Genomic DNA, 54,501 nt, shown 5'->3' with positions numbered 1-54,501 from the left:
GCTGGTGCTGGCGAACGACGAGGCCAAGACGCTGCTCGGGCTGCCGGCCGACGCCGAGGGCCGGCACGTCGGAGACCTGGAGGACCTCGACCCGGAGACCTCCGAACTGCTGCTGTCCGGCCGGGAGGCCGCCGACGAGGTGCACCGGGCCGGCGGACGGCTGCTCGTGGTGAACCAGCGGCCCACCGACCGCCACAGCGGCGCCATGGGCTCGGTCGCGACGATCCGCGACTCCACCGAGCTGCTGGCGGTGACCGGCAAGGCCGAGGCGACCGGCAAGCGGCTCGCCCTGCTCTACGAGGCCGGCACCGGCATCGGCTCCACCCTCGACGTCGAGCACACCGCCGAGGAGCTGGCCAGGGTCGCCGTCCCCGGCCTCGCGGACTTCGTCACCGTCGACCTGGCCGACCCCGTGCTGCAGGGCAACGAGCCGGCCTGCGGCGACATGGAGCTGCGCCGGGTCGCCGTCGTCGGCATCGAGGAGGACCACCCCTTCTACCCGCGCGGCAAGCTGATCACCTTCGTCCCGTCGACGCCGATGGCGCAGGGCTTCGACAGCGGCCGGTCCCAGGTCGTGGCCGACCTGTCCGCCGCGGACGGCTGGCAGGCGCAGGACCCGCAGTGGACCCGCCGGATCGTCGACCACGGCGTGCACTCGCTGATCACCACGCCGCTGAGGGCGCGCGGCATCATCCTCGGCGTCGCCAACTTCTGGCGGTCGAAGAAGCCCGAGCCCTTCGACGACGAGGACCTCTCCCTGGCCGAGGAGCTGGTCGCCCGGGCGGCGGTCAGCATCGACAATGCGCGCCGGTACACCCGGGAGCACGCGATGGCCGTGACCCTGCAGCGCAGCCTGCTGCCGCGGGCGCTGCCGGAGCAGAGCGCGCTCGAGGTCGCGCACCGCTACCTGCCCGCGCAGTCCGGGGTCAGCGGCGACTGGTTCGACGTGATCCCGCTGCCCGGCAGCCGGGTCGCCGTGGTGGTGGGCGACGTCGTCGGCCACGGCCTGCACGCGGCGGCCACCATGGGCCGGCTGCGCACCGCCGTCCACAACTTCGCCGCCCTCGACATCCCGCCGGACGAGCTGCTCGGCCACCTCGACGAGCTCGTGGACCGGATCGACCGGGAGGAGAGCGACGGCGCGACCGGGACGGGCGTCTCCGGCGCCACCTGCCTGTACGCGATCTACGACCCGGTCTCGCGGCTCTGCACCATCAGCCGGGCCGGCCACCCGGCGCCGGCGCTCGTCCGGCCGGACGGCAGCGTCGACTTCCCGGACCTCCCGGTGGGGCCGCCGCTCGGCACCGGAGGCGCGCCCTTCGAGACGGCGGAGCTGCACCTGGAGGAGGGCACCCAGATCGTGCTCTACACGGACGGGCTGATCGAGGACCGGGCGCGGGACTTCGACGTGGGGATGGAGCTGCTGCGCGACGCCCTCGCCGACCACCGGCGGGAGCCCGAGGAGAACTGCCGGGCGGTGATCGAGGAGCTGCTGCCGGCCCGGCCGCAGGACGACGTGGCACTGCTGATCGCCCGCACCCGGGTGATCGACCCGGAGGACATCGTCGAGCGGGACATCCCGTTCGAGCCGGAGGCCGTCGCCGAGCTGCGCACCTGGGCGTCGGCGGCACTGGAGAAGTGGGACCTCGGCGACCTGGTCTTCGCCACCGAGCTGATCCTCAGCGAACTCGCCACCAACGCGATCCGCTACGGCACCGAGCCCGCCCGGGTGCGGCTGATGCGCGACCGGGCCCTGATCTGCGAGGTGTCGGACGGCAGCAGCACCGCCCCGCACCTGCGGTACGCGGCGACCACGGACGAGGGCGGCCGCGGACTGTTCCTGGTCGCCCAGCTGACCACGCACTGGGGCACCCGCTACAACCCCCGCGGCAAGACCATCTGGGCCGAGCAGGCGCTGCCCACCTCGGTCGACGCCCCGCACGGCACCGACCGGGCCCCGTAGCACCGTTTCCGAGCCGGACGACTCGGGCGGCTCGGGGCGGCCCGGGCCGGCTCAGGCAGCGACCTTGGCGATGAACGCGGCGGTGTTGGCGGCGAGCCGGTCGATCCGCTCCTCCACCGTGAGCGACTCCGGCATGCGGGTGCCGGGGCCGAGGTCGCGGCGGCCGCGGACGTAGAGCGAGCAGGCGAGGTCGCTGCAGATGTAGGCGCCCACCGAGTTGCCCTGGCGGCCGGCGAGGCCGGCCCGCGGCGCGACCATCAGCGAGACGCCGCCGGTGTGGGTGGTGATGCACAGCGAGCAGATGCTGCGGCGGGCGCTCCAGGAGGCGCCGGACGGGCAGCGCAGTACGACACCGGTCGGCCGCCCCCCGACCTCGGTGACGAGGTGGGCGCGGTCGGGGGCCTGCGGGTCCCGCCAGCCGAGGAGGTCCAGGTCCTCCCAGGGCTGTTCGGCGAGGTCCCGCGGAACGTACATCCGCTTGGCCTCGCCCTTGGTGCAGTTGAGGAAGGCGGCGCGGATCTCGGAGTCGGTCAACGGCTTCATGACCGGCAGGCTAATTTGCCTAACACTATGAGGCAAATACATAATCGACTATGGCAGACGGGAGAGTGGCTATGGTTCGCGTGGGGCTCACCACGGAACGGCTGGTGCGGGCGGGCGCGGAGCTCGCCGACGAGGTCGGGTTCGACCAGGTGACGGTGACGGCGCTGGCCCGCCGGTTCGACGTCAAGGTCGCCAGCCTCTACGCGCACCTCAAGAACTCCCAGGACCTGCGCACCCGGATCGCCCTGCTCGCCCTGGAGGAGCTCGCCGACGAGGTGGCCGACGCCATCGCCGGACGGGCCGGGCGGGACGCGCTCGCCGCCTTCGCCGCCGCCTACCGCGACTACGCCCGCCGGCACCCCGGCCGCTACGCCGCGGCCCGGCTGCGGCTCGACCCCGAGACGGCCGCCGCCAGCGCCGGCGTCCGGCACGCCCAGATGACCCGGGCGATCCTGCGCGGCTACGACATCGCGGAGCCGGACCAGACGCACGCCGTCCGGATGCTCGGCAGCGTCTTCCACGGCTTCGTCAGCCTGGAGGCGGCCGGAGGCTTCAGCCACACCCCCGTCGACCCGCAGCAGTCCTGGGACTGGATCGTCGACTCGATGGACGCCGTACTGCGCGGCCGTACGCCGCAGTGACCGCACGCCCTCCCGCCGCACGGTGTGGGCAGGGTCACCCTTACGGCGGATCGGTTCGACCCCCTACGATCTTGAGCGCGGGCACCGGCCGGCGGCCCGCGCCGCCCCGCCGGCCCCCGGTCCGACACACCGGGCCGGCCGACGAGAGGTGCACCTTGACCGCCCCCGCCGTTTCGCCCGACAGCTACTACCAGCGCACGGGCGAGCACCGCTACAAGCCCACGGCCCACGCGGGGGGCGCCTGGAACACCGAGGAGCAGCACTTCAGCCCGCTCGCCGGCCTGGTCGTGCACGCCGTCGACCGGTTCCTGGCCGAACGCCCCGCCACCGGCCTGGCGCTCGCCCGGATCAGCTACGACATCCTCGGCCGGATCGCCCTCGACGAGTGCGAGATCACCGTGGAGAGCATCCGGCCGGGTCGCACCGTCGAGCTCCTGGAGGCCGTCGTCGTCATCGGGGACCGGCCGGTCGTCCGGGCCCGGGCCTGGCTGCTCGCCGTCCTCGACACCGCAGCCGTCGAGGACTCCCCGGTGGAGCGGCTCGCGCCGCCCGAGGACTTCGCCCCCTGGGCGATGGGCGACCTGTGGGACGGCGGCTACATCTCCTCGATCGAGGTGCGCCACCGGGAGGCGGCCCGGGCGGGACGCGCCACCGCCTGGATCAGCACCGGCCTCGGGCTCGTCGCCGGCGAGCCGAGCAGCCCGCTGGCCTCCTTCGTCGCGCTGGTGGACACCGCCAACGGGATCGCCGTCCAGCAGCAGCCGACCGCGTGGATGTACCCCAACACCGATCTCACCATCCACCTCCACCGCAGCCCCGAGGGCCCCTGGACCGGCCTGGACACCACCGTCAGCTTCGGCCCGACCGGCCACGGGCTCACCAGCACCGTCCTCCACGACAGCACCGGCCCGGTCGGCCACGCCTCGCAGATCCTGACCGTCCGCCCCCTCGCGAACGGCTGACCGCACCGGGCACGGTGGTCCGGGGCACGCGCCGTCCGGGGATCGGCCGCGACCGGCCCGGCAGCGAGTCGCGGGAGCACACGGACCGAGTCCCCGCGTGGGCGGGAGAAATTCGGGACGGTGTGTCGGCACTCTGCGACAGGATGACCGCCATGACCACCGAGATCCTCGTCGACGTCTGGCAGCGCCTCCTCACCGACCCCCGGAAGTCGTGGGTGCTGTTCGAGTACGGCACCTGTGTCGTACTGACCGCTCCCGAGGGCGACCTCGCCGAACAGGCCACCGGGATCCTCGGGGACTTCGGCCCCGTGCACGCGGGTTCGTCGGCAGGTGACTTCGGGGTGATCCACCTCGACGACGCCGACGGCTGGGTGGTCACCGGCCACCACCATGACGTCCTCACGTACGTCGCGCCCGAGGAGCCCCCGTCCCCGGACGATCTCGCCGTCGGGCTCTGCGGCCGCTCCAAGCGCCACCGCGACGGCACCGAACTGCACGTCGTCCACGTCGAGGACAGGCGGGGCTCCGCCCACCCTGTGTGAGCGCGCCGGCCCTCCGCCGGTGATCGCCCGGGCGGCGGCGGCCGGTGCACGGCCCGGCTCGGGAGCGTGGAGGCCGTAGCGACCTACCGCCGAGGCCGTTCGGCATCTGACCGGCCGGGACTGGAGGTGCCCCCGGGGGTCGGGCGTAGCATGCTCGGCATGATCGAATCCGGGTGGGGAGAACCGCGGACGCGGGTGCTGTTCGACACGGCGCGCCGTGACCTGCGGGAGGCGGACCGGCCGCGGCCGGTGCGGGTGTACGAGTGGGAGCCGCAGGGGGCCGTGGTCGAGCCGGCCCCGGTGGTGGCGGTGTCGCACGGGACGGGTGGCTCCGGTGTCGGCATGGGCTGGTTGGCGGGGCCGCTGGCGGCAGCCGGGTTCCGGGTGGTCGCGGTGGACCACCACGGGAACAACTTCGTGGACGGCTACGAGCCGGAGGGCTTCCTCTGCCCTTGGGAGCGTCCGCGTGACCTCGTCCTCGCGCTCGACGTGCTGGCCGAGGAGCGGCCGCTCGGACGGGTCGGGGCGGCCGGCTTCTCGGCCGGCGGGTACACCGCTGCGGCGCTGGCCGGCGTGCGGTTGGATCCCGGCGTGCTGCACGCCCTGGTGACCGGCGCCGTGCCGCTGCCGGAGATCCCGGAGTTCCCCGGGGTGGTGGACGCGTTCCGGGCGAAGGTGAGCGATGCGGAGCTGCCGGCCGTCACCGCCGCGGCCGGGGCCGACCTGGCCGATCCGCGGGTGCGTGCCGTCTTCCAGGTGGCGCCCGGCCTCGGGCCGATGGTGACGGCGGAGAGCCTGGCGGCCGTGCGGGTGCCGGTGGAGATCCGCTGGGGCGGTGCCGACGTCGTCACCCCGTACGAGGCCGACACCCGGCCGTACCTGGAGGGCATCCCCTCCGCGGCGGGCCGCGAGATCGGCCCGGAGGTGGCGCACGCGGACTTCATCGGCCCCGACCCGGCGCCCGGCGCGGCGAAGGCCCGCGCCGAGGTCGCCGCCGACGCGGTCGCCTTCTTCCGCCGCCACCTCGTCTGACAGCGTGTCCGACAGCGCCCTGCGCCGCGCCCGAACGACCGGCCGCCACCCCCGGGACCGTGCCGGGGGCGGCGGCAGCACACAGGCCCGGCGGGACCGACGGTGGCCGTGGTGGGCGGTGGCGGGGAGGATACCGGTGTGAACGCATCGGAGTCCCGAACCCTGGTCGTGCTGCGGCACGCGAAGTCCGCCTGGCCCGAGGGGGTGCCGGACGCCCGTCGGCCGCTGGGGCCGCGGGGCCTGCGGGACGCACCCGAGGCCGGCCGGTGGCTGGTCGACCGCGGATGGGTGCCGCAGACCGTGGTCTGCTCGCCCGCCCTGCGTACCCGGCAGACCCTGGAGCTGGCCGCCGCCGCGTGGGACGAGGCGCCGCCCGTGGTGTTCGACGAGCGGGTCTACGCCGCCGACGGAGGTGACCTGGTCGAGGTCGTCCGCGGGCTGGACCCGGCCGTCTCGACGGCGCTGCTGGTCGGTCACCAACCCGGTGTGCAGGACCTGGTCGAATTCCTGGCCGTCGACTCGGGCGGTGAGGCGATGGAGCGGCTCCGGACGAAGTTCCCCACCAGCGGCCTCGCCGTCCTCGCCCTGACCGGCCCGTGGCGGAGTGCCGCGGGGAGCAGCGCCCGGCTGCTGGACTTCGCCGTCCCGCGCGGCTGACCACCCGTCGCCTCCCGCAGCCCGTACCGCAATTCCCTCGCGGGCGGGGCCCGTTCGGTGCACGATGGCCCGCGTGCGGATGACGGGTGGGGTGAACGTTCCGGCCGGCGTGCTCGCGGCCTGCGCGCGCGAGGGGTTCCCGTGCGGCGACGAGAACGCCGACGCCCTGGCCGGGGCGCTCGCCGAACTGCGGGCCCCGGGCGTGCCGGTTGGCACCGTCTCGGAGAACGCGCGGGAGCGCTATGCGCACGTCCGGGCGCCGGACGGCCAGGTGTACGAGCCGGTGGAGCGCCGGCCCCGGGGCTGACCGCCGGTCAGTGCGCCCGCAGGGCCTCCCCCATCCGGGCCAGTGCCTCCCGCAGGACGGCCGGCGGCGTCGCGAAGTTCAGCCGGACGCAGCCCTCGCCGCCGGTGCCGAAGACATGGCCGGAGCTGAGCGCGACGCGGGCCTCGTCGAGGAACATCCGGGCCGGACCGGCCAGGTCGCCCACCACGCCGGGGCTGCCCGCCGGGGTGTCCCCGTGCAGGCCGAGGTGGCTGAGGTCCAGCCAGGCGAGGTAGGTGCCCTCGGGCGGGCGGTAGCGCACACCGGGCAGGTGCTCGGCGACGAGCTGCCCGAGCAGGGCGCGGTTGGCGGCGAGTCCGGTGAGCAGCTCGTCGAGCCAGTCCGTGCCCTCGCGGAAGGCCGCGGTGTGGGCGATCGCGCCGAGGTGGCTCGGGCCGTGGCCGACCTCCTCCGGCATCCGGCGCAGGTCCTCGGCGGCCTCGGGGCCGGCCACGGCCAGGGCGCACTTGAGGCCGGCCAGGTTCCAGGCCTTGGAGGCGGAGGTCAGGGTGAAGCCGTTCTCGGCGCCGGGGACGCTCAGGAAGGGCGTGAAGACGGCCCCGGGCAGCACCAGCGGGGCGTGGATCTCGTCGGAGACGACCCGGACGCCGTGCTCGCGGGCGAGTGCGGCGACCGTCTCCAGTTCGGCGCGGGTGTGCACGGTGCCGGTGGGGTTGTGCGGGTTGCTCAGCAGGAAGGCGGCGCGCCGGCCGCCGCTGCGGGCCCGGCGGAAGGCCTCGTCCAGGGCGGCGGGGTCGAGGCGCAGGTCGGGGCCGAGCGGTGCCTCGACGATGCGGCGGCCGTCGTGGCCGACGAAGGCGTAGAACGGCGGGTAGACCGGTGGGCAGAGCACCACCGCGTCGCCGGGCAGGGTGACCAGGCGGAGTGTCTCGACGATGCCCAGCATGACGTCGGGGACGAGGGTGGTGTGCTCGACCCGCAGGCCGTCCCACTTCCAGCGTTCGGCGGCGAAGGCCGCGAGGGCCTCGGCGTAGCCGGTGCCGTGGGGGTAGCCGGTGTCGCCGAGTTCGACGGCGCGGTGCAGCGCCTCGGCGACGGCGGGGGCGAGCGGGACGTCCATCTCGGCCACCCAGAGCGGCAGCACGTCCTCGGGGTGGGCGCGCCACTTCATGCTGGTGCGCCGGCGGAGGTCGTCCAGGGAGAGCCGGACGAGCGGGTCCGTCCGGGCGCCGTCGGTCCGCTCGGCGGGTGTCTGCTCGGTGGGTCCGGTCACGCGGGGCTCTCCTGCCGGGGGTGGCGGCGGTCGTGCGGGCGGCCGGGTCGGCCGCCCGCTGTGATGCCTTCCCCGCCGTGCGGCGGGGGAATCGGCGGTGGGGCCCGGCAGGTCCGGGGTTCCGGCTCGTCGGGCGGGGCGTGCGTGGCGAGCGAGCGCAGCGGCGATGTCTCCGGCACCGGCCGGCTGTCGGTGCTGCGGGACGGCCGGGGTGATGGAGGTGCGGTGGGGCCCCGGGGTGGGCGACGACACCTGCGGCGGCCCGCACCGGACGATGCAGGTGAACGCCTCCGGCGTGTTCGCCAGCACGGCCGTCCACAACCGCTCGAGCGGCACGGCGGACATCGGCAACGAGGGCTTCGCCCTGGCCGGCGCGGGCGAGTGCACCGCCGGTTCCAAGCCGGTGTACCGGGCGGAGGACAGCAACACCTCCGGCCACGCGCTGCGCCGGGGCACGGTGAGCTGCTGACGCGGCACCGGTGGCGCGGCCCCGGCCCGTCTCGGGGGTTGGGCCGCGCCCCGTCGGGCGGCTCAGTCCGCCGGCGGCCCGTCCGGCGGCAGGTCGTCACCCCACTCCCAGTACAGCCCGTAGACGCCGGGGTCGGTGGCGGGCAGGACGGCGCAGGCGTGGCCGGTCGGTGATATGCGCAGCTCGCCCAGTTCCTGTGGCGGGGCGTCGTGGCAGGGGCGCCAGGCGAGCCGGCAGCCGACCGGGAGCATCCGGCTGTCGAAGCGGGCGCGCAGCACCAGGTTCTTGCCGGGGAGGCGGACCATCCGCTCGTACTGGGTGGAGGGTTCTGCCTGCGGATACGAGTAGCTGTACTCGACGACCGTGGAATGGCCGGGTTGGAGCGGCAGGTCGAAGAGGAGTTCGGCGGCGGCGAGTCCGTGCTCAGGGTCGTACCGGCGGCGGCCGAGCCGGCAGCCGACGAGGTTGAAGACTCCGGGGCCGGACCGGCCGGTGCCCTCCGGCCCCTCGTGGGTCAGCAGGATGAGGCGGTCGGCGCCGGCGCCGAGGGCGCGGACGATCTGCAGGACGTCGATCCGGCGTTCCTCGCGGCGGGCACCGATGTTGATGTCGACACGAGTGTGGAGGTTCTCCACCCGGGCGTTGGTCCTCGGGTCGAAGTCGGCGAGCACGCCCTCGACGGCGGGGTCGCCGAAGGTGGTGGTGTAGTCGAGCGCACCGGGAACATGGTCGAGCCAGCGGCCCCGGGGCCGGCGCGGACCGAGCAGTACGATCAGCGAGTCCGGGCCGAGTCCCAGGACGGCCTCCAGGGCGCGGACGGCGGTCAGCGACTCGGGGCGCTCGGGTCTGCTGCGGCCGCGCTGCCAGTAGCTGAGGCTGGAAACGCTGACCTGGACGCCGCGCCGGGCGAGGCGCCGCTGGACGGTGTCGAGGCTCAGTCCGCTGTCCCGGATGGCCGTGCGCAGGGCGAGGTCGAAGGGACCCGCCCGCAGGGCCTGGGCGAGCTCGGCGCTTAACGCCGGCAAGGTCTGACGGGGTGTCGGTCCGGTCAGGGCGCACCTGCCTTCCACGGGACCGCGGGGGCGCGGTCGTGACGATGGCGAGGAATGTACCGGCGCACGGCGCGGTGTTCCAGGCAGATGCGGCGCAGAAGGGCCCCGCCGCCGCCGGTCCGGGGGCGGCGGCCGTACGTCGGAGGAGCCGGACGCCGGGCTCGCCGGGGACGGGGCTCAGCGCACGACGGCGGGGGCCAGTGCGGCAGGGGCGAGCAGGGCCGGGGTGCCGGTGCCGTCGGCGGGGACGGTCCACAGGTCGGTGCCGTCGTCACTGGGCAGGGCGTAGGCGAGGGTGTGGCCGTCCAGCCAGAGGGCCTGGTCGTCGAGGGTGCGCTGTTCGGCGGTCGCCGTCTCGGCCATGGTCCTGAGGTCGAGGACGTACAGGCGCCAGGGCGCGTCGTCGGGCAGGTCGGGGACGCGCTTCTTGTAGGCGATCCGGGTGCCGTCGGGCGACAGGGACGGGCATTCGACGTTGCCGTGCAGGGTGGTGAGGGTGTGGCGGACGGCGTCGCCGGCCGCCAGCCAGGTCCTCCCGCTGCCGGCGACCGTGGCATAGAAGTGCTCGTCGTCGGCGAAGGTGACACCCCAGATGTTGGTGTCCGGCGCATGGTGGGGCTTTCCGTCCACTGTGATCGCGTAGTTCTCCAGGTTCTCCTGCAGGGTCCAGGTGCGGGTGTCGAGGACGGAGGTGCGGGTGGAGAAGGCGGTGCCGGCGTAGGAGTCGCCACTGATGAAGACCGTCCAGGCAACGAGGCGGCCGGAGGGCGAGACGCGGGCGCGGGTGGGGACACCGGCCAGGTCGTAGTGGTGGCGTTCACGGAGGCCGGCGTCGAGGACGACCGCACGGTAGTGGTCCTCCAGGACGCCGTGCACGGCCTGCAGGCAGATGCCGGTGCCGGCGGCGGCGTGGAAGCGCAGGCAGTCCGGGGCGGAGACGGTGCGGGTGCTGCCGGGGTGGTCGAGCGGGACGGAGGCCAGTTCGTCGCGGTGCGGGCCCCAGACCATGCTGCGGAAGAGCAGGCGGGGTCCGCCGGGGAGCGGTCCGAGGGTGACGGTGCCGGCTTCGCTCGGCGGGTCTCCGGCCGCGGCCCGGTGGGCCTGTCGGGCGTGGTCGGCGCCGCGCAGCACCGTCCAGGTGCCGGCGAGGACGAGCAGCACTGTGGCGGTGAGCAGGACGGTCAGCCGGCGGCCGAGGGTCATCGGGCCTCCTCCGTTACAGGGTGGTCCGGCTGCGGGCGGAGGAGCCGGAGTGCCGCGGCGGCGGCGAGCGCGAGCGCGCCGGTCATCACGGCGAGCGCGGTGGTGTCCCCCCATCGGCTCCACATGGCGCCGATCACCACCGAGCAGGCGAACCGTCCGGCGGCCTGGCCGGTGCCGACCAGGGCGAGGCCGGCGCCGCGCCGTTCCTCGGGCACGGTCTCGGCGGTGGCGGCGGCGAGCATGCCGTCGGAGGCCGCGTAGAACAGGCCGTGCAGGGCGAGGACGGCGGCGGCGAGCGGCAGACCGGAGCCGGGTCGCAGAAGCAGCAGGACGTAGCCGCCGAGCAGGGCGGTGTGGCCGAGGACGAACGTGCGGCGCCGGCCGATCCGGTCGCCGAGCGAGCCGAGCGGGACGGCGAGCAGCAGGTAGGCGGTGGCGGTGCCGAGCGGCAGCAGCGGGAACCAGCCGGCACCGAGGTCGAGGCGCCGCTGCACCAGCAGGTAGACGAAGGAGTCGCTGACGGTGGCGAGTCCGAGCAGGGTCGCGCAGAGGGCGATCCGGCGCAGCCCGGGCAGCCGGAGGGTCTCCGGCAGGCGCAGCCGCGCCGTGGTCGGCAGCGGGTCCGAACGGCCGAGCAGGCGGCCGGGGACGAGCAGCACGAGGACGAGCACGCCGAGCGCCGCGACGCAGGAGCTGACGGTGAAGACGGCGTGGTAGCCGCCGGGCGCCGCGCGAAGGATCAGGAAGGCGAGCAGCGGTCCGGTGAGGGCCCCGGCGGTGTCCATGGCCCGGTGGACGCCGAAGGCCCGGCCGCGCTGCTCGGGCGGGGTGGCGAGGGAGATCATGGCATCGCGGGGTGCCGTTCGCAGGCCCTTGCCGATCCGGTCGACGGCGAGGACGAGTCCGATCAGCGGGACGGTGCGGGCGAGCAGCAGCATCGGCTTGCCGAGGGCGGAGAGCCCGTAGCCGGCGGCTGCGACGGCCTTGTGGCGTCCGCTGCCGCGGTCGCCGAGGACTCCGCCGAGGAGCCGGACGGCGGCGGAGGCGCCGTTGTAGACGCCGTCGAGCAGTCCGAAGCCGAGCGGTGAGACGCCGAGGGCGGTCACGACGTAGAGCGGCAGGACGGCGGTGACCATCTCGGAGGAGATGTCGGTGATGAGGCTGACCGTCCCGAGGGCGAGGACGGTGCCGGCGATCCGCGCGGACCGCCCCGGCCCGTGGGCCGGGGCGGCGGCGGACGCCGAGGTCGAGGTGCGACGGCTGTCCGCGAGGTACACGGTCAGTTCCAGACGCCGGTGATGTCGGACGCGTTGGCGGCCTTGCCGGCGTGGCTGCCGACGCCGGCGAGGTCCTCCAGGGTGCGGAGCACGTCGTAGTGGTTGTACTTGGTGGTGGGCGCGGAGCCGGCCTTGACGGGCTGTCCGTAGAGCACGGTGGGGATCTGGTTGCCGCTGTGCTTGTTGTCCTCGTCGTAGGTGATGACGAGCAGGCTGTTGTGGCTCTTGGCCCAGGCGGCGTACGCGTCGAGGTTCTTCTTCAGCCAGCCGTCGCCGGTGCCTACGGAGCAGTCGTGCATGTCGGAGCAGAGATTGGGGACGACGAAGGAGACCTTGGGCAGTTCGGTGAAGCGGGTGGGGAACTGCGCGAAGGTGTGGCCCGATTCGACGGGTACGTTCTTGAAGGCGAACCAGGGGTTGTGCTTCTGGGCGTACTTGCCGTCCTTGCAGGTGGTGGAGCCCTCCTTCGGCAGGGACTCGTTGTAGCTTCCCCAGGTCTGCTTGGCGGCGATCAGCTCGGAGGCCAGGTTCGCGGCGGACATGGAGCCGGCCTGGTAGCAGCCGTCGCCGGTGATGCCCTGGGTACTGCCGGAGAAGATCGCGAAGTAGTTCGGCTGGCTGGGGTGCGTGATGCCGTACGAGGCCTTGAGCACGGCGCCGCCCTTGGCGAGCGAGTTGATGTACGGCGCGTCCTTGCTGCCGATGATCTGGTTGTAGGCGTGGTTCTCCATCATGACGACGACGATGTGGTCGGGGTCGGGGACGACGGCCGCCGAGGCGCTGTCGATGCCGGCGACGGTGGCCACCAGGCCGCCCGTCAGGGCCGCGGGCACCGCGAGCAGGACCGCGGCCTTGGTGCGGGTGCGGCGGTGCCGGTTCGGACGGGGGTTGGACATGCCTGTCTCCAGGGGGTGTGTAGGGGATCGTCCGGGATCTGCGAAGGCGCCTTCCGCTGCCTCGGACGCAGCTCGACGCTCCTATCCGCGGCCGGGGCGCGTCAAGGTCCGTCCGGTCCGTACGGTCCCTCCTGTGAAGGACGCTCCAATTCGGTGGACGGGACTGCCCTTTCGGGCCGGGAGTTCCGGGGCGGTTGCCGTTGCACGGCGCGGTCCAAAACTGTGGATTCGTCAACTGGCGGGACCGTCCGCGCTGGTGGGGGCCGAGGAGAACCGGTGCGCGGGCATGCCGGAGGCCGCATCCACCGCTGCTCCCCGAACCGGCGGCAGGGGACCGCAGGCGGGTGACGGGTGGATGCGGCCTTCGGGCAGGCTCGCGCGCCGGGCCCGGCGGTGAACCGGGCGCGGCGGCGGGTGCGGGCGGAGGCGCGTCAGCCGGCCGGCTGTCCCCCGGTGTGGAGGAGACGGTTGGGGGTTCCCTTGCCGGCGTTGCCGACCTTGCCGGTGGTGGCGGCCCCGACGATCGCACTCTGCACCTGCGCGGGGGTGGCGTCGGGGTGCGCCGCGAGGTACAGCGCGGCGGCACCGGTGACGTGCGGCGCGGCCATGGAGGTGCCGGTGAGCGACTTGGTGGCGCTGTCGCCGGTGTTCCAGGCGGACACGATGCCGGTGCCGGGTGCGAAGAGGTCGGTGCACGGGCCCCAGTCGGAGTCCGAGCGGCGCTTGTCGTCGGCGGTGGCGTTGTTGACGACGATGGCCTCGGCGATGTCGCCGGGCGAGTTCTGGCATGCATCGGCGTTCTTGTTGCCGGAGGAGACCACCCAGGTCACACCGGAGGCGATGGAGCGCTTGACTGCCTTGTCCTCGGTGGCGCTGACACCGCCGTTGATGCTCATGTTGACGACGGCCGGCTTGACGGCGTTCTTGGTGATCCAGTCGGCGGCGGCGACGATCGCCGAGGTGGAGGCGCTGTCGTGGCAGTCGGTCACCCTGACGGCCACGAGCTTCACCCCCTTGGCCACACCGTAGTCCTTGCCGCCGACCGTGCCGGCCACGTGGGTACCGTGACCGAGGCAGTCGGCGCCCTCGCGACCGTCGCCGACCTCGTCCACGCCGATCGAGGCCCGGCCCTGGAACTGGCCGTGAGTGATGCGCAGTCCGCTGTCGACGAGGTAGACGGTCACGTTGGCGGCGGTGGTGGTGTAGCTGTAGCGGTGGTCCAGCGGCAGGTCCCGCTGGTCGATCCGGTCCAGCCCCCAGGAGGGCGGGTCCTGCTGGATGGACGAGCGGTGCTGCACCGCGTCCTGCTCCACGTAGGCCACTGCCGGATCGGCGGCCACCCGCTGCGCCTGGGCCGGCGTCATCTCGGCGGCGTAGCCGTGCAGCACGGTGTCGAAGACGCTGCGGACGGTGCCGCCCCGCTCCCCGGCGATCCTGGCGGCGGCCATGGCGACCGCCGCCGCCTGCTGCGGTGCCCCGCCGGTGTCCTTGAACACCACGAGGTAGCGTCCGGCGATCGGTTCGGCTGCGGCGGCGCGGACCTCGCCGGTGGGCGGCGGCGCCGCGTCGGCGGAGGTGACCGCCAGGGTGGCGGCGACGGCTGCCGCCGCGGTGGCCGCCGTGACGGCGGCCGTCCTGCGGCGTATGCGGTGGGCGCGGTGCTTGGGCACGGGTGACTCCCGTTCGGTGGGGGTGTTGCCGCCCCGGACCGTCCGGGGCAGCCAACGGTCTACTGCCGGCCCCACCCGCCCGGTGGCACAGCCGTGCCAGTGACACGGACGGGCACCCACCGACGCACCGTGACCCTCCGTCACATCGGCCTGCGCCAGCTTCTGGTGCATCGTCCGCAGCACGTGCCACGATGCAGCCCCACCGGCGCGCACGGGGCGCCACGACCGCACCGAGAGGCAGGTCCGTTGAACGAGGAGGACCTGGGAACGCATCTCGCCCGACTGGGCCTGACCCGGCACCAGGCCGAGGTCTACGAGGCACTGCTGGCCGGCGGCCCGTGCAGTCGCGGGGAACTGGCCGGCCGGCTGGGCCGCGACGTGCGGGCGGAGGAACTGGACGGACGGCTGGCCGAGTTGCGGAGACTGGGCCTGATCACGGCGGCCGGCCCGGACGGCGGTGAGCACACCCCGGTGGAGCCGTCACTGGCGCTCGACCACCTGGCGCACACCCGGACGGCCGAGCTGCACCGGGCCCACCAGGCCGCGGTGAACGCCTACCGCGGCTACCGGCGCACCGTCAGCCCGCAGGCGACGGAGGACCTCCTGGAGGTGGTGACCGGCCCGGCCGTCGCCGAGCGGATCCGACAGATCGAGGAGACTGCGGAGAGCGAGGTTCTGCGCTTCGACTCGCCGCCGTACCACACGGACGGCACGGCCAACCCGCTGGAGGAGCGCAACCTGGAGCGAGGCGTGGCCTACCGGGTCGTGTACTCGCGCTCGGCGGTGGAGAACACCGCCTACTACGAAATCAACATCCGGCCGTGCATCGCCGCCGGGGAGCACGCGCGGGTGCTGCCGACGGTGCCGGTGAAGCTGACGGTCTTCGACGGCCGGCTGGCGATCGTGTCGATGTCGTTCGTGGAGGCGGAGGTCAACGACTCACTGCTGCTGGTACACCCGTCCAGCCTGCTGTCCGCGCTGACCGGCCTCTTCGAGACCTCGTGGCGGACGGCGCTGCCGATGCACCGGGGCAGCAATGCGCCGCCGGGGCTCGGTCCGGTGCACCGGCGCATCCTGGAACTGCTCGCCACAGGCGTCACGGACGACACCATCGCCGAGCTCCTCGGGGTCAGCCGGCGCACGCTCTCGCGGCACCTGGAGCAGATCGGCGCCCGGGCCGGCTCCCGCACCCGCTTCCAGCTGGCCCTGCAGGCGGCGCGCAACGGCTGGCTCTGATCCGGCGTTCCGCGACTGTCTCCCGGTCGCCGCTCAGTCGCCGCCCGGTCGCCGCCCGGTCGCCGCTCAGTCGCCGCTCAGCAGGTGGGCGACGTCGAGCGGGTCCTCGCCCAGCTCGACCAGGCGCTCGCCGAGGCGCCGGATCTGGGTCTCCTTCTCGTGCTCGGTGGCGGCCACGTTCGCGAGCGCAGTGCGGGCGCCGTGCTCGACTCCGCCCTCGAACACCCGGCGCACGAAGAGGTCGGCGGCCGCGCGGTCCAGGCCGGAGGCGAGGGCGAGCAGTTCGTCGGTGTACGGCTCAGTGGGGTCGGACTCCATGGCTTCATCAAACCCGCCGCGGCCCGCCCGGGGCGGTCCGACACGACGCCGCACCCGGATGGCCTCCCTGCCCGGCCGTCGGGCCGGTGCGCCCGGCACGGACGGCGGGAGCGCGGTGCATGGCAGGCTTGGCTGCCATGAGCGAGAAGGACGGTGGCGGGCCGCCTGCGGTTGTACCGCTGCTGGTGGTGGACGCCGCAAATGTGGTGGGCTCGGTGCCCGACGGGTGGTGGCGGGACCGGCGCGCCGCGGCCGAACGGCTGCGCGACGCCCTGGTCCCGTTGGCCGGGCAGGGGCTCGGCGACGGGGCGGATCTCCCGCCGTGGGCACGGACCGGACCGCTGGAGGTGGTCCTGGTCGTGGAGGGCGCGGCCCGCGGCGTGCCCGGGTTGCCGCAGGTCCGGGTGGTCGGGGCGGCCGGCAGCGGCGACGACCGGGTGGTCGCCCTGGTCGAGGAGGCCGTCTCCGCCGATCCGCACCGCAGCTGCCTGGTCGTCACCGCCGACCGCGGCCTGCGCGCCCGCGTGACCGCGCTCGGCGCCCTGGTCACCGGCCCCCGCGCGGTCCGCCCGGTCTGAGCCCCACCCGGTCGGGCCGAGCCGGTCGGCGCCCGAGTGGCGGTTCGCCGTGGACGCCGTATGGTCACGACCGTGAATCCCATCGACCGACGGGGCCTGTTGCGGGCCGTGGGGCTCGGCGCGGTGGGTGCGGCCGCCGCGGCCTGCGCCGGCCGGGGCCGGGCCGCTCCCGCCGCCTCTTCGCCCGGACCGGCCTCGCCCCCGCCGTCGCCGTCCCCGCCGCCCGGTCCGAGCGCCACGGCGACGGCGTCGACGCCCGCGCCGATGCCGCTGCTGCCGGCCGATCTGCCGTTCCAGGTGTCGTCCGGGCCGCGGGACAGCAGCAAGGTGGCACTGACCTTCCACGGCCAGGGCAGTGCCGACATCGCGGAGGCGCTGCTCGCCGAGGCCGCGTCGGCCGGTGCGCGGGTCACCGTGCTGGCGGTCGGCACCTGGCTGGACGACCAGCCGCAGATGGCCCGGCGCATCCTGGACGCCGGGCACGAACTGGGGAACCACACCCTGAGCCACGGCAATCTCGCCGCGATGGGCGCGGACGCGGCCTACGCCGAGATCGCCGGCTGCGCGGAGCGGCTGGAGCGGCTGACCGGTTCGAAGGGCCGCTGGCTCCGGCCGTCCCAGACCGAGTACTGCACTCCGACGGTCATGGCTCAGGCCCGCCGCGCCGGGTACGAGCACTGCCTCGGGTACGACGTGGACTCGCTCGACTACACCGACCCCGGGCCGACCGCCATCCACCGGAACGTCATGGACCGGATCAGGCCCGGCTCGGTGGTGAGCCTGCACTTCGGGCACCGGGGCACCGTCCTCGCGCTGCCCGCCATCCTGCAGGACCTCGAGGCCCGCGGGCTCCGCGCGGTGACCGCCTCCGAACTCTTCGGCTGACGGTCCGGCGGCCGACCGGGCGGTCGGCCGCCGGACCCGTTCAACGGGATCTGCGGCTCACGCGGGGAACGCGTCCGCGTCCGGCTTCAGCAGTTGCCCCGGCCTGGGCGCGGCCCGGTCGACCAGGTAGGAGGTCACCAGGGTGTTCAGGGCGGCGCTGCGGCCGACCGCGCAGTGCTCGACCACGTCGACGGTGACCAGCACGGCGTTGCCCAGCTCCTGCTGCATGCGCTGGGCGAAGGCGTAGCGGGTCGCGGGGTCGAAGGTGTTGCCGATCACCATGACCGGGGTGGCCGTCCTGCGGTTCCACGGGCCGGTGAACCGGTCGGAGAACAGGGCCGGCGCGGGCCAGGTCGCGCAGGGCGGCGCGTCGAAGGCCTGGTACCGGCCGAAGGTCGGCGACTCCTGCTCCCAGGCGCGGGCCACCAGCGGGAACAGCTGCGGGGCCGGCGGGAAGGGCTTGTCCTGGCAGTTGACGGCGTAGTAGGAGTCGTCGGCGCTGTACGGGGTGTCCGCCGGGGCCTCCCGCAGCGCGGCCGGGGCGGGCGTCGCCAGCAGCTTCGCCTCGTCCGTGGAGGGCGCGGCGCCGAGGGTCTGCTCCGGGTGGACCACCTGCTGCAGTGCCTGGAGCGAGCGGGCCAGCGGTGCGTGGCGGCTCTGGGCGTAGAGCGCGTTGGCGACTTGGCCGGTGAAGGTGGACAGGGTGACGGTGGAGCCGTCCGGCAGGGTGACCGGGGCGGTCCGCAGGTGGTCGCGGAGGGCGTCGAACTTGGCTCGGGTGTCGGTGCCGGCGAAGGCGCAGCGAGGCGCGCCGGCGGCCTGGCAGCGCCTGAGGTACTCGCCCAGGGCGAGTTCGAAGCCGGTGGCGCGCTGCCGGTCGTACTCGAGGCCGTTGTGCAGGCGCAGTTGCGGGTCGACGTTGCCGTCGATGATCAGGGCGCGCACCTTGTCGGGGTACATGTTGGCGTAGGTGGCGCCGATCAGGGTGCCGTAGGAGAAGCCGGCGTAGGTGAGTCCGGCGTCACCGACGGCCTGCCGCATCCGGTCGAGGTCGCGGACGACGTTCATGGTGGACATGTGCTTGACCAGTTCGCCGGCGTTGCGGGCGCAGGCGTCGGTGTAGTCCTTGTCGGCGGCGAGGGTGCCGCTGATCTCGGCCTTGGTGACCGGTACGCCGACCATGCGGTCGAAGACGGCGTTGGCCTCCTCGTCGGTGGTGAAGCACCTGAGGGGGTTGCTCCGGGCGACGCCGCGCGGGTCGAAGCCGATCAGGTCGAAGCTGTCCATGACGCGGGGTTCGAAGCGGGTGGTGGTGGCCCAGAGGTAACCGCTGCCGCCGGGGCCACCCGGGTTGAGGAACAGCGAGCCGATCCGCTTGGCCGGGTTGCCGGCGCGGCGGCGCATCATCGCGATGCCGATCTTCTCGCCGGTCGGGTGCGCGTAGTCGAGCGGGACGGGGTAGACGGCGCAGTCGTAGATCTTGGGGTCGGGCTTGGACGGGTCGGGGTTGCACGGTGTCCAGGCGACCGGCTCCACCTTGGCCGCCGCCTGTTCCGGTGCGGCCGAGGCGGTGGCGGCCGTGCCGGTGACGAGGGCGAGCGCGCTGGTGAGCGCCACGGCCAGGGTTGACAGGCGTAACAAGGGACCTCCCGGTGTCGGCAAACCCGACCAGCGTGCCAGTCCGCCGCCGCCAGGGGAAGACGCGTACACGACATGGATGGTGACGCCTCGTCGGGCCGCCCGCCGCCGGGAGGTGCTCCGCCGGTCAGACGATGCCGCCGTTGGCGCGGACCACCTGGCCGTTGACCCAGTGCCCCTCGGGGCTCGCCAGGAAGGCGACGACCTCGGCGATGTCCTGCGGGGTGCCGAGCCGCTGCAGCGGCGGCTGCGCGGCGAGGCGGGCGACGGTCTCCTCGTCCTTGCCCCGGAGGAACAGGTCGGTGGCGGTCGGACCGGGTGCGACCGCGTTGACCGTGATATCGCGGCCGCGCAGCTCGCGGGCCAGGATCAGGCTCATCGCCTCGACGGCGCCCTTGCTCGCCGCGTACGCGCCGTACGTGGGTGCCTGCAGCCCCACCACCGAGGTCGACAGCGCGACGATCGCGCCGCCGGGCCGGACCCGGCGGGCCGCCTCCCGCGCCATGACGAAGGCGCCGCGGATGTTGGTGCGGTGCAGGGCGTCCAGCTCGTCCAGGTCGAGGTCGGCGATCGGGGCGAGCGCCATCCGCCCGGCCGAGTTCACCACCACGTCGACGCCGCCGAACTCCTTCTCCGCCGTGTCGAACATCGCCGCGACGTCGGCCTCGTCCGCGACGTCGGCCTGCGCCGCGACGGCCCGGCCGCCGGCGGCGGTGATCGCCTCCACCACCTCGGCGGCCGCCTCCGCCGCACCCTGGTAGCCCACGACCACGGCCGTGCCGCGGGCGGCCAGCGTGGTCGCGACGGCACGGCCGATCCCGCGGGAGGCTCCGCTGACGACGGCGACGCGCTCGGTGCTGCTGCTCATGACGGGTGCTCCTCGGTACATATCGACGATACGTCTCGTTCATAGCGTCGCTACGACCGACCGTAACACGCTCCCCGTATCGTCGCTAGCGTCGCCACGTACCATCGATCCCATGACGGATCCCGACGCCTCCACCCGCTCGGCGATGATCGAGGCCGCGCTGCAGCAGCTGGCCGTCTCGCCGGACAACGACATCGCGACCCGGGCGGTCTGCGAGGCCGTCGGGGTGACCCAACCGGTGCTCTACCGGCTCTTCGGCGACAAGCGGGGGCTGCTCGACGCCGTCGCCGACCACGGCCTCGACCGGTACGCCGCGCTCAAGGCCGCCCAGGAGCGGACCGGCGACCCGGTCGCCGACCTCCACGCCGGCTGGGACCAGCACATGGCCTTCGCGGCCGAGAACCCGGCCCTCTACCAGCTGATGTTCGCGCCGCGGCCGACGTCCCGCTCCACCGCCCGCACCCGCGTCTTCGACCTGCTCGTGGCCGCACTCGTGCGGTGCGCGGCGGCCGGCGCGCTCAGCGCCGAGCCGCGGGCGGCGGCCCGGCTGATCCTCTCCGCGAACGTCGGCGCCGCCCTGAACCGGATCGCACAGCCCGCCCTCTTCGACGACCCCGCACTCTCGCACCGGATGCGCGACGCCGTGTTCGCCCAGGTCCTCGCCGGGCCCGCCGCCCCCGACACCGGCGACCCGCTGCGCACCGCCGCGCTGCGGCTGCACGCCCAGCTCGACCTCGCCCCCGACAGCGCCCTGGAGCCGGCCGAGACCGCCCTCCTCCGCCGCTGGCTGGAGCGCCTCACAGCGGATCCCCGATGAGGGCGCGCGGGGGCAGCGTGCCCCTGCGCGCCCCCGGAACGGCCTCCCGGGTCAGGCCTTGGGCTGGGTGAAGCGGATGCTGTTGCCGAACGGGTCGCGCAGCCCGCAGTCGATGCCGTACGGCCGCTCGGTCGGCTCCTCGGTGAACTCGACGCCGCGGCCGAGCAGCGTCTCATAGGTCTTCCGGCAGTCGTCGGTGCTGAAGATCAGTGAGCCGCCCGTCGCCCCCTTGGTGACGAGTTCGCGGACCTGCTGCGCGGTCTCCTCGGACATCGCCGGCGGGCCCGGCTTCTCCAGCAGGACCTGCCGGTCGGGGTGGCCCGGAACGCTGACGGTCAGCCAGCGCATGAACCCCAGGTCGACGTCGGCCGCGACCTCCAGGCCGAGCTTGCCGACGTAGAAGTCGAGGGCCTCGTCCTGGTCGAGGACGTAGAGCTGCGAGTGCGTGATGGAGGTGAACATGAGGACCACGCTAGGGCCGGGCCCGGCGAGATACTTATCCGAAACTGCGCACCCGGCCGCGCCGGCCGAGGTCGCTCGGGATCGCACGTCGCTCGGGATCAGGTGTGCGGCCGCGTCCACGCCATCGTGAAGCAGGTGGGCACGTCGGCGGCCACCGCGGCCCTGCGGTACTCCCGCGGCGACCGGCCCACGACGGCACGGAAGGTGCGGCTGAACGTGCCGGTGCTGCCGAAGCCCACCTCGTAGCAGATGTCCGTGACGCTGCGGTCCGTCTCCCGGAGCAGGAACATCGCCCGCTCGACCCGGCGGCGCTGCAGGTAGCGGTGCGGCGTCTCGCCGAACACGGTCCGGAAGGTGCGGGCGAAGTGCGCCGGGGACACGTGCGCGATCCGGGCCAGCGCCGGGACGTCCAGCGGCTGCGCGTACCGGCGGTCCATCGCGTCCCGGGCCCGGAGCATGCGGCGGTTGGTGTCTTCGGCGGCACGGCTCACGCGGCCATCACACCACGTTCCCCACCCCCGGCGACAGGCACACCCGGCCGCGGCCGACGGCCTGTGCGCGATCGCGGTCGACGCACGGCGCGGCCCGCAGGTGCGGGCGGAGGGAACGGCGCTGGTCGGCCGGGTGCCCTCCGAGCCCGGATCCACGCGCCTCGGTGTCCCGACCGGTCTGCGTGTCACCCGCGAGGAGGATGTGACACTTCCTCAGTGCACGACGACCGCGGCCGTGCCGTGCAGGACGAGACCCTGCAGCCGAGCGGCCTCCAGACTGCGGCCGAAGGCCTCCGCCTGCCGCATCGGGTCGAGGCCCATCAGTCCGGGCGGCCAGGTGCCGGGCGGGACCACGAGGACGAGTACGCCGGGCGGTTCCGCCGCCGCGGCCAGCCAGACCGGGGAGGCCTGCACCGGAGGGTGCGGTTCCCAGACCCCGCGGCCGCCGACCAGCACCAGCCGCTCGAACCAGCCGTCCCGGACCTCCACCACGCCGGTGGTCGCCGGTGGCTCGCCCGCGGCGAGGACGAACCCGCTGTCCATCGCGTCCGCGACGAGCTCGCCGTACCACTCCTGCCCGACCTCGACGATCGCCTCGGCCGCCGACCTCCCGTCCGCACCCTCGCGCACCGCCAGGGCCCACACCATCGGCGCGGCACGCCGCCCGCCACCAGCTGCATCATCCGCCACACCCACCCAACGAGCCAGAACCGAAAAGTGCACACCCGGGCCACCGAACGGCGGCAGCCGGTCCGGCACCGCCGAACGGCTCCGCCTTTCACTAGGCTGCGGTCCGTGGCGCGCAGTGAGAGGAAACCGCGGCGGATGGTCGTCGGTGACGGGACGTTCCTGTGGTGGGTCCGGCACGACCATGTGGCCGGCGAGGGCGAGGGGGCCGGGCGGCGCTGCCGCAATCTGCTGACGGTGCGTCGGGCGGGGGTGACCGGGCGGCTGCTGGTGGTGTTCGCCGAAGGGCCCGGCCGGATGGTGTCGGACGGCTTCCTGCCGTCCGGTGCGGTGACCACGGCGGGCGGCCCGGCGCTGAACCTCCACGAACCGGGGACGGCCCGGGCCTTCCTCGATGCGGCGCTGGCCGCCGGGGCGCAGCTGCCGGACCGCGCGACGTGTGCGGTGGACGGCTGGGCGTTCTTCGACGCGGTGGCGGCCACACGCGGCAGCGCCGCCGACGGGGGCGGGTTCAGCGCTTGAGCCGCCGGTAGCGCCGCATCAGCTCGGTGATCCGGGCCGGGTCGGCCGCGCCGTTGAGTTGGGCGAGCAGGTCGTCGGGGCAGTGCTCGTAGTGGTCGCCCCACCAGCGGTTCACCCGGTTGTCCCGGATCCGGTACCCGCCCGGGACGCCCCGGGCCACGTAGCGGCGCCTACCCACGGCTCCGTCCGGTGTCCCGCTCGTCCCTGCCCCGCATGTGTTCTCCCCCGTCGTCGTGGAGGGGCCACGCTAGCGGCGCCGCCCGGAACGGGCACCGGAGTTTCCGCGCCCTCCCTCCGCCCGGGGCCGTCGCCGCGTAGTTTCGGGAGGAGGAAGAGGCGAGCGGCGGGGAGGCACGGTGGCCGAGGCGTTGGGCGGGTGGCGGAGGACGGGCCGGGAGGTGCTGCACAGCGGGCCGTTCGTCCGGCTGGTGGCGGACACCGTGCAGGGGCCGTACGCGCCGCCGTTCCGTTACGAGCACGTCGAGGTCGCGGACGCGGTGCGGACGGTGGCGCTGGACGACGAGCAGCGGCTGCTGCTGGTCGAGGACGACTTCTATCTGACCGGTCGCCGGATGCCGCACCTGCCGGGGGGCGGGATGGAGGCGGGTGAGGTGCCGGAGGCCGCGGCCCGGCGGGAGTTGGAGGAGGAGACGGGGCTGCGGGCGGCGCGGTGGCGGCCGCTCGGGGCGATCCATCCGCTGCCGTCGAGCACGTCCGCCGTCACCCATCTGTTCCTGGCGACGGGGTTGTCCGCGGGCACGATGGCGCGGGACGAGACGGAGGCCGCGATGACGGTGCGCCGCTGCACGGTGGAGGAGGCGCTCGCCCTGGTGACCTCCGGGGAGATCACCGAGGCGGGCAGTGTGGCGGCGGTCCTGCTCGCCGCCCGCCTGTCGGCCGCCGGCGGCTGATCCACGGGTGGTCAGGGCCCGGGGTGGTGGGCCAGCAGGACGAGTCCGTGGTCGTGGGCGGCGAGCAGGCGTCGGCCGGGCAGTACGGCGATCCCGGCCGGCCTGCCGGGGAGCCTGAGGTCGGGGGCGGGCGGGGTGCGGGTCGCCAGGTCGGTGAGCCGCACCGTCCCGTCGTCGCCGCCGGAGGCGAGCACGGGCCGGCCGGCCCACTCCCCCGCGGCGAGCGCTCCGAACATGCCGCGGTGCGGGGTGGGGGCGGGGCCGGTTTCGGTGCCCGAGCGGACGTCCCAGGTACGGAGCGTGCCGCGCCAGTCGCCGGTCGCCACGACGGCCCGGCCGTGCACGGTGGTGAGGGCGAGGGCGTTCACCGCCGCGGTGGTGGCGGCGGGGAGACGGGCGAGCCGTCGGCCGTCCGTCAGGTCGTGGACCAGGACGTCGCGGTCCCAGCTCTGGTCGGCGTCCATGCCGCTGGAGGTGGCGGCGAGCGGCCGGCCGTCGACGACGCCCGCCGCGACCGCCCGGACGGCCTGGTCGTGGCCGGTGAGGACGGGGCCGGTCGCGCACTGCCGGGCCAGGTCCCAGAGCCGGGTGGTGCCGTCCTCGTGGCCGGTGACGGCGGTCGGCCGGCCACCCGGGTGGCAGACCGTCACGGAGGTGGCGTCGTCGACCGGGAGACGCCACAGGCAGGCGCCGGTCTCCGGGTCGCGGACGAACCGCGGGTCGTAGTCGCCGACCGTCAGGACGACCGGGCGGCCGGCGACCACCGCGATCGCGAGCTCGGTGTACCGGCCGGCCTCGAACGTGCCGAGCGGCCGCCCGTCCACCGCGTCCCACCACCGGACCAGGCCGTCCTGCCCCGCCGTCGCCGCCACCGGTCGGCCGCCGGCGACCGCGGTCGCCACGGCATTCGCCGGTACCCGGTGGCCCGGTCCGGCCACCGCCGGGCCCTCGCCGCCGGATCCGGTGCCGACCGGGCCGGTGCCCCACTCCGCCACCCATGCCATCCCGTCCCCCTCCCGTCGCGGTAAGCCCATGATCCCGCAGCCGTCGGCGGACCGGTGGTGGACTCCGGTGCCGGCTGGACGGGTTCGGTCCGCGAGCCCTCGGACGCATCCGAGGGCTGACCCCGGCGTCCCCCGGCCGGCCCGCCGCTGGTCGATCACCCGGTCAGTGCGGCGCGGTGCCGTACCGATCACCATTGGCCCGCCCTCGGCGGCGGGCCCGAGCACGGCAGCGCCTCACGGACGTGAGGCCGGATCAGATCCGTGCCGCCGGGCCGCCGCACCGGGCCGGCCCTGGGAAGGGAAGTGCCGAATGGGCTGGGGATTCCTGCGCCGTACCGCCGTGGGCAGGGCCCTGGGGGCGGCTGCAGACGCCGAACTGCTGGAGGTGGTCGCCGAGGCGGAACTCGATGTGGTCGGCGCGCTCGACGTACGGCTGCAGCCCCAGGACCTCGGTGTACCAGCTGCGCGCCGCGGCCAGGTCCTCGGCGTGGTAGCGAACGGTGGCGAGTCCACGGAATGCCGTCATGCCCGACACTGTGCCCGGCATACAGGTCAGATCCTGTCCGCCACTGCCGACCGTGCCCGACGTCCACGTGCGAGAGCGGTCACCGGCCAGTGCCGGTGACCGCTCTGCAGCTGCTCAGCACTGCGGTCGACGCCCGTGGTTCGCTCCGCGCCTGGCACGTGCCTTCTTCTTGCGACGCCGTTTCGACGACATGACTGCTCCTCTCACAGCCGGCCCCCGTCCCACCGTTCCACACCGTGCCCGGATCGGCCTGCGGGCGGGCGGCGGGCCGGGTACGGGTCAGCGGCGCGGGTTCCGCCCGTACAGGAGCTACGCGCCCGAAGAGGTTGCCGAGCAGGCAGATCACCATCCAGGTCTGCGGCGGCCGGCGGCGGCTGTCCGGGTGGTGGGAGATGTCGGCCATGCAGGTCACGGCGGGGACGAGGGCGGCGATCGGTCCGGGTGACGGGGGCAGGGAGGCGGTGGCCATGCGGCAGCGCCCCTTCGGCCCGGACCGGGGCGGCCGCCCAGCCGAAGCCTCGGACGCCGGCCACCGTGCGTCGAGACCCGCCGCGCGTCCTCAGTCGGCCGGTTCGGCGGCGAGCTCCTCGGCCTCCGGGAGCCAGTCGCGGCCGGGCCGGTACTCGAGCCAGCGGCGCCGCCGGCCGGCTGCGGCGAAGGCGTCGAGCAGGGCCGGGACGCCCGGGTGCGGCCGATCCCGGTGCCAGACCAGGGACCAGGCGTAGAGCGGAGTCGGGTCGGCGAGGGGCACCACCACGGTGCCGGGGACGGGGCCGAACGGGAGTTCCGCGGGCAGCAGGGCGAAGCCGTCGCCGTCGGCGCGGACCCGCGCCAGCAGGTGGTCGAGGCCGAGGTTCGTCCCGCCCGGTTCCACCGGGATGCCGAACCGCGCGGCGAAGGCACCCAGGAAGTCCAGCCGGCCGGCCGCGGCGGGCAGCAGCAGGCGCAGCCCGGCGAGGTCGGCCGGGCGGAGCTGCGGGGCGCAGGCCAGCGGGTGACGGGCCGGCAGCACCGCGTCGACCGGCTCGAACCGGACCGGTCGGTGGGCGAGCGCCCGGTGCAGGCCGTCCTCGAGCGGATGGAACCGGCCGAAGGCCGCGCCGACCTCGCCGCGCAGCAGGGCGGCGGCGACGCCGGGCAGGTCCCGTCCGGGGCCGACCTCGGCGGGCGGGCCGCCCGTGTCGTCGAGGGCCGCCCGGACGGTGCGCAGCGGCTCGAACAGGTGCCCCCACAGGTCCACCCGGATCGGGCTCTCGCCCTGTCGGACGGCGTCGACCGCGGCGCTGCCGGCGGCCAGCGCGGCGCGCGCCGGGTCGAGGAAGCGCCGGCCGGCGGGGGTGAGGCCGACCTGGGCGCCGGTCCGGTCGAACAGCCGCGCGCCCAGGGCGTCCTCCAGACGGGCGATCCGTTTGGACAGGCCCTGCTGGGTGAGAGAGAGCGACCGGGCCGCCCGTCCGAAGTGCAGGTGGTCGGCGGCGGCGGCGAAGGCCCGCACCTGCGCCAGGTCGAGATCCACGGTGATCATTCTGGCCGACGACCCGCGGCCGGTGCGCACCGGCCGCCGCTTCCCCGGCCCACACGCCCTCCGCATGCGACCCACCCGGTCGAGTGACAATCCCCGATCCCGTACCGGGGGCTGTAGGAGTCTCGGCGGGAACGCCCGTTCATCGGGCACCGAGCCGCGGCCGGTCGGCCGCACCACGGAGGGCCTCATGGCGAACATCCCGGACGACCTCAAGTACACCAAGGAGCACGAGTGGGTGCGCGACCTCGGAAAGGGCCGGGTCCGGGTCGGCATCACCGACCACGCCCAGAGGCAGCTCGGCGACATCGTGTTCGTCGAACTGCCGTCGGTCGGGCGGACCCTGGACGCCGGCGAGGCCTTCGGCACCGTCGAGTCGGTGAAGTCCGTCGCCGAGATCTACGCGCCGCTGGCCGGCAAGGTCGCCGGGGTGAACGACCTCCTGGCCGACGAGCCCGAGACGTCCAACACCGACCCCTACGACGAGGGCTGGCTGATCGAGATCGAGCTCGCCAAGGGCACCGACCTCAAGGGTCTGCTGTCCGCCGCCGACTACCGCGCCTGGATCACCGAGGGCGCCGACTGACGGAAGGCTCCGGGGCGGCCGGCCCGCAGGCCGGCCGCCGCCGGGATGCGGTCACCGTCAGCCGGAGCGCCGGTGGCCGCGGGCCGCGCGGGCGTGCGCGTCGGCCAGCAGCGACCGGGCGAGGTCAGCGGTGGCGGGGCCGGGGTTGAGGATGCAGACCCAGCCCTGGACGGCGTAGGCGGGGTGCGGCAGCAGCCGGTCGGTGGCGGTGTAGTCGTAGGCGTCGTGCCGTTCCCGGTGGGCGGCGGGCGGGTGGCCGACCAGTTCCTCGAAGGCCGTCCGGCCGACGGAGAGGTTCAGCCGGAAGACGCCGGGGCGGCCGAGGTCCGACTCGGTGTCGAAGCCCGCGTAGTCCTTGGTCACCAGGGTCGCGAACGGCATCCGGCGCGGGGAGTCGCCGTCCGGGTCGTGGAAGAAGAAGGTGTCGCCCCAGGCGGCTTCCGGGGCGCCGCCGGCCGCGTCGGCGGTGACGGCGACGACGCCGGGCAGGCTGCGGGCGTAGTCGATGATCCCGTTCTCGGTGGTCAGGTCCATGGCTTCAAGTCTTCCATTGAAGCGCTTTTTGGTAGTTGGCACCGACTGTGCGGCTTCAGTACAGGGGTGGGCGGCCGCTAACCTTCAAATCGGCTGGAAGGTCGGGCGAGGAGGGGCCGGTGGCGGAGCAGCAGGGGCCGGGGCACCGCCCGGTCGATCTGGCCCGGGCGGCCGGGGTCTCCACCCAGCAGATCCGCAACTACGCGGACGCCGGGATCCTGCCGCCCGCCCCGCGGACCGCGGCCGGGTACCGGCGCTTCGACGACAGCCACCTCGACGCGCTGCTCGCCTACCGGGCGCTGGCCCGGGGCTGCGGGCCGCAGCAGGCGCAGGCGGTGCTGCGGGCGGTGCACGCCGGGGACCGTTCCGGCGCCCTCGCCCTGCTGGACGGCGCCCATGCCGCGCTGCACCGCGAGCGGCAGGCCCTGGACGCCACCGGCAAGGCCCTTGCAGCGCTGGCGGACCGGCCGCGGCAGCCGCGGCGCTCGCAGCGGCCGTCCGCCGGCCTGCGGATCGGGGAGGTCGCCGCGCTGGTCGGCGTCCGGACGTCCGCCGTGCGCACCTGGGAGGCGGCCGGCCTGCTGGTACCGGGGCGGGAGCACGGCACCGGTTACCGCAGTTTCGGCGCGGCCGACGTCCGGGACGCGCAGGTCACCGCGATGCTGCGACGGGCGCACTACCGGCTGCCGCAGATCGGGGCCGTCCTGGACGACCTGCGTCGCACCGGCAGCACCGACGCCCTGCGGGCCGTGGTGGCCGATCGGCGCGCCGCGCTCGACGGGCAGGCGGCGGCGCTGCTGGAGGCCGCCGTGCACCTGTCCCGTTGCCTCGGCGCCCGTTGACCTGCGGGAGCCGCGTCGGGAGTCAGTGCTCCGCGGACCGGGCCGGGACGCAGAACCGGCCGAGGAGGGCGGCGGTCAGGTAGGCGGCGGCGCCGACGGCCATGGCGGTCCGCAGGCCCGTGCCGTAGTTCGTCGCGGTGGCGAGCAGCGTTCCGCCGAGGGCGACGCCCGCGGCGCTGCCGATCTGACGGGTGGTGTTGAACAGGGCGGAGGCGGTGCCCGCGTACGCGGCGGGGGCGGCGGTCATGGCGGTGGTGGTCGTGCCGGTGAGCGCGAACGAGGTGCCGAACCCGGCGGCCATCATGGGCGGCACCAGCGCCGGGTAGGCCGGGTCCGGCCCGGCGGCGGCCCACCCGGTGAGACCCGCCGCCGCCACCAGCAGGCCCGTGACGACGAGCGGGCGGTGGCCGGTGCGGCGGGCCAGCCGGCCGGAGAGGGCGGAGGCGAACATGGTCATCGCGACCGCCGGGAAGAGCGCGGCGCCGGTGCGCAGCGCGCTCCAGCCGCGCTGGTGCTGGAAATCCAGGCTCGCGGTGAACACCATGCCGTAGAAGGCGAAGTTGAAGAGCAGTCCGATCACCGCGGCGCCGCTCAGGGCGGGCGACCGCAGCAGGCGCAGCGGCAGGACCGGCGAGCGGGCCCACCGCTCACGGGCCGCGAAGGCGGCCGCGGAGAGCAGTGACAGGCCGGCCGCGGTCAGCACGGCCGGGTCGGACCATCCGCTCCGGCCGGCCTCGTTGAGGGCGGTGGTGAGCAGGGCGACGGTGGCCACGACGGCGCACTGGGCGGGCCAGTCCACGGGCCGGGCGGGGTTGCGGGGCGAGGCGGCGACGTGCCGCAGGGTCAGGGCCAGGCAGGCGGCGCCGACCGGCAGGTTGATCAGGAAGACCCAGCGCCAGCCGACCGAGCTCACCAGGATGCCGCCGATCAGCGGCCCGGCGGAGGCGGCGATGCCGGCCATGGAGCCCCAGAGTCCGAAGGCGCGGGACCGGGCGGCCGCCCCGGGGTAGGACTGCTGGAGCAGGGCGAGCGAGCCGGGCACGATGAGTGCGGCGCCGAGGCCCTCGACCAGGCGGGCGGTGACCAGGACCGGGGTGTTCCCGGCGAGTGCGCAGGCGGCCGAGGCTGCGGTGAACACCGTGACGCCGGCGCAGAAGACGCGGCGGTTGCCGAGCCGGTCGCCGAGGGCGCCGCCGGTCAGCAGCAGTCCGGCGAAGACCAGCGTGTACCCGTCGGTGATCCACTGGATGCCGGTGAGCGAGGCGCCCAGCTGCCGGCCGATCACGGGGACGGCGACGTTGATGATCGTCACGTCGAGGATCACCATGAAGTACCCGGCACACACGGCGAGCAGCGGGGCCCAGGAGCGCGGCGCGGTCGTGCCGCCCCGCCCGCCGTCCTCCGTACGCTGCTGCTGCGGCCCGCCGCCGGGCTTCTCCGTACCCGCCACGTGCGAGCCTTCCGGCCTCGGGCCACCTGGACGCGGGCCACCCTACGGGATGTCGGGGCGGTCGGCCGGGAGGCGGCGCCGGGCCCGTTGTAGGGCGGCGTACGCGCCGCTACGCTGCCGGTATGAAGCAGCTGAACGTCCGACTCGACGACGAGGCCCACGAGGCGCTGGAACAGCGCGCGGAGGCGGCGGGGATGAGCCTGCCGGAGTACGCCCGGCGGATCCTGGCGGAGGAGGCCGACGAGCGGCGCCAGCGGTTCCTGACCGCGGCGGCGCACTTCTCGCAGGCCTGGGGCCCGGCGTTCGAGGCCGAGTTCGGCCCCTACCCGCAGCAGGACCCGGGGAAGGCGAGCGCCGCGTGATGCTGCGCATCGACCGGGCCTGGCTGCTCGACGTGGCGGACCAGTTCCTTCCGGGGGATCCGGACGTGACCGACTACGGCTCGCTGGCGGCCGCCGTCGCCCGGCACGTGGACGAGGTGATGGACGTCCCGGTCTACGGCGGCCTGCACCAGCGGGCGGCGGCGCTGATGCACCAGCTGGTCCGGGTGCCGGCCCTGCAGTTCGGCAACGAGCACTTCGCGGCGGTGGTCGCGGCGTCCTACCTCAGCGCCTCCGGGGTGATCGTCACCGCGGAGCCGAAGCAGGCGGCGGAGCTGGCGGCGCGGCTGCGCGACGGGACGGTGGGCGTCAGGGAGTGCGCGGACGCCGTCCGCGGCTGGTACCGCTGAGCCCGTCCCCGGCGGCCCGGGGCGCGGTGGGGCCGCTCCGGCCGGGGTGTCAGCCCTCCTTGTGGGCCTTGAGCTTGCGCCAGACCGTGCCGAGGGCGGCCAGGTCCTGCTGGTCCAGGACGTCGGTGAACACCGGCGCCAGGCAGGCGCGCCTGGTCGCGTCCGCCTCCGCGAACAGCTCGCGGCCCTGCGGGGTGAGCGCCACCTCGACGGAGCGGGCGTCCCGGGCGGAGGGGGTGCGGGAGACCAGGCCGCGGGCCTGGAGCGCGTCGAGCACCCGGGAGACCTGGCTGCGGCTGAGCATGGTGCTGTTGCCGAGCACGGAGGCGGCGACCGGCTGCTGGCTGTTGGCGAGCCAGAGCATCACCTCGAACCAGGAGACGGGCAGGTCGTGCGCCTTGGTGAGGGCGCGGTCGACGCGCTCGGTCAGTGTGGTGCCGGCCCAGACCAGGCCGTAGAAGGCGTGGTCGGCCTCGGACATCTCCGCCGGGGTGAGCTTCCTGGTCGCCATGGGCGCGATTCTACCGTGCGTGTGTGTGCACGCATCGACTTGTGTGTGTGTGCACGCAATGCTTAAGGTGTGTGTGCACACACCGAAGGGGTGATACGGCTCCCGCCCCTCCCCCGCTCCGGAAGGAACCCTCACCATGTCCTCCTCCAAGGTCGTTCTGATCACCGGCACCTCCTCCGGCATCGGTCTCGCTGCCGCGGTCGCCGCCGCCCGGGCCGGCTGGCGGACCGTCGCCACCCTGCGCGACCCGGACCGCGCGGACGCGCTGCGCAAGGCCGCCGCGGAGGCCGGTGTCGAGCTGGACGTCCGCCGGCTCGACGTGGTCGACGAGGCGTCCGTCGCCGCCGCGGTCGACGGGGTGGTCGCCGACTACGGCCGGCTCGACGCGGTCGTCAACAACGCGGGCGCCGGACACCTCGGCACCCTGGAGAACGAGACCGTCGCCGACGTCCGCGCCGTCATGGAGGTCAACTTCTTCGGCGTCCTCAACGTCTCCAAGGCCGCCCTCCCCCACCTGCGGGCCACCGGCGGCCGGCTGATCACCGTCACCAGCGTCGGCGGCGTCATCGGACAGCCCTTCAACGAGGCGTACTGCGCCGCCAAGTTCGCGGTCGAGGGCTACATGGAGAGCCTCGCCCCGGTGGCCGCCTCGGTCGGCGTCGGCGTGAGCGTGGTCGAGCCGGGCGCCGTCGCCACCGAGTTCGTCAACAACATCGGCCTCGACCTGGAGGCCGAGGTCGCCCAGGCCGGCCCCTACGCCCCCGCGCTGCGCGCCTACCTCGACCGAACGGTCGCCCAGTTCCTCAACGGTGCGCAGACCCCGGCCGAGGCCGCCGGGACCGTCATCGAGGCGCTGACCGCCGAGCGCCCGGCGTTCCGCCTGCAGACCTCCGACTGGGCCCGCGGCTTCACCGGCACCAAGCTGGCCGACCTGGACGGCTCCGCCGTGCTCGGCATGACCGGCACCTGGGTGGGCTGACGCCCCACGTCGCGCCGCAGCGGCGGGCCACCCCGGTTCGGGGCGGCCCGCCGCTGCGGCGCATCGTCGTCCCGGGGTCCGCTCAGGCCCAGGGCAGTGCGGCGCGGGTCCGCCAGTACGCCTCCGCCGGCTCGGCGAGGACGGCCAGCTCCGCCAGGTCGGCGGGCGCGAGGGCGAGCGCCGCGGCACAGAGGTTGGAGGCCAGTTGCCCGGCGGTCGCCGCGCCGGAGAGCACCAGATCGGCCCAGGGCTGCGCGGCGGCGGCCGCCAACGCCAGGGCGTCGCAGGAGGCGCCGGTACGGGCCGCGACCGTCCGCAGCGCGGCGGTGTCGGGGCCGACCGCGTTCCGGCCGGCAAGGCGGCCGCTGGCCATGCCCTCCTTCACCACCACCAGCCAGCCGGCCGCGTGCGCCTCGGCGAGCGCCGGCCTCGCCGACGGCTCCAGCAGGTTCCAGGTCGACTGGACGGCGGCGAACAGCGGCCGGCCGTCGAACTCCACCGCCAGCGCCGCCCGCACCGCCTCCCCCTGCGCCGCTCCGCTGGTGGACAGCCCGACCCGGACGCCCTCCGCGGCGAGCCCCGCCAGACGCTCGTGCAGCACCCGGTCGGTCAGCGCCGGGCTGTCCGGCGTCACGGAGTGGACGAGGTAGACGTCCGGCAGCCCGCCGAGGGACTCCCGGGTCTCCTTCACCTGCCGGTCGAAGACCGCGACCGCGTGCTCCTTGACCTCGTGCACCGGCACGCCCGAGGCGCGCCAGTCCGCGGTGTAGGTGTACCCCCACTTGCTGCCCACCACCGCCTCGGCCGCCGCCTGCGGCCGGGCGGCCAGCCACGCGCCGAGGAACTCCTCCGCCCGCCCGTAGGAACGAGCCGTGTCGAAGTACCGCACACCGGCCGCGAAGGCGGCGTCCAGCAGCGCGTGCGTCCGCTCCCGGAGTGCACCGACCGTACGCTCGGCCGGCAGGTCGCGGTCCCGCCCGAGGGTGATGTAGCCGGGACGGCCGACGGCGGCCGTGCCCAGGCCGAACCGGGCGATCGTCGGGCCGGCGGGTCCGGTGGCAGCTGCGGCCGGCATGCGGGTTCCTCTCGGTCGTTCGGGCAGGCCGGGGCCGGTGCGCCCCGCCCGCACCAGCACCCTACCCACCGCTCCCCGGCGCCGGCCCGGCAGGCACGGCCGCCGCCCCGCGGCCGCGCACTCGGCCGGAAGGACCGTCAGATCGCGTGTGACCCCGCCGCGGTTCGAGGCGTCTTGTCAGGGTGACAGCAGATCGGCCGAGCACGGCAAAGCCCGGGGGAGCACCATGCACGAGGTAGTCGACTTCGACGAGTTCGCGTCCACACGAGCGCGAAGGCTCTTCCAGGTCGCGTACCTGATGTGCGGTGACTTCCACCAGGCGCAGGACCTCGTTCAGGTCACCTTCGCCAAGCTGTACGCCTCCTGGGGCCGGCTCGGGCGCACCGTGCCGGACTCCGGCCTCGACGCGTACGCCCGCAAGGTGCTGCTGCGGACCTACCTGTCGCAGCGCCGGCTGCGCCGCTCCGGGGAGATACCCACCGGGTCGGTGCCCGACCTGCCGGACGGCCGCGAAGGCGGGCGGACGGCCGAGCTGCGGCTGACGCTGCTGGCCGCGCTGCGGCAACTGCCGCCGCGCAACCGGGCGGCCGTGGTGCTGCGCTACCTGGAGGACCAGAGCCTCGAATCGGTGGCGGAGACGCTCGGCTGCAGCGTCGGCGCCGTCAAGGGGCTGAACACCCGCGGCCTGGCCAAGCTGCGCGAACTGCTGGGCGAGGACCGAGAACTGCTGTTCCGGCACTGAGGAACGAACGAGAGCACGAGGGGTGCTGAGATGGGTCTTGAGAACGACCTGAACGGGATGTTCGCCGAGAGCGTCCATGAACTGAGCCCACCGATCGGCGAGATGGTGGCCGAGGGCAAGCGGGCCGGGCGGAAGCGGCTGCGGATCCGGCGGACGCTGCAGGCGGCCGGCGCCGCGGCGGTGGTGGCGGCCGTGCTGACGGCGGTCGCCGTCGCCGGGCCCCGGCCCGGCGGAGCACGGGCGGACGGGCCCGCGGCGGGCGGCACCGCACTGCCGTCCGCCGCGAGTCCGGCCGCGGACGTCCCGGCCACCGCGAGTCCGGCCACGGGCAAAGGGCCCTCGGGCGAGGAATCCGGCGCGGGCACGGTGTCACCGAGCAAGGGCGCGGCGGCCGAGCAGGGGACCGCGGACCTGACCTGGCAGGCGATGACGGAGATCCTGGCGGACCTGCTGCCGCCGGGCGCCCGGCTGGGCAACCTGAACCCGCACGGCGTGAAGTTCAACACCAAGCCGGACGAGCGCTACATCGAGCTGGAGTACGACGACGGCCACGGGCCCTCGACGGTCATGCTGACCGTGAGCAAGGGCCGGCCGCCGAGCCCGGTCACCTGCGAGAACTGGCAGGGCGGCTCGGACGAGGGCACCCGGAAGCCCGGCTACGAGAAGCCGCTGTGCGAGACCGAGCAGCTGCCGGACGGCGGCCGGCTGCGGATGTTCGTCACCGGCACCGACGTGGTGGGTCTGTACGACGAGATGGTGGACCTGACCCGGCCCGACGGCACCACCGTCCAGGTGGTGGCCGCGAACGGGACGCTCGACCAGTACACGGGCCGGAAGGGGCTGCCGATCACGGTGACCCGCGAGCGGCCGCCGCTCGGCCTGGACGGCTGGAAGGCGCTGGTGCAGAGCCCGCGGTGGCAGCTGAAGGTGCCGCAGTCGGTGGTGGACTCCGGCCGTGCCTTCGCCAGGACCGTCACCCGCTTCCCCTGCCCGGACGATGCCAGGCCGGCCGACTGCAAGATCGACTGACCCGGCCGGTCCGCCGCTCCGGCGCCCGCCGCGGACCTCACACCGAACGCACCGCCACGGCGCCCCCACTCGGCCCGCCCCTCGACCTCCTCCGCGCGCCCTCCCCGTGTCAGCGCGGTGCGGGGACGGCCACGTGCGACCCGAACGCCACCGCCGACTGCCCGTCCGGGGCGGCGGCGAGCGCCTGCACGGGCTCGGGCAGCACACAGTCGGCGGCCACCCCGCGGCCGGTCACCGGATCGAGGAACCGGACCGCCCGGTCCTCGCGGCCGGCGGCCACGGGCCTTCCTCCTGCCGCTCCGACCAGCACCGCCGTGGCCGTGGACGGAGCCGCAGCGATCTCCGCACCGCCGATCGGCGTCATCCTCACCACGTCCCACTGCCGCAGCGTGCCGTCGCGCGCCGTGCTCGCGGCGACGGGTGCTCCGTCGAGTTCCGCGGTGGACACCGAGGTCACCCAGTCGGCGTGACCGGTGAGCGGGGCGCCGATCGGGCGGCCGGTGGTGAGGTCCCCCAGGCGCAGCACCGTCCGGTCCCAGCTGCCGGTGACGGCGACGGGCCGTCCGTCCAGCACGGTCGTGGCCACGGCCGTGACGCGGCCGGTGTGACCGGTGAGCGGTCCGAGGGCGGCCTCACCGGTGGTCAGGTCCCGCACGCCGACGGTGCGGTCGCTGCCGGCGGTGACGAGGACGGGCCCGCCGGACGCCATCGCCGTGGCCGCGGCCAGGACCCGTCCCTGTCCGGTGGCGAAGGGGCGGTGCACCTCATGCCCGGTGATCGGGTCGAGGGGTGCGCACCACGGCGTCCGGGGCGACGCAGACCGGGCCCGTGCGGTCCGGTGCCGGCGCCGGCTGCCGGTGCTCGGCGGACACGCTCGTGAAGGCCGGCGGGCAGTCGCCGTACGGCCGGCCCACCGTCAGGTCCCAGCAGTGCAGCAGACCGTCGGATCCGGCGACGAGTGTGACGCGCCGCTCCCCGAGGCGGACGTCGGCGGTCCGGGCGGCGAGGGCCTACGGCGTGTCTTCACAGGGCGGTCGGGTGGTTGATCCAGGGGCGCTGGGGGCACCTCCGGCTGCCCAATCGCCTTTGAAGACACGCCGTAGGGCCGTCGGCCGGTTCGGCGGTCAGCTCGGGCTCGTCCTGGTCGTCGAGGGTGATCTCGAGGGCCCGCCCGTGGGCGACCGCGAGCTCCGAGACCCCGTGCAGTTCGCCGACCTGAGCCTGCCGCAGGTCCGCCGCGGCGAGCGGGAGTCCGCTGTCGAGGTCCCCGAACCGCGGCGCCCCGGCTCCGGGCCGGTGTGCCCGGTCACCTCGGGAGAGTTGTCAGGTGCAGCCCCCGCCGCCCCGCCCCGGTCCTCGCCCGCACTGCTGCCCCGCCCCGTGTCGTTCGTGACGGGCGCCGTAACGGCCGCCACCCACAGCCGGCGCGGCCTGGGCGCGTGTGCACCGCCGGAACGGCTCAGCGCCAGGCCATCACGTACTCGTGCTCGAAGGCGGTGTAGCCGGCCCGCGCGAAGGCGGCGGCCATCGGCGTGTTGCCGACGTCGGTGGAGGCCCGGATCGTCTCGACGCCGGTCGCGGCCAGCACCCGGGTGCCCTCGGCGAGCAGCTCCTCCGCGTGTCCCCGGCCGCGGTGGGCGGGCAGCACGCCGAGGTAGGCGATGATCGGCCGGTAGGCGTTGCGGGCCGCGATCACCAGGCCCACCGGCTCTCCGGTCTCGGCCGACTCGGCGACCCGCCACCACTCGCGCGGAGTGGTGTAGTGCGCGAACTCCTCGTCGTACTGCAGCCGGGCTGCCTCACGGGCCGTCATCCGGCGCAGGTCGTCCCGGCTGTGCGCGTCCAGGGTGCCCGTGAGGATCCCGGTACAGAGGTCGACCACCTCCGCCTCGCCGGACGCGGGCCGGAAGACCAGCCGCCCGGTGGGCCCGGGCACGGGGGTGCCGGCGCGCCACTCCAGGCGCAGCCGTTCCACGAACGGCTCGGCGCCGAGCCGTTCGACGACCGAGAGCGGACCGTCGACGACGGCTCGCACGGCCGGGTCCCCGCGCCAGCCGGCCGGCAGGAAGCGGGTGTACTTCGGCGGCACCGCACCGTCGGGCACGACCGCGGCGAGGGCGCGCCGCAGCAGCGCCTCAGCGGTGGCCTCGTGGCCTGGTACCAGGTCGAGGACGTCGAGCAGCAACGGCTCGGTGCTGCCCGGCGGGCACCACCAGCCGGCCCGGGCGAGCAGCCGCCCGTCGGCGTCCAGTGCCGTCCAGAGCAGCTCCGCACGGCGCCGCCCGGAGGCGAGGTCCCCGGCGATCTCGTGGTTGAACAGGTACGGCAGCCGGTTGAACAGCTCGACCTCGTCCGGCCCGGTGATCGGGCGCAGCACGGTGCCGTCGGCGGTGGGCTGGACGGGTGTTGCGGGTACTGCGGGTACTGCGGTCAAGGCACGGTCCGTGGTGTGGTGCGCCCGGCCGCTCCGGTCAGCGCTGCCGCGCCGCCCGGGAGGGTCCGTGCGCGGTGGTCCTGCTGCTCATCGCCGGCCCTCCTCTCACGTGGTCTCGGTGACGTTCCGTCAGCCCGGGGTTCTACCGGCGCGAAGCGACGGATGCAAACGATTATTCGCGGGCTCCGCGGCTGCTATCCTGCGCCCGTTGCCTTCGGCGTCCCGTACTGGGTGCGTCCGGAGGCTTTTTTCATGCCTTCCGACACTCTCGCACCTCCCGCATCCGCCTCGACCGGCTATCGCGCGCTGCTCCGCACCGGGCAGTTCGCCGCCCTGTTCTCGAGCTTCACCCTGACCGTGGCGGCGAACGCGCTCGCCGGGCTCGCCCTCGGCACGCTCGTCGGCCGGCAGACCGGCTCGCCGTTCCTGACGGCGGTGAGCATGTACGGCGCCACCTTCGCGACCGTCCTGGGTGCGTTGACGCTGATGTCGGTCGCCGACGGGCGGCGCCCGCGGCGGACGCTGCTCGTGCTGCACGGTCTGTCGCTGGCGGGCACGGCCGCGCAGGCCGTGCCCGGGCTGCCGCTGGTGGGCCGGTTCGGCGTGCTGGTGGCGCTGGGCTTCGTCCAGTCGCTGGGGACGGCCACCCGGATGGGGCTGCTGGCCGAGGCCGTGCCCGCGGCCGGGTACGCGCCGGCGCGCTCGCTGATGAACATCGCCTCGGGCGGTGTGACCGTCCTGGGCTGCGCCGCGGGCGCCGCGCTGCTGCACCGGCTGGACCCGCAGCAGGTGCTCGCCGTGGCGGCCGGGCTGAGCGCGCTGTCGCTGCTCGTGGTGGCGGCCGGTGTCCGGGAGCGCCCGATCGGGCCGGTCCGCCGGCCGGGCCTGCGCAGCACCTGGGCGACCAATGCGCTGCTCTTCGCCGATCCGGGCCGCCGGGCACTGCTGCTGAACCTGTGGGTGCCGAACGGACTGGTCGTCGGCTGCGAGGCGCTGTTCGTGTCCTTCGCCCCGGGGCGTGCCGGTGCCCTGCTGGCGGCCGCCTCGGCGGGCATGACGGTCGGCGACCTGGTGGTGGGCCGGCTCGTCGGAGCCGCGGTGCGCCGCCGTCTGGCGTTCCCGCTGCGGCTGCTGCTCGCCGTGCCGTTCCTGCTGTTCGCCCTCCGCCCTCCGACGGCCCTGCTGGTGATGGCCGTGTTCGCCGCGGGCGCCGGGTTCTCGGCGACCCTGCCGCTGCAGGAGCAGGTGCTGGCGCTGACGCCCGAGCGGGTCCGCGGCCAGGTGCAGGGGGTGGAGTCCGCCGGCCGGACGACCTGTCAGGGCATCGGGGCGGCGCTCGCCGGCGGGGTCGCCCAGTTGCTCGGCACCGCGACGGCGATCACCGTGCTGGCCGCCGCCTCCGTCACCGTGACGGTGCTGTCCCGGCCGGCCGTCGCCCGGGCGGGAGGCGCGCCCGGCGGCGGGGGCGTGTCGTAGCGGCCGCGGGGCCACGATCCGCGGCGAGGATGGGCCGGACCGACGAGGGAGGCTGTGGTGCAGGCGAGGAAGCTGCGGAGATTCGAGGCGCGCGCCGCGGACCGGCTGATCTTCTTCTCGGACGCCGTGGTGGCGATCGCGATCACCCTGCTGGCGCTCGAACTGCCGGTGCCGGCGGGGCCGACGGTCGCCGCGCTCCGCTCCGCCGTCCACGAGGACCTCGGCCACTACACGGCCTTCCTGATCAGCTTTGCCGTGATCGCCGCCGCCTGGGGCCAGCACAACCGGGCCTTCCGGTACGCCGAGCGCGCCGACGACCGGCTGCGGATCATCAACGCCTGCTGGCTGCTGACGATCGTGCTCAACCCCTTCGCCACCAAGCTCCTCACCACCGAGGGGGACGACACCGAGACCGTCGGCCTGCGGTTCGGGTTCTACGCCCTGCTGCAGTGTCTGGCGCACGCCTCGGTGATCGCGATGGAACGCCGGATGACCTCGCAGCAGCTGCGCGACCGCGACGTCCCCCCGGAGCTGGTCGCCGCGGGGGACCCGGTGCTGTACGGGCTGCTGCTGGGCTTCGGCCTGTCCGCCCCGCTGTTCTTCGCGACGCCCTACGCCTGGGTCCTCTGGATCGTCGTCCCCGTGGCGGCCGGCCAGTTGTCCCGGCACCGCACCCGGGCGGCCTCGGCCGACTGACGGTCGGGGCACGGCCCGCCGTACACCGCGAGGTGGAGACGTCCCCGCTCCGGGATTGGTCTCCGGGCGTACACGGCAGCGACTTGCGAGCGATGTGGCGGCGGCCCGTGTCCGGCCAGCATGGCCGGGTGACCGAGGACATGACGTGGTTTTGGATGACCGGGCCCGAGCTCCTGGCGGTGTCCGGGGCGGTGGCGCTGGTGCTGGTGCGGTGGCTGCCGCCGGGTGCCCGGCGGGCGACGGCGGGGGCCGGCGGCGGTGCCGTCCTGGTGGGCGGCACGCTGGCGGCGCTGACGGGTGGGCTGCGCTGGCAGGTGGCGCCGGTGTTCGCCGCGGCGGTGCTGGTCGCGCCGTTCGCCGTCGTCCCGCTGCTGCCGCGGCGGACGGGCCGCGAGCCGCGCCGGGCACGGTGGTGGCTGGCCGCGCCGGCCTCGGCGGCCTGCCTGGTGCTGGTCGCGGCGGGACCGGCGGCGGCGTGGGCCTTCCCGGTGCCTGCGTTCCCCCGGCCGACCGGTCCGTACGCGGTGGGCACCCGGGTGGTGGAGTGGACGGACGGGCAGCGCCCGGAGCCCGCCACCGCCGACCCCGGCGACCGGCGCACGGTCGTGGTCCAGTTCTGGTACCCGGCCGAGCCGGCCCCGGGGGCGGGCCGCGCCCGGTACCTGGGGCGGACGGCGGAGGAGTCCCGGACGGTCGCCGACGCCCTGGCCGACTACGCCGGGCTGCCCGGTCTCCTGTTGGACGGGCCGACCCGTGCCCGGACGTGGTCGGTGCCCGACGCTGCGGTGGCGGCCGGCGGCGGCCGGTTCCCGGTGGTGCTGTTCTCTCCCGGCCTGGGCGGCGTCCGCGGCCAGAACACCGCCTGGGCGGAGGAACTGGCGAGTCACGGCTACGTCGTGGCCGGCCTCGACCACCCCTACGACTCGGCGGCCGTGGTGCTGGCCGACGGCCGGACGGTCCGCACCCGGGTCTCGTCCACCGGCGACCGCGCCGAGGACGAGCGGCGGGCGGTCGGCTGGACGGAGGTCCGCGCCGCCGATCTCGGCTTCGTCCTCGGCCGGCTGCAGCGGATCGGGCGCGGGCAGGACGCGGACCCGCTGGCCGGCCGCCTCGACACCGAGCGGGTCGCGGCGGCCGGCCACTCGCTCGGCGGGGCCGCCGCACTGCTGGCCGCCCGCCGGAACGAGGGCTTCGCCGCCGTGATCGACCTCGACGGCGCCCCGCACGACGCCGCGCCGCAGCCCCTCCACCGGCCGCTCCTCGCCCTCACCCAGGAGATCGGACCGCAGACCGACCCGGACTACCTGCCCGCCCTCGACAAGGTCCTCGATCTCGACACCACGAACGCCTACCGGTTGACCGTGCCGGGCACCGCGCACCTCACCTTCACCGACGCCCCGCTCTACCTGCCGCCGATACCGGCCCTGGTCGGCACCCGCGACCGCATCGGCGGTCCCCGGCTGACCGCGACCGCGAGCCTGGCCTTCCTGGACGGCGTCCTGCGCGGCCTGCCGGGCGACCCGGCGACGGCCCTGGCCCCGCTCGGCGGGCTCACCGTCCACCGTGCGGGCGGTGCCGGTTGAGCGGAGACGGGCGCTCCGCCCGGGCCGCGCACGGCAGGACCGGGCGCCGGCCTCTCGTACCGAGTGCTGGCGATCGGCCCGCCGGCCCGCTGACACCGGTGGTGCGCCAGGCCGGAAATGGGGCGACCGGCGCACCGCGTGCTGGCATCCTGGGCGTGTGGAGAGAGCGGAGATCCGGATCGAGTTCGTCCCCGAGCTGCACGTCTTCGTGCACGTGCGCAGGCGGGCGGGCCGGTCCGCGGTGACGACCGACGGCAGTTCGACCCTCGGGCACGTGGTGGAGTCGCTCGGCGTCCCGCTCACCGAGGTCGGCGGCCTGGTCGTCGACGGCGGTGCCGCGGACGCCTCCCACGTACCCGCGCACGGCGAGCAGGTCTCCGTCCTCGCCGTCGCCAGACCGCAGCGGCTCGCCGGCCCGCCGCGTTTCCTGCTCGACGTCCACCTGGGCACCCTCGCCCGGCGGCTGCGCCTGCTCGGGGTGGACGCCGCCTACGAGAGCACCGACATCGGCGATCCGGCGCTGGCGGCCCGTTCGGCCGCCGAGCAGCGGGTGCTGCTCTCCCGCGACCGCGGGCTGCTGCACCGCCGGGAGCTGTGGGCGGGCGCCTACGTGTACAGCCACCGCCCCGCCGACCAACTGCGGGACGTGCTCTCCCGGTTCGCTCCCCCGCTGGCCCCGTGGACACGCTGCACCGCCTGCAACGGCACGCTCCGCGAGACCGACAAGACCTCCGTCCGCGAGCACCTGGAGGACGGCACCGAGCGCTCGTACGACGTCTTCGCCCAGTGCACGGCCTGCGACCAGGTGTACTGGCGCGGCGCCCACCACGAGCAGCTGAGCGGCATCGTGGCCGAGGCCGTGGCGGAGTTCGGCGACGACCCCGCGCGGGCCGCCGCGCCGACCGGGCCGCTCCACACCTCCGTCGCCGCACAGCGCCGCCGCCCGGACCGGGCCGCGGCGGGCGCCGGGCCGGCCTGATCGGGGTCCGCCGGACCCCGCGCCCGGTGTCCGGTGTCCGGTGTCCAGTGTCCAGTGTCCGGTGTCCGTCCGACGGTCCCTCAGGCCGGCGGCAGGCAGGCGTCCCGGAGGCGGTGCAGGGTGGTTCGCATCCCGGCCCGGTTGCGTTCGGCGCGCTGCGCCGCCGGGGTGCCGGTGAAGACCAGGCCGAGGGTCTCGGCGACGACGGCGCCCGCTCCGCGGCGGCGGTGGTCGATCCAGTACTCGGTGACCAGGGTGCCGTCGCCGCTCGGTTCCAGGCGGTAGCCCCAGCGGGCCACCGGCAGGCCGAAGGTGGTGACGTCGAAGGCGAATTCGCGGTCGGGCTCGGCGACGGTGATCCGGCAGGTGGTGAACCAGACCCAGGCGGCCCGCCGGTTGAAGCCGACGAAGCTCCGGCCGCGCCGCCAGACGCCCACCACCTCGGGGCTGAACTCCTTCATCCGCCGCACGTCGGCGAGCAGCGCGTACACCGCGTCCGGGGGAACGGCGGGGAACTCCAGCGACTCCTCGACGGTCCAGATCCGCTCGGCGCTCATCGGCCGGTCTCCTCCCCTGTGGCGTGCGGCAGGCAGCCACCGCCCCCGCGCGCAGCACGATACGCGCGGCCGCCGGACCGCGCGGCACAGGGCCCCAGCGCGCCGGGCCCGGCGTGCGGGGAGCCGCGGCCGGGGCCGGCCGGGCGGCGAACGCGCGGACCGGTCAGGCGGTTTCGACACAGAAGAGCGCCGTGCGCGCGGCCTCGGCGGTCAGGCCCGGGCAGCCGGTGACGCGGACGACGGCCTGTTCGCCCGGCAGCAGGGTCAACAGTCCGCGGTCGGCCTCGGCGGCCGGGTCGAGCCGGCCCGCCTGGAGCAGCAGGTCGCGGACGAGGGTGCGGGCGGTGACCACCACCTCCGTGCTGTCGTCGCCGTCCTCGCCGGGCTGCACCGCGACGTCGAACTCCGGCCGCGGGCAGGCCAACACCCGCTCGGTGACGGCGAGGTGACGGCTCGCAGCCCGCCGGCGTCGACGACCAGGCACTCCTTCGCCGAGCGTCTTCGCATGTCCCGTCGTTCCTTTGTGCGCCGGTCGACACCCGGGCGGGCACCGTCAGCCCCGTCAACATCCCCGCCTGGCGCGCCTTCCCGCTCCGCACGGAGGTCGCCGTGCACCGCACGGTCGACGGCCTGCCGGTCGTCCTCGGCGGCGACGCCGTCGCGATGACCCTGGCCGAGCACTGGCACGGCGCCGCCCGCCCCTACCGCAACGCCCTGTGCCTGGTGGTCTCCACCGGCGTCGGCGCCGGACTCGTCCTGGCCGGCCCTGCCCCTTCGGCTCACGCGGCTGCTTCGTAGGTCTCGCCAGCGGCACGGCCATCGCCCGCACGGCCCTCGAGAGCGGCTGGCAGGCACCGGACAGCAACGGCTCGGCGACCCGCTCGCGCTGTGTGCCTACGACCGTGCGACCCGTGTCCTCGCCGCAGGCATCGCGCCACCGCCGCCCCCGCCGAGATCGACGCCGCCGTCCGCTGATCAGGACAGACCACAACAGGGGCGCGGGGAACTGCGCAGTCCGGGATTGGGCATCGTGACGATTCGGGCCGAGCCCTGGTTCGCACAGTGAGCCGCATCCGGGCTGCGCGGTTCTCCCCCCAGCGCCTTCGGCCGGGAGGTGCCCCCACGTGCCCCTGTTTCACTTCCGCCCAACTCCCGGGCGAGCCGCAGCGGGCTGCAGGGCGGCAGGGGGTGGCACAGACTGGGGGTGGATCCCGTCGTAGTGGGGCGGGCGGTTGGGCCGTGCGGGACGGCCCCGGCGGCATTGGAGCAGCCATGCTTCTGGGTCTCGCCACCGCGCTCGCGGCGGCCGTGTGCTTCGGCTTCGCGTGCGTGTTCCAGGCCCGCGGGGCGCGGGCCGCGCCGGCCGCCGACCGGGTGCGGCCGGGTCTGCTCGTCCGGCTGGCCCGTTCGGGTCCGTTCCTGTGGGGCACCGGGCTCGATGTCGCGGGCTTCGCGCTGAGCATCGTCGCGCTGCGCACCATGCCCCTGTTCTTCGTCCAGGCGGTGACCAACGCGGGGCTCGCCGTCACGGCCGGCGCCGCGGTCTGGCTGCTGGGCGCCCGGCTGCACCGCAGTGACCTGGCCGGCATCGTGGCGGTCGTCGCGGGGCTCACGCTGCTCGCCTTCGCTTCCGGCCCGGACGGCCGCAACCACGCCGGGCCGGTCTTCCACGCGGCGCTGCTCGCCACGACGATCGCCATGCTGCTGCTCACCGTCCTGCTGGCGCGGCGCCGCGGCAATGCGGCGGGGGCCTGCCTCGGTGTGCTCAGCGGCGTCGGCTTCGGTGTCACCAGTCTGGCGGTGCGTGTCCTGGACGTGTCGAGCGTGGGCGCGGTGCTCGCCGATCCGGCGACGTACGCGCTGGTCCTCGGCGGGCTCGGCGGCTACCTGGCCTTCGCTCTGGCGCTGCAGCGCGGCAGCGTGACGGCGGCGACCGCCGCGGGCACGGTCGCCGAGACCTTCGGCCCGGCGCTGGTCGGCGTGCTCGCCCTCGGCGACCAGGCCCGGCCGGGTGCCGGGTGGGCGGCACTGGTGGGGTTCACCGCCGCGGTCGGCGGCACCGTCGTCCTGGCCCGGTTCGGTGACATCGAGCCCCCGCCGAGCGTCGCCGGCGCGCCGCCGACGGACGTGCCGGCTCCCGCATCCCTCCCCCGCACCGCAGACAGGTGACCCAGGTGAGCATCGACGACAGCACCGAGACCGGTACCGCCCCGGCGTCGGCCCGCGGCGGACTCGGTACCCGGCCGGTCCGGCCGGTCGCCCTGATCACCGGCGCGTCCTCCGGGATCGGTGCGGCCACCGCCGACCGGCTGCACGCCATGGGTTGGTCGCTGTTGCTCTCCGGTACGGACGCCGCCCGGCTGCACGCGGTCGCCGCGCGGACGGGCGGCCGGGTCCTGGCCGAGGACCTCAACGGTGCCGGGGGGCCGCAGCGGCTGGCCGAGCGGGCGCTGGCCGCCGCCGGCCGGGTGGACGCCCTGGTGGCCAGCGCCGGGATCGGCTGGCGCGGGCCGTTCGCCGACATGCCGCCGGAGGTCCTCACCGAGATGGTGACGGTGGACCTCGCGGCACCGCTGCAGCTGTCCCGGGCCCTGCTTCCCGGCATGCTGGAGCGCGGCCACGGCCGGATCGTGCTGCTCGGGTCGATGGCCGGGCAGGTGGGCGTGGGCGGCGAGGCCGCGTACGCCGCGGTGAAGGGCGGGCTGTCACTGTTCGCCGAGAGCCTCTGGTACGAGCTGCGCGGCACCGGCGTCGGGGTCCGGATCATCCTGCCCGGCGCGGTCGACACCCCGTTCTTCGCCCGCCGCGGCACGCCCTTCCACCGCAGCCGGCCGCGCCCGCTGCCGCCGGAGTCCATCGCGGACTCCATCGCGCGCACCATCACGGGCAGCCGCAGCCGGGTGTTCGCCCCGCACTGGCTGGCCCTGCCGGCGCGGCTGCACGGCATCGCCCCGGGCGTGTTCCGGCGGCTGGCGGACCGGTTCGCATGACCGGCCCGGCGCGCTGGGCGGTCGCGGCCGCAGCGACGGCCGCCGGTGTCGAGGTGCTGCACCTGGCGCCGTCGGTGACCCGGTTGCCACCGGTCGGTCGCCTCGCCGCCCGGCGCATCGCGGGCCACGGCGCCGCCGGGCACGTCGCGCTGACCTTCGACGACGGGCCCGACCCGGGGAGCACGCCGGACTTCCTGGCGGCGCTGGACGTGCTCGGGGTGCGGGCGACGTTCTTCGTCCTCGGCAGCATGCTGGAGTGCTCGCCGGACCTCGGCCGGGAGCTCGTCCGGCGGGGCCACGAGGTGGGTGTGCACGGCTGGCACCACCGGCATCCGTGGTACCCGCGGCCCGGGCGGGACCTCGCCGAGCTCCGTGCCGCGGTCGCCGCCGTCACCGAGGTCTGCGGGGTCCCGCCGCGCTGGTACCGGCCGCCGTACGGGGTGCTGAGCTCGGGCCTCGCCGTCGCCGCGCACCGGCTGGGCCTGCGCACGGTGCTGTGGACGGCCTGCGGCCGGGACTGGACCGCCCACGCCTCGCCGGGTTCGGTGTACCGCTCGCTCCGGCCCGACCTGCGCGGCGGGGCGACGGTGCTGCTGCACGACTCCGACTGCACCTCCGCCCCGGGCTCCTGGCGGTCCGCGCTCGGCGCGCTGCCGGCCGTCGCCGACCGCTGCACCGCCCTCGGACTGGCCCTGGGACCCCTGCGCGACCACGGCCTGGCCGCCTGACCCCGGGGCGGCGGGCCTTCAGGCCGCGGTCGCCAGGCCCACCCGGACGAGGGCTGCCTCGAAGGCGGCGTGCCAGGCGTCCGGGGTGGCGCTGGGCGAGGGGGCGGGGGCGGGGCGGCGGAGGGCGGCGAGGGCGTTGCGGGCGACCTCGTCGGGCCGGGCCGAGGTGACGTCGGCGTGGCCGAGCTCCAGTTCGTGCTGGAGGTTGTCACGGCCGTGGCCCTGGACGGTGTCGAGCAGCAGCAGACGGCGGCCGAGGGCGCGGGCCTCGCTGCAGGTGTCGCCGGAGCTGGTGACGACCAGGTCGGCGGCGGCCATCAGGGCGGGGATGCGGTCCGTCCAGCCGAAGGCGTGCACCCGGGGCTGCCGTTCCTCGGCGGCGCGCAGGCGGCGTTCCAGCGGCGGGTTGCGGCCGGCCACGGCGAGGACGTGCGGCCCGGCGGCGGCGATCGCCGCCGCGGTGCGGGCGAGCGGGCCGAGCCCCCAGGAGCCGGACATCAGCAGGACGCACGGCGCGTCGTCCGGGACGCCGAGTTCGGCGCGGGCGGCGGCGCGGGCGGGCGGCCGGTAGAACGGCTTGCGCAGCGGCGGCGGTACCACGGCGGTCGGCGCGTCGGGGCGGTAGCGGCGGACGGCGCAGGCCGCGACCTCGGAGGTGACCAGGAAGAGGTCGGTGCCGTCCTGGACCCAGAGGCGGTGCGGGGTGACGTCGGTGCAGAACACGAAGTGCCGCATCCCGGGCCGTCCGGCGCGCAGGTCGTTGACGGCGGATGTGGCGGTGGCGAAGACGGAGACGACCAGGTCGGGGCGGTGCCGGTCGAGCAGCAGCCGGACCTGGCGGGTGAGGCGGGTGCGGGCGGCGGAGTCGGCGAGCAGCGCGAGCCGGCTGCCGGGGCGCAGTGCGGCGAAGTGGAAGGCGTCATAGAGGCCGGGCAGGTCGTGCATGCGGCGGAAGACGGCTTCGCCGGCCCGGCCGGCAGTGTTGCCGAGGAGTGCCATGGCGTCGACGGTCGTGGTGGTCCAGCCGCGGGCGCGCAGGGTGTCGGCGCAGGCCTCGGCCATCACGTCGTGGCCCTGGCCGATCGATCCGGAGATGAGCAGTGCGGTGGGCACGGGCGGCTCCGGCCGGCTCAGCGGCCGGGCCGGGGCGGCGCGGGCGGGTCGGCGGGCCGGGCGAGCTGCCAGTCGACGTAGCGGCTGACGCCGTCGGTGAAGCTGGTCTGCGGGGACCAGCCGAGCAGCCGCTTGGCGCGGGCGGCGGAGATCCGGCGGGGGGTGTAGTCGGCCGGGCGGGCCTCGATGTGCTCGATGGCGACGGGGCCGAGCAGGCGGTCGACGGTGTCGGCGATCTGGCGGATCGAGACGGCGGTGGGGCCCTCCAGCGCGAAGGTCTGGTCCTGGGCGTCCGGGGAGAGGGCGTGCACGTGGGCGTCGGCGAGGTCCTCGACGTAGACGAAGTTGCGGGTCTGCCGGCCGTCGCCGGCGATGGTGATGGGCTCGTGCCGGAGGGCGGCCTTGACGAAGCGGGCGACGACGAGTTCGTCGCGCATCCGCGGCCCGTAGGGGATGCCGTACCGCAGGATGGTGAAGTGCCGGCCGTAGAGCTCGCGGTAGCTGTGGACGAGCATCTCGGCGGCGAGTTTGCTGGCGACGTAGAGGTGGCCGCTGCGTTCGAGGTCGACGGGGACGTGTTCGTCGAGTTCGCCGCCGTCGGGGCCGGGCTCGGTCTGGGCGGCCCCGTAGACCCAGACGGTGCTGGCGAGGACGGTGCGGCTGAGTCCGGCGAGGCGGGCGGCCTCGAGGACGGTGGCGGTGCCGTCGATGTTGACCCGGACGGCGCGGACGGGATCGGCGGCGACCTTCTCGACGTCGGCCATGGCGGCGAGATGGAAGACCACCTCGGCGCCGTTGAGGGCGGCGGTGAGGGCCGGCAGGTCGAGGACGTCCACGCGGGCGTGCTCGGCGGCGGGGTTGAGGTACTGGTCGGTGGTGTCCAGGACGAGCACGTCGTGGCCGGCGGTGACCAGCCGGTCGACGACGTGGGAGCCGATGAATCCACAGCCTCCGGTGACGGCTACGCGCATGGTGCCTCCTCCTACATCGGGCCGGTCGGCTTCATCGGGCCAGTCGGCGGTGGACGGCCGTGACGGCCTCGATCACTCGGGCGGTCTCGTCCTCGGTCATGTCGGAGTGGACGGGCAGGCAGACCTGGCGGGCGCAGACGTCCTCGGCGACCGGCAGCGGCGGCCCCTGGTAGGGGCCGAAGACGGGCTGGCGGTGCAGCGGCAGGTCGTAGACCTCGCCGGCGAGGCGGACGCCGAAGCCGTCGTGCACCTCGCGCTTGAAGCGGGCCCGGTCGGTGCCGGGCGGCAGCAGGGCGATGTACTTGTAGATGTTGCTGCGGCAGCCGGGGGGTTCGGGCAGCGCGTCGAGGCCGGGGACGGCGGCGAGGGCCGCGTCGTAGCGGCGGGCGACCTCGCGGCGGGCCTCGACGAACTCCTTGAGGCGGCGCAGGTGGATGGTGCCGACGGCGGCGTTCAGTTCGCTGAGGCGCCAGGCGTAGCCCTGCCGGACGTGGTGGTTGGTGGTGAAGGAGCCCTTGCCCTGGTCGCGGTAGATCCGGGCCTCGTCCCGGACCTCGGGCGAGCCGGTGAGGATCATGCCGCCCTCGCCGCTGGTGACGACCTTGGTCGGGTAGAAGGAGAAGGCCGCGCCGAGTCCGAAGGTGCCGGCGGCGCGGCCGTCGTAGCTGCTGCCGTGGGCGTGTGCGGCGTCCTCGACCAGCGCGATGCCGCGGGCGTCGCACAGGGCGCGCAGGGCGTCCGCCTCCGGGGTGATCAGGCCGCCGATGTGGACGAGGACGACGGCGGCGGTGTCCGGGGTGAGCGCGGCCTCCAGGGTGGCCGTGCTGAGGGCGAGGGTGGCGGGGTCGACGTCGGCCATCACGGGGTTGCCGCCCGCGTGCAGGACGGCGGCGCCGGTGGCGTAGAAGGTGACGGCGGGGACGACGACGTCGCGGCCGCGGACTCCCACGGTGCGCAGCAGGACTTCGAGGGCGGCGGTGCCGCTGGACACGGCGACCGCGTGGGCGGCCCCGTGCTCGGCCGCGAAGGCCTCCTCGAACCGTTCCGTCCACGGGCCGAGCGTCAGTGCACCGGTGGCGAGGATCTCCTCGACCGCTTCGGCGGCCGCCGCCCGGTCGGCCTCGTCGAACACGATGCGAGCCGCGGGTACCCCCACGTGACACCTCCAGCAGCCGGATGGGCACAACTCCTGCCCGTCTTGGTCAGGGCATCTCAGGCTAAATCCGGCATACCGGACAGGAGCGACCGGAGCGACCCGGTCGGGTGCGGCGCACGGGCGGTGTCCGGGTGAACACCGGGACGGCATGCGGTCGGGCCGCCCGCGGCGGGGGGATCGAGGTCCGGGCCGGCGGTTCGCCCACCCGGGTGGCCGGGGTACCACCTCAGGGGGGTACGCGGCGGGTCCGGGCTCCGGCGGGCGGGCACGGCGCCGCGGATGAGCCCGGGAGGCCGGGCCGGGGAGCGGGCTTCGGTCACCCGCGGGGCGGCTGACCCCCGGACGGGCGGGCCCGCCGGGGGTGCAGCGGTGGCGGCTCGGGATCGGGGACGCCCGGGGTGCCGCGGGGAGGCCGCCGGTCAGGCGAGGCAGCGCAACGGGGCGCCGCCATTGCAGGTGATCATGTCGCGGAGCACGGGCGGGATCGCCAGGCGCTCGCCGGGGACGCCGCCGGAGAGGTCGTGGTAGGCGCGGTGCAGGTTGGCGACCAGGCGCTCGGACTCGGGCAGGTCCGCGAACTCGCCGAGATCGGCGCCCTGGGCGACCTGCAGCGGCGTGAGCCCGGCGGCGCGGCCCTCGCGGGCGAGCCGCAGGACCAGGCGCAGGTAGCGCAGGTTGGTGCCGATCACGGAGGCGTCCTGGACGGGCCCGTGGCCGCTGACGACCACGGCCGGGTCGAGGGCGGCGAGCTGCTCCAGGGTGTCGATGCTGCCCGTCACCGAGCCCATCATCACGAAGGGGGTCGTCCCGCTGAAGGTGAGGTCGCCGGCGAACAGCACCCGGGTGTCGGGCAGCCAGACCACGAGGTCGCCGGTGGTGTGGGCGGGGCCGTAGTGGACGAGCTCCACCGGGCGGTCGTCGAGGTGCAGGGTGAGCCGGTCCCTGAAGGTCACGTCGGGCTCCATCGGCCGCACGGCGCCCCACTGCACCTCGGGCCAGATCACGGGCAGGTTGAGCCCGTCGAGCAGGTTGGCCGCGCGCGCCTCCTCGTGCGCGATGACGGTGGCCTGCGGAGTGAACAGGCTGGCGCCGTAGTGGTGGTCGCCGTGGTGGTGGGTGATGACGACGCGGGTGACCGGGCGCGGGGTGAGCTCCGCCACCGCGGCCTTCAGGGCCAGCGCGCGACGCTCGGTGGCGGTGCAGTCGACGAGGGTGGTGGATCTGCGCCCGGCGAGGACACCGGCATTGCTGATGCACCATCCACTGTGCGACTGGAGGTAGACGTGGACCCCGTCCTCGATCTCGACGAGGCGTGCGGTGTCCTGGAACAGGTCGTGCGGCGCGTGCGGCATGGGCCCCCCGGCTGGCGTGGCCGCCGCTGCGGGTCGGTCGCGGCGGCGATCAAACGTTGACCGGCCATTCTGTCCGCGCCGACACCGCATCAAGCTATGATCTGGATCACAGATTTACAGCTGATGTGCCTTATCGGTCGATCTCGGAGTCGGCCCACTGGACGCAGGTGAACTCCACCACCGGGCCCGGACGGGCTCCGCCGGGCCGCGGTCGGTCAGCAGTCCGTGGGGCCGGCGGCCGCGGCGGCCTCCGCCACCAGGTCGCGGACCCGGGCGAGGAAGGCGCGTACGTCGTCCGGCGGCAGCGGGCGGGCCTGCGAACGGGGGCGTTCGAAGCTGTCCAGGGCCGCGCCGATCAGCGGGCGGAGGGTCTCCTCGGTGGCGGCGAGGTCCTGCGCGGCACGACGCTTGGGCAGCCAGCGACCGGTGCGGCAGTACGCCGCCGCGCGGCAGCCGTTGAGCACCCGGTTGTCCGCGAGGTGGCCCTCGCCCTCGGCGTGTTCACGGACGGAGGCGGCGAGCGCGGCGAGCACCTCGGCCCGCTCCGGGGCGGCGATCACCTCCTGTGCCGGGCGGCCGTGCAGCGCCAGGCCCGACTGGTGGGCGACGGCCCGGTCGACGACGTACCAGAAGGCCGTCGCACCCGCCGGGTCGAAGCTCGCCCGGTCGGGCAGCAGCGGGCCGGTGTTGAGATCGAGCAGGTACCCGGCCCGGCCGGACGGGCGGCCCGCGGAGTCCGCGCCGTAGACCACCAGTTCCAGCCCGGCCGCCGGGCACGGCAGGTCCGGATGGGCCAGCGCCGCGGCCAGTTCCCGCAGTGCGGCGCCCGGCAGCGCGGGGTCCACCACCACGGCGACGTCCACGTCGCTGCGCCCGTGCCGGTAGTCCCCGAGCGCGACCGAACCGACCGCGTACACCCCGGTGAGCAGCGGCCCGCACACCGCCCGGGTGCGCCGGACCAGTTCGTCGAGGTAGGGCCGCAGCTCGACGGGGACGCGGCGGTCGTCGGAAGCATCCGTCATCCGCCCAGTCTCCCCCGCCGGGTGCGCAATCCAGGGGCGCGTGGGGCATCTCCGGCCGAGAGCTGCGGAGAACTGCGCAATTCGGAGGCGGGCCACCGTACGGACCAGGGGTGAGCCCGATTCGTCCGCAGCACCGCTCCCGGACTGCGCAGTTCCCCGCGCCCTTGGATTGCCCACCCGAGCGCCGTGAGGACGCGTCCTACCGCCCGGCCTCGGCGGCGAGGCGGTCGCTGAGCGCGGCGAGGACGCGGGCGGCGTCCGGCAGGCCGACCTGTTCGCAGCGTCGGATGCCGGCGGCCAGCCTGGTGCGGGCGGCGTCGGTGCGGCCGAGGCTGCGGCCCTCGATCAGGGCGGCCATCCGCAGGGCCTCGGCACGCGGTTCCTCGCCCTCCCGGCCGCCGGCCTCGTGGGCGGCGACGGCGGCCTCGGCGGCGGCCAGGCCCTCCTCGGCCCGGTCGGCGAAGGCGTAGCAGCGGGCCCTCTCGTAGTGGCCGTGGCCGCGCTGGTACCAGGAGGTGACGGGGTGGCCGTCGGTCTCGGCGCGTTCGCGGACCCCGTCGGCCTCGGCGAGCCGGGCGAGCGCCTCGTCCAGGCCGTCCTCGCCGCGGGCCTGCATGGTGAGCCTGGCCAGCTGCTGCAGCATGCCGCAGACCTGGTCGGCGCGGGGCGCGGCCGTGTGTGCGGCGAGGGCGCGGGTGCGGGCGGCGTCGGCGGCCTCCCACCGGCCGGCCTCGGCGAGGGCGACGGTGGCCTCGCAGGCGACCATGGTGTGGATGTCCTCGCCGTCCTCCCAGCCGGCGGCCTGGTCGGCGAGCAGCAGGTAGTGCTCGGCGGCCTCCCGGTACTCCTCGAGGCCAAGCAGGCCGCGTGCCAGGTCGAGCCGGACCTGAGCGCGGGCCCGCTCGTCGAAGCCGTCCGTGTCCGTCTCCAGCAGCAGCGACTCGAGGACGGCGACCGCGTCGCCGGGCCGCCCGCCGTCGCGCAGCACCGAGGCGAGCTGCATCCTGGCACTCGCCGCGTCCGCGGCCTTGCCGGCGCGGTCGAAGCGGTCGGCGGCCTCGGTGAGCGCGCGGGCGGCGGCGGCCGGGTCGCCGGTGTGCTCGTGGGCGTGGCCGAGCATCGCGTAGGTCGGGCCGAACGGGAAGGATGCGTCGTGCCAGCGGACGGCCTCGGCGATCGCCCGCTGCAGGACCTCGGCCGCACGGGCGTGCTCACCGGTCATCAGCTCGATCTGGCCGAGCAGGCCGAGCGGGCGGGCGGTGCGCCAGGGCAGCCCGTCCTGCTCCAGCTGCTCGATCGAGGCTGCCAGTCCGGCGCGTGCCTCGGCCATCCGGCCCTGCCGGGCGGCGACGTCGGCGGCGTACTGGCGGGCGGCGGCGACCCGCAGCGGCAGGCCGAGTTCGGTGCTCGCGGTGCGGTAGGAGTCGAGCAGCCGGTCGAAGCGGGCGGTCACCTCCTCGGCCGGTTCCGGCAGGGCGGCGACCAGCTCCTGGTAGGCGGCGACGGTGAGGCTGTGCAGGACGTAGAGCCGATCCTCGGCGGCGTCCTTGCCCTGCTGCTCCCCCGTCCGCGACGCCTCGGCGGCGAGTTCGTCGGCGTGGCGCAGCGCCTCGTCGAGGGCGGGCCAGTCGGGGTCGGCGCCGTCCTCCTCGCCGAGGTGGGCGACGGCGGCGCGGGTGCGCATGACCAGGGCCCGGCTCGGCAGCCCGGCGCCGTCGTACAGCTCGGCCGCGGTGAGGAGTTCGGTGCGGGCGGTCCGCCAGTCGTCGGCCTCGAAGGCCTGCTGGGCACGCCGGTCGGCGAGGTTGCCCTGCAGCCGCTGCACGGGCCCGAGTTCCGGGTGGTCGGGGTGGACGTGGCCGTCGGCGGCGACGGCGGCGGCGATCCGGTCCCACAGGGCGTCGGCGTCGGGGTGGTCGACCCGGTCGAGTTCGCGGGCGCGCAGCACGAGTTCGGCGAAGTCCTCGGGGACGGGCTCCGCGTCGGGGCGGACCGCCGGGGCGGCGGCCGGGGCGGCGGCCGGGGCGGGCACCTG

58 protein-coding genes and 2 pseudogenes (1 of these 60 only partly in view) are annotated in these 54,501 nt (G+C 75.2%); 29 read left to right on the top strand and 31 right to left on the bottom strand.

Annotated features, from left to right (window positions below):
* Window positions 1-1,963, top strand: partial view of a SpoIIE family protein phosphatase/ATP-binding protein gene (locus KSNIM_RS34885; RefSeq protein ID WP_263107186.1) — the 3' portion only. The gene continues 746 nt to the left of window position 1, outside the view; 1,963 of the gene's 2,709 nt are visible here — the last part of the coding sequence; the start codon falls outside the window, past its left edge; the stop codon is at window positions 1,961-1,963.
* 51 nt (window positions 1,964-2,014) lie between these two features.
* Here KSNIM_RS34885 and KSNIM_RS34880 read toward each other — a convergent pair whose 3' ends face one another.
* The gene (locus tag KSNIM_RS34880; protein WP_263107185.1) at window positions 2,015-2,506 is read right to left on the bottom strand and encodes an FBP domain-containing protein; all 492 of its coding nucleotides are present in this window, start codon (window positions 2,504-2,506) and stop codon (window positions 2,015-2,017) included.
* Window positions 2,507-2,577: 71 nt separating this feature from the next.
* Between KSNIM_RS34880 and KSNIM_RS34875 the strand changes: the two genes are divergently transcribed.
* The 6 genes from KSNIM_RS34875 to KSNIM_RS34850 all read left to right on the top strand — a co-directional run bounded on the left by KSNIM_RS34875 (window position 2,578) and on the right by KSNIM_RS34850 (window position 6,647).
* Entirely contained in the window at window positions 2,578-3,147 is a 570-nt protein-coding gene (locus KSNIM_RS34875; RefSeq protein ID WP_263107184.1) for a TetR/AcrR family transcriptional regulator, read from the top strand.
* A gap of 155 nt (window positions 3,148-3,302) precedes the next feature.
* Window positions 3,303-4,109, top strand: a complete 807-nt coding sequence (locus KSNIM_RS34870) for a thioesterase family protein (protein WP_263107183.1) — start codon at window positions 3,303-3,305, stop codon at window positions 4,107-4,109.
* Window positions 4,110-4,261: 152 nt separating this feature from the next.
* A complete protein-coding gene (locus KSNIM_RS34865; RefSeq protein WP_263107182.1) occupies window positions 4,262-4,651 on the top strand; it encodes a hypothetical protein in 390 nt (129 codons plus the stop codon).
* Between the two features lie 159 nt (window positions 4,652-4,810).
* Window positions 4,811-5,683, top strand: a complete 873-nt coding sequence (locus tag KSNIM_RS34860) for an alpha/beta hydrolase family protein (protein ID WP_263107181.1) — start codon at window positions 4,811-4,813, stop codon at window positions 5,681-5,683.
* Between the two features lie 138 nt (window positions 5,684-5,821).
* Window positions 5,822-6,340, top strand: a complete 519-nt coding sequence (locus KSNIM_RS34855) for a SixA phosphatase family protein (protein ID WP_263107180.1) — start codon at window positions 5,822-5,824, stop codon at window positions 6,338-6,340.
* Window positions 6,341-6,431: 91 nt separating this feature from the next.
* A complete protein-coding gene (locus KSNIM_RS34850; protein WP_263107179.1) occupies window positions 6,432-6,647 on the top strand; it encodes a hypothetical protein in 216 nt (71 codons plus the stop codon).
* Window positions 6,648-6,654: 7 nt separating this feature from the next.
* Here the strand turns inward: KSNIM_RS34850 and KSNIM_RS34845 are convergent, their stop codons facing one another.
* Window positions 6,655-7,899 carry a MalY/PatB family protein gene (locus tag KSNIM_RS34845; RefSeq protein WP_263107178.1) on the bottom strand — a complete coding sequence of 415 codons (1,245 nt, stop codon included), beginning with the start codon at window positions 7,897-7,899 and terminating at the stop codon, window positions 6,655-6,657.
* A 211-nt stretch (window positions 7,900-8,110) separates the two neighbouring features.
* On the opposite strand from KSNIM_RS34845, the gene KSNIM_RS34840 reads away from it, so the two are divergent.
* Window positions 8,111-8,368 carry a hypothetical protein gene (locus KSNIM_RS34840; protein WP_263107177.1) on the top strand — a complete coding sequence of 86 codons (258 nt, stop codon included), beginning with the start codon at window positions 8,111-8,113 and terminating at the stop codon, window positions 8,366-8,368.
* A gap of 62 nt (window positions 8,369-8,430) precedes the next feature.
* Here KSNIM_RS34840 and KSNIM_RS34835 read toward each other — a convergent pair whose 3' ends face one another.
* From KSNIM_RS34835 to KSNIM_RS34815, 5 genes are all read right to left on the bottom strand, one after another.
* Window positions 8,431-9,393, bottom strand: coding sequence for a helix-turn-helix domain-containing protein (locus KSNIM_RS34835; protein WP_263107176.1), 963 nt, complete (start codon window positions 9,391-9,393; stop codon window positions 8,431-8,433).
* A gap of 204 nt (window positions 9,394-9,597) precedes the next feature.
* On the bottom strand, window positions 9,598-10,623 hold the full coding sequence (locus KSNIM_RS34830) for a TolB-like translocation protein (RefSeq protein WP_263107175.1): 1,026 nt from the start codon (window positions 10,621-10,623) through the stop codon (window positions 9,598-9,600).
* Entirely contained in the window at window positions 10,620-11,900 is a 1,281-nt protein-coding gene (locus KSNIM_RS34825) for an MFS transporter (RefSeq protein ID WP_263107174.1), read from the bottom strand. The genes KSNIM_RS34830 and KSNIM_RS34825 overlap by 4 nt, the downstream gene beginning before the upstream one ends.
* A gap of 2 nt (window positions 11,901-11,902) precedes the next feature.
* Window positions 11,903-12,796, bottom strand: coding sequence for an alkaline phosphatase family protein (locus KSNIM_RS34820; protein ID WP_263107173.1), 894 nt, complete (start codon window positions 12,794-12,796; stop codon window positions 11,903-11,905).
* Window positions 12,797-13,227: 431 nt separating this feature from the next.
* Window positions 13,228-14,466 carry a S8 family peptidase gene (locus KSNIM_RS34815; protein ID WP_263107172.1) on the bottom strand — a complete coding sequence of 413 codons (1,239 nt, stop codon included), beginning with the start codon at window positions 14,464-14,466 and terminating at the stop codon, window positions 13,228-13,230.
* A gap of 246 nt (window positions 14,467-14,712) precedes the next feature.
* On the opposite strand from KSNIM_RS34815, the gene KSNIM_RS34810 reads away from it, so the two are divergent.
* Entirely contained in the window at window positions 14,713-15,702 is a 990-nt protein-coding gene (locus KSNIM_RS34810; protein WP_263107171.1) for a helix-turn-helix domain-containing protein, read from the top strand.
* Between the two features lie 66 nt (window positions 15,703-15,768).
* Here KSNIM_RS34810 and KSNIM_RS34805 read toward each other — a convergent pair whose 3' ends face one another.
* Window positions 15,769-16,020 (bottom strand): hypothetical protein, encoded by a 252-nt coding sequence (locus KSNIM_RS34805; protein ID WP_263107170.1) that lies wholly within the window; start codon window positions 16,018-16,020, stop codon window positions 15,769-15,771.
* 137 nt (window positions 16,021-16,157) lie between these two features.
* Here KSNIM_RS34805 and KSNIM_RS34800 point away from each other — a divergent pair, with 137 nt between their 5' ends.
* Window positions 16,158-16,598 carry an NTP pyrophosphohydrolase gene (locus tag KSNIM_RS34800; RefSeq protein ID WP_263107169.1) on the top strand — a complete coding sequence of 147 codons (441 nt, stop codon included), beginning with the start codon at window positions 16,158-16,160 and terminating at the stop codon, window positions 16,596-16,598.
* A 72-nt stretch (window positions 16,599-16,670) separates the two neighbouring features.
* Window positions 16,671-17,483, top strand: a complete 813-nt coding sequence (locus KSNIM_RS34795; RefSeq protein ID WP_263107168.1) for a polysaccharide deacetylase family protein — start codon at window positions 16,671-16,673, stop codon at window positions 17,481-17,483.
* Between the two features lie 57 nt (window positions 17,484-17,540).
* Here the strand turns inward: KSNIM_RS34795 and KSNIM_RS34790 are convergent, their stop codons facing one another.
* Complete coding sequence (locus KSNIM_RS34790; RefSeq protein ID WP_263107166.1) at window positions 17,541-19,124, bottom strand: alpha/beta hydrolase; 1,584 nt, start codon at window positions 19,122-19,124, stop codon at window positions 17,541-17,543.
* Between the two features lie 124 nt (window positions 19,125-19,248).
* On the bottom strand, window positions 19,249-19,989 hold the full coding sequence (locus KSNIM_RS34785; RefSeq protein WP_263107165.1) for an SDR family oxidoreductase: 741 nt from the start codon (window positions 19,987-19,989) through the stop codon (window positions 19,249-19,251).
* A gap of 112 nt (window positions 19,990-20,101) precedes the next feature.
* Between KSNIM_RS34785 and KSNIM_RS34780 the strand changes: the two genes are divergently transcribed.
* Window positions 20,102-20,806, top strand: coding sequence for a TetR/AcrR family transcriptional regulator (locus KSNIM_RS34780; protein WP_263107164.1), 705 nt, complete (start codon window positions 20,102-20,104; stop codon window positions 20,804-20,806).
* A 51-nt stretch (window positions 20,807-20,857) separates the two neighbouring features.
* On the opposite strand, the gene KSNIM_RS34775 is transcribed toward KSNIM_RS34780, so the two are convergent.
* The 3 genes from KSNIM_RS34775 to KSNIM_RS34765 all read right to left on the bottom strand — a co-directional run bounded on the left by KSNIM_RS34775 (window position 20,858) and on the right by KSNIM_RS34765 (window position 22,407).
* Window positions 20,858-21,268: a VOC family protein gene (locus KSNIM_RS34775; protein ID WP_263107163.1), complete on the bottom strand. Its 411-nt coding sequence runs from the start codon at window positions 21,266-21,268 to the stop codon at window positions 20,858-20,860.
* A gap of 98 nt (window positions 21,269-21,366) precedes the next feature.
* Window positions 21,367-21,759 (bottom strand): helix-turn-helix domain-containing protein, encoded by a 393-nt coding sequence (locus tag KSNIM_RS34770; RefSeq protein WP_263107162.1) that lies wholly within the window; start codon window positions 21,757-21,759, stop codon window positions 21,367-21,369.
* 213 nt (window positions 21,760-21,972) lie between these two features.
* Window positions 21,973-22,407: a hypothetical protein gene (locus tag KSNIM_RS34765; protein ID WP_263107161.1), complete on the bottom strand. Its 435-nt coding sequence runs from the start codon at window positions 22,405-22,407 to the stop codon at window positions 21,973-21,975.
* A gap of 147 nt (window positions 22,408-22,554) precedes the next feature.
* Here KSNIM_RS34765 and KSNIM_RS34760 point away from each other — a divergent pair, with 147 nt between their 5' ends.
* Window positions 22,555-22,968 (top strand): hypothetical protein, encoded by a 414-nt coding sequence (locus KSNIM_RS34760; RefSeq protein ID WP_263107160.1) that lies wholly within the window; start codon window positions 22,555-22,557, stop codon window positions 22,966-22,968.
* Here the strand turns inward: KSNIM_RS34760 and KSNIM_RS34755 are convergent.
* Entirely contained in the window at window positions 22,958-23,146 is a 189-nt protein-coding gene (locus tag KSNIM_RS34755) for a hypothetical protein (RefSeq protein ID WP_263107159.1), read from the bottom strand. The two genes, KSNIM_RS34760 and KSNIM_RS34755, sit on opposite strands and share 11 nt — an antisense overlap.
* A 178-nt stretch (window positions 23,147-23,324) precedes the next feature.
* Here KSNIM_RS34755 and KSNIM_RS34750 point away from each other — a divergent pair, with 178 nt between their 5' ends.
* Window positions 23,325-23,879: an NUDIX domain-containing protein gene (locus KSNIM_RS34750; RefSeq protein ID WP_263107158.1), complete on the top strand. Its 555-nt coding sequence runs from the start codon at window positions 23,325-23,327 to the stop codon at window positions 23,877-23,879.
* Between the two features lie 11 nt (window positions 23,880-23,890).
* Here KSNIM_RS34750 and KSNIM_RS34745 read toward each other — a convergent pair whose 3' ends face one another.
* From KSNIM_RS34745 to KSNIM_RS34735, 3 genes are all read right to left on the bottom strand, one after another.
* Window positions 23,891-24,883 carry a WD40 repeat domain-containing protein gene (locus KSNIM_RS34745; protein WP_263107157.1) on the bottom strand — a complete coding sequence of 331 codons (993 nt, stop codon included), beginning with the start codon at window positions 24,881-24,883 and terminating at the stop codon, window positions 23,891-23,893.
* Between the two features lie 253 nt (window positions 24,884-25,136).
* On the bottom strand, window positions 25,137-25,409 hold the full coding sequence (locus KSNIM_RS34740) for a hypothetical protein (RefSeq protein WP_263107156.1): 273 nt from the start codon (window positions 25,407-25,409) through the stop codon (window positions 25,137-25,139).
* Window positions 25,410-25,968: 559 nt separating this feature from the next.
* On the bottom strand, window positions 25,969-26,934 hold the full coding sequence (locus tag KSNIM_RS34735; protein ID WP_263107154.1) for a LysR family transcriptional regulator: 966 nt from the start codon (window positions 26,932-26,934) through the stop codon (window positions 25,969-25,971).
* 187 nt (window positions 26,935-27,121) lie between these two features.
* Here KSNIM_RS34735 and gcvH point away from each other — a divergent pair, with 187 nt between their 5' ends.
* Window positions 27,122-27,517 carry a glycine cleavage system protein GcvH gene (gene gcvH / locus KSNIM_RS34730; RefSeq protein WP_263107153.1) on the top strand — a complete coding sequence of 132 codons (396 nt, stop codon included), beginning with the start codon at window positions 27,122-27,124 and terminating at the stop codon, window positions 27,515-27,517.
* 57 nt (window positions 27,518-27,574) lie between these two features.
* On the opposite strand, the gene KSNIM_RS34725 is transcribed toward gcvH, so the two are convergent.
* A complete protein-coding gene (locus KSNIM_RS34725) occupies window positions 27,575-28,051 on the bottom strand; it encodes a DUF6194 family protein (protein ID WP_263107151.1) in 477 nt (158 codons plus the stop codon).
* Window positions 28,052-28,170: 119 nt separating this feature from the next.
* Here KSNIM_RS34725 and KSNIM_RS34720 point away from each other — a divergent pair, with 119 nt between their 5' ends.
* Window positions 28,171-28,893 (top strand): MerR family transcriptional regulator, encoded by a 723-nt coding sequence (locus KSNIM_RS34720; RefSeq protein ID WP_263107149.1) that lies wholly within the window; start codon window positions 28,171-28,173, stop codon window positions 28,891-28,893.
* Window positions 28,894-28,915: 22 nt separating this feature from the next.
* On the opposite strand, the gene KSNIM_RS34715 is transcribed toward KSNIM_RS34720, so the two are convergent.
* Entirely contained in the window at window positions 28,916-30,343 is a 1,428-nt protein-coding gene (locus tag KSNIM_RS34715) for an MFS transporter (RefSeq protein ID WP_411543819.1), read from the bottom strand.
* 122 nt (window positions 30,344-30,465) lie between these two features.
* On the opposite strand from KSNIM_RS34715, the gene KSNIM_RS34710 reads away from it, so the two are divergent.
* On the top strand, window positions 30,466-30,705 hold the full coding sequence (locus KSNIM_RS34710) for a plasmid mobilization protein (protein WP_263107147.1): 240 nt from the start codon (window positions 30,466-30,468) through the stop codon (window positions 30,703-30,705).
* Complete coding sequence (locus KSNIM_RS34705) at window positions 30,705-31,073, top strand: fic family toxin-antitoxin system, toxin component (protein WP_263108230.1); 369 nt, start codon at window positions 30,705-30,707, stop codon at window positions 31,071-31,073. The genes KSNIM_RS34710 and KSNIM_RS34705 overlap by 1 nt, the downstream gene beginning before the upstream one ends.
* A 49-nt stretch (window positions 31,074-31,122) precedes the next feature.
* Here the strand turns inward: KSNIM_RS34705 and KSNIM_RS34700 are convergent, their stop codons facing one another.
* Complete coding sequence (locus KSNIM_RS34700) at window positions 31,123-31,584, bottom strand: MarR family winged helix-turn-helix transcriptional regulator (protein WP_263107146.1); 462 nt, start codon at window positions 31,582-31,584, stop codon at window positions 31,123-31,125.
* 136 nt (window positions 31,585-31,720) lie between these two features.
* Here KSNIM_RS34700 and KSNIM_RS34695 point away from each other — a divergent pair, with 136 nt between their 5' ends.
* Entirely contained in the window at window positions 31,721-32,563 is an 843-nt protein-coding gene (locus tag KSNIM_RS34695; protein ID WP_263107145.1) for an SDR family NAD(P)-dependent oxidoreductase, read from the top strand.
* A gap of 82 nt (window positions 32,564-32,645) precedes the next feature.
* Here the strand turns inward: KSNIM_RS34695 and KSNIM_RS34690 are convergent, their stop codons facing one another.
* Window positions 32,646-33,638 carry an aldo/keto reductase gene (locus KSNIM_RS34690; RefSeq protein WP_263107144.1) on the bottom strand — a complete coding sequence of 331 codons (993 nt, stop codon included), beginning with the start codon at window positions 33,636-33,638 and terminating at the stop codon, window positions 32,646-32,648.
* Window positions 33,639-33,864: 226 nt separating this feature from the next.
* Between KSNIM_RS34690 and KSNIM_RS34685 the strand changes: the two genes are divergently transcribed.
* Entirely contained in the window at window positions 33,865-34,380 is a 516-nt protein-coding gene (locus KSNIM_RS34685) for a SigE family RNA polymerase sigma factor (RefSeq protein WP_263107143.1), read from the top strand.
* A 30-nt stretch (window positions 34,381-34,410) separates the two neighbouring features.
* On the top strand, window positions 34,411-35,409 hold the full coding sequence (locus KSNIM_RS34680; RefSeq protein ID WP_263107141.1) for a hypothetical protein: 999 nt from the start codon (window positions 34,411-34,413) through the stop codon (window positions 35,407-35,409).
* A 109-nt stretch (window positions 35,410-35,518) separates the two neighbouring features.
* On the opposite strand, the gene KSNIM_RS34675 is transcribed toward KSNIM_RS34680, so the two are convergent.
* Window positions 35,519-36,172: a hypothetical protein gene (locus KSNIM_RS34675; protein WP_263107139.1), complete on the bottom strand. Its 654-nt coding sequence runs from the start codon at window positions 36,170-36,172 to the stop codon at window positions 35,519-35,521.
* A 696-nt stretch (window positions 36,173-36,868) separates the two neighbouring features.
* Window positions 36,869-37,843, bottom strand: coding sequence for a GNAT family N-acetyltransferase (locus tag KSNIM_RS34670; protein ID WP_263107137.1), 975 nt, complete (start codon window positions 37,841-37,843; stop codon window positions 36,869-36,871).
* 252 nt (window positions 37,844-38,095) lie between these two features.
* Here KSNIM_RS34670 and KSNIM_RS34665 point away from each other — a divergent pair, with 252 nt between their 5' ends.
* The 4 genes from KSNIM_RS34665 to KSNIM_RS34650 all read left to right on the top strand — a co-directional run bounded on the left by KSNIM_RS34665 (window position 38,096) and on the right by KSNIM_RS34650 (window position 42,577).
* Complete coding sequence (locus tag KSNIM_RS34665; RefSeq protein ID WP_263107136.1) at window positions 38,096-39,319, top strand: hypothetical protein; 1,224 nt, start codon at window positions 38,096-38,098, stop codon at window positions 39,317-39,319.
* 57 nt (window positions 39,320-39,376) lie between these two features.
* On the top strand, window positions 39,377-40,015 hold the full coding sequence (locus KSNIM_RS34660) for a TMEM175 family protein (protein WP_263107135.1): 639 nt from the start codon (window positions 39,377-39,379) through the stop codon (window positions 40,013-40,015).
* Window positions 40,016-40,143: 128 nt separating this feature from the next.
* Window positions 40,144-41,598, top strand: coding sequence for an alpha/beta hydrolase family protein (locus KSNIM_RS34655; RefSeq protein ID WP_411543818.1), 1,455 nt, complete (start codon window positions 40,144-40,146; stop codon window positions 41,596-41,598).
* Window positions 41,599-41,755: 157 nt separating this feature from the next.
* On the top strand, window positions 41,756-42,577 hold the full coding sequence (locus tag KSNIM_RS34650) for a Mut7-C ubiquitin/RNAse domain-containing protein (protein WP_263107134.1): 822 nt from the start codon (window positions 41,756-41,758) through the stop codon (window positions 42,575-42,577).
* 80 nt (window positions 42,578-42,657) lie between these two features.
* Here the strand turns inward: KSNIM_RS34650 and KSNIM_RS34645 are convergent, their stop codons facing one another.
* Entirely contained in the window at window positions 42,658-43,134 is a 477-nt protein-coding gene (locus KSNIM_RS34645; RefSeq protein WP_263107133.1) for an SRPBCC family protein, read from the bottom strand.
* A gap of 163 nt (window positions 43,135-43,297) precedes the next feature.
* Window positions 43,298-43,618, bottom strand: coding sequence for a hypothetical protein (locus KSNIM_RS34640; RefSeq protein ID WP_263107132.1), 321 nt, complete (start codon window positions 43,616-43,618; stop codon window positions 43,298-43,300).
* 44 nt (window positions 43,619-43,662) lie between these two features.
* On the opposite strand from KSNIM_RS34640, the pseudogene KSNIM_RS34635 reads away from it, so the two are divergent.
* The 4 genes and pseudogenes from KSNIM_RS34635 to KSNIM_RS34620 all read left to right on the top strand — a co-directional run.
* A pseudogene (locus KSNIM_RS34635) lies at window positions 43,663-44,103 on the top strand (ROK family protein); the annotation flags it as partial.
* 303 nt (window positions 44,104-44,406) lie between these two features.
* Window positions 44,407-45,303: a hypothetical protein gene (locus KSNIM_RS34630; RefSeq protein WP_263107131.1), complete on the top strand. Its 897-nt coding sequence runs from the start codon at window positions 44,407-44,409 to the stop codon at window positions 45,301-45,303.
* A gap of 5 nt (window positions 45,304-45,308) precedes the next feature.
* On the top strand, window positions 45,309-46,124 hold the full coding sequence (locus tag KSNIM_RS34625) for an SDR family NAD(P)-dependent oxidoreductase (protein ID WP_263107130.1): 816 nt from the start codon (window positions 45,309-45,311) through the stop codon (window positions 46,122-46,124).
* Entirely contained in the window at window positions 46,121-46,852 is a 732-nt protein-coding gene (locus tag KSNIM_RS34620; RefSeq protein ID WP_263107129.1) for a polysaccharide deacetylase family protein, read from the top strand. The genes KSNIM_RS34625 and KSNIM_RS34620 overlap by 4 nt, the downstream gene beginning before the upstream one ends.
* Window positions 46,853-46,870: 18 nt before the next feature.
* Here KSNIM_RS34620 and KSNIM_RS34615 read toward each other — a convergent pair whose 3' ends face one another.
* From KSNIM_RS34615 to KSNIM_RS34590, 6 genes and pseudogenes are all read right to left on the bottom strand, one after another.
* Window positions 46,871-47,965, bottom strand: coding sequence for an MGDG synthase family glycosyltransferase (locus tag KSNIM_RS34615; RefSeq protein ID WP_263107128.1), 1,095 nt, complete (start codon window positions 47,963-47,965; stop codon window positions 46,871-46,873).
* Between the two features lie 17 nt (window positions 47,966-47,982).
* Window positions 47,983-48,936, bottom strand: a complete 954-nt coding sequence (locus KSNIM_RS34610; RefSeq protein WP_263107127.1) for an NAD-dependent epimerase/dehydratase family protein — start codon at window positions 48,934-48,936, stop codon at window positions 47,983-47,985.
* A gap of 31 nt (window positions 48,937-48,967) precedes the next feature.
* Window positions 48,968-50,092 (bottom strand): DegT/DnrJ/EryC1/StrS family aminotransferase, encoded by a 1,125-nt coding sequence (locus KSNIM_RS34605; protein WP_263107126.1) that lies wholly within the window; start codon window positions 50,090-50,092, stop codon window positions 48,968-48,970.
* A gap of 419 nt (window positions 50,093-50,511) precedes the next feature.
* A complete protein-coding gene (locus KSNIM_RS34600) occupies window positions 50,512-51,444 on the bottom strand; it encodes an MBL fold metallo-hydrolase (protein ID WP_263107125.1) in 933 nt (310 codons plus the stop codon).
* A 215-nt stretch (window positions 51,445-51,659) separates the two neighbouring features.
* On the bottom strand, window positions 51,660-52,466 hold the full coding sequence (locus KSNIM_RS34595; protein WP_263107123.1) for a DUF4111 domain-containing protein: 807 nt from the start codon (window positions 52,464-52,466) through the stop codon (window positions 51,660-51,662).
* A 199-nt stretch (window positions 52,467-52,665) separates the two neighbouring features.
* Window positions 52,666-54,501 (bottom strand): annotated as a pseudogene (locus tag KSNIM_RS34590) (hypothetical protein); the annotation flags it as partial.

It is taken from the genome of Kitasatospora sp. DSM 101779 (genome assembly GCF_025655475.1).
In the GTDB taxonomy this organism is placed as follows: Bacteria; Actinomycetota; Actinomycetes; order Streptomycetales; family Streptomycetaceae; genus Kitasatospora.
This window is presented reverse-complemented; position numbering and strand designations above follow the sequence as displayed.

Coding starts and splice junctions, on each gene's coding strand:
- KSNIM_RS34690 (WP_263107144.1), bottom strand. CDS start 33,638: ATGCCGGCCGCAGCTGCCACCGGACCCGCCGGCCCGACGATCGCCCGG.
- KSNIM_RS34880 (WP_263107185.1), bottom strand. CDS start 2,506: ATGAAGCCGTTGACCGACTCCGAGATCCGCGCCGCCTTCCTCAACTGC.
- KSNIM_RS34735 (WP_263107154.1), bottom strand. CDS start 26,934: ATGATCACCGTGGATCTCGACCTGGCGCAGGTGCGGGCCTTCGCCGCC.
- KSNIM_RS34600 (WP_263107125.1), bottom strand. CDS start 51,444: ATGCCGCACGCGCCGCACGACCTGTTCCAGGACACCGCACGCCTCGTC.
- gcvH (WP_263107153.1), top strand. CDS start 27,122: ATGGCGAACATCCCGGACGACCTCAAGTACACCAAGGAGCACGAGTGG.
- KSNIM_RS34865 (WP_263107182.1), top strand. CDS start 4,262: ATGACCACCGAGATCCTCGTCGACGTCTGGCAGCGCCTCCTCACCGAC.
- KSNIM_RS34695 (WP_263107145.1), top strand. CDS start 31,721: ATGTCCTCCTCCAAGGTCGTTCTGATCACCGGCACCTCCTCCGGCATC.
- KSNIM_RS34700 (WP_263107146.1), bottom strand. CDS start 31,584: ATGGCGACCAGGAAGCTCACCCCGGCGGAGATGTCCGAGGCCGACCAC.
- KSNIM_RS34595 (WP_263107123.1), bottom strand. CDS start 52,466: ATGACGGATGCTTCCGACGACCGCCGCGTCCCCGTCGAGCTGCGGCCC.
- KSNIM_RS34645 (WP_263107133.1), bottom strand. CDS start 43,134: ATGAGCGCCGAGCGGATCTGGACCGTCGAGGAGTCGCTGGAGTTCCCC.
- KSNIM_RS34630 (WP_263107131.1), top strand. CDS start 44,407: ATGCTTCTGGGTCTCGCCACCGCGCTCGCGGCGGCCGTGTGCTTCGGC.
- KSNIM_RS34775 (WP_263107163.1), bottom strand. CDS start 21,268: ATGTTCACCTCCATCACGCACTCGCAGCTCTACGTCCTCGACCAGGAC.
- KSNIM_RS34780 (WP_263107164.1), top strand. CDS start 20,102: ATGACGGATCCCGACGCCTCCACCCGCTCGGCGATGATCGAGGCCGCG.
- KSNIM_RS34740 (WP_263107156.1), bottom strand. CDS start 25,409: ATGACGGCATTCCGTGGACTCGCCACCGTTCGCTACCACGCCGAGGAC.
- KSNIM_RS34705 (WP_263108230.1), top strand. CDS start 30,705: ATGCTGCGCATCGACCGGGCCTGGCTGCTCGACGTGGCGGACCAGTTC.
- KSNIM_RS34805 (WP_263107170.1), bottom strand. CDS start 16,020: ATGGAGTCCGACCCCACTGAGCCGTACACCGACGAACTGCTCGCCCTC.
- KSNIM_RS34665 (WP_263107136.1), top strand. CDS start 38,096: ATGCCTTCCGACACTCTCGCACCTCCCGCATCCGCCTCGACCGGCTAT.
- KSNIM_RS34765 (WP_263107161.1), bottom strand. CDS start 22,407: ATGGTGTGGGCCCTGGCGGTGCGCGAGGGTGCGGACGGGAGGTCGGCG.
- KSNIM_RS34875 (WP_263107184.1), top strand. CDS start 2,578: ATGGTTCGCGTGGGGCTCACCACGGAACGGCTGGTGCGGGCGGGCGCG.
- KSNIM_RS34830 (WP_263107175.1), bottom strand. CDS start 10,623: ATGACCCTCGGCCGCCGGCTGACCGTCCTGCTCACCGCCACAGTGCTG.
- KSNIM_RS34610 (WP_263107127.1), bottom strand. CDS start 48,936: ATGCGCGTAGCCGTCACCGGAGGCTGTGGATTCATCGGCTCCCACGTC.
- KSNIM_RS34820 (WP_263107173.1), bottom strand. CDS start 12,796: ATGTCCAACCCCCGTCCGAACCGGCACCGCCGCACCCGCACCAAGGCC.
- KSNIM_RS34620 (WP_263107129.1), top strand. CDS start 46,121: ATGACCGGCCCGGCGCGCTGGGCGGTCGCGGCCGCAGCGACGGCCGCC.
- KSNIM_RS34785 (WP_263107165.1), bottom strand. CDS start 19,989: ATGAGCAGCAGCACCGAGCGCGTCGCCGTCGTCAGCGGAGCCTCCCGC.
- KSNIM_RS34710 (WP_263107147.1), top strand. CDS start 30,466: ATGAAGCAGCTGAACGTCCGACTCGACGACGAGGCCCACGAGGCGCTG.
- KSNIM_RS34685 (WP_263107143.1), top strand. CDS start 33,865: ATGCACGAGGTAGTCGACTTCGACGAGTTCGCGTCCACACGAGCGCGA.
- KSNIM_RS34745 (WP_263107157.1), bottom strand. CDS start 24,883: ATGGCATGGGTGGCGGAGTGGGGCACCGGCCCGGTCGGCACCGGATCC.
- KSNIM_RS34725 (WP_263107151.1), bottom strand. CDS start 28,051: ATGGACCTGACCACCGAGAACGGGATCATCGACTACGCCCGCAGCCTG.
- KSNIM_RS34860 (WP_263107181.1), top strand. CDS start 4,811: ATGATCGAATCCGGGTGGGGAGAACCGCGGACGCGGGTGCTGTTCGAC.
- KSNIM_RS34680 (WP_263107141.1), top strand. CDS start 34,411: ATGGGTCTTGAGAACGACCTGAACGGGATGTTCGCCGAGAGCGTCCAT.
- KSNIM_RS34800 (WP_263107169.1), top strand. CDS start 16,158: ATGAGCGAGAAGGACGGTGGCGGGCCGCCTGCGGTTGTACCGCTGCTG.